The 57,671-nt window shown below is 57.2% G+C and carries 54 protein-coding genes and 1 riboswitch (2 of these 55 running past the window's edge); of the genes, 23 read left to right on the top strand and 31 right to left on the bottom strand.

Translation table 11 applies throughout. The features are described 5' to 3' along the window. Positions 1-1,107 carry the 5' portion of an acyl-CoA dehydrogenase family protein gene (locus tag ABLN87_RS17030; protein ID WP_353012389.1) on the bottom strand. 129 nt of this gene lie to the left of the window's left edge, so the window shows 1,107 of its 1,236 coding nt (coding positions 1-1,107); it begins with the start codon at positions 1,105-1,107; its stop codon lies beyond the left edge, outside the window. Between the two features lie 124 nt (positions 1,108-1,231). Here ABLN87_RS17030 and ABLN87_RS17025 point away from each other — a divergent pair, with 124 nt between their 5' ends. Further along, on the top strand, positions 1,232-2,167 hold the full coding sequence (locus ABLN87_RS17025) for a 2-hydroxyacid dehydrogenase (RefSeq protein ID WP_353012387.1): 936 nt from the start codon (positions 1,232-1,234) through the stop codon (positions 2,165-2,167). A gap of 5 nt (positions 2,168-2,172) precedes the next feature. Here ABLN87_RS17025 and ABLN87_RS17020 read toward each other — a convergent pair whose 3' ends face one another. Further along, positions 2,173-2,529, bottom strand: a complete 357-nt coding sequence (locus tag ABLN87_RS17020) for a hypothetical protein (RefSeq protein ID WP_353012385.1) — start codon at positions 2,527-2,529, stop codon at positions 2,173-2,175. Positions 2,530-2,705: 176 nt separating this feature from the next. On the opposite strand from ABLN87_RS17020, the gene ABLN87_RS17015 reads away from it, so the two are divergent. The 3 genes from ABLN87_RS17015 to ABLN87_RS17005 all read left to right on the top strand — a co-directional run bounded on the left by ABLN87_RS17015 (position 2,706) and on the right by ABLN87_RS17005 (position 5,002). Then, positions 2,706-3,536, top strand: a complete 831-nt coding sequence (locus tag ABLN87_RS17015) for a bifunctional allantoicase/(S)-ureidoglycine aminohydrolase (RefSeq protein ID WP_353012382.1) — start codon at positions 2,706-2,708, stop codon at positions 3,534-3,536. A 101-nt stretch (positions 3,537-3,637) separates the two neighbouring features. Further along, positions 3,638-3,961 (top strand): hypothetical protein, encoded by a 324-nt coding sequence (locus tag ABLN87_RS17010; protein ID WP_353012379.1) that lies wholly within the window; start codon positions 3,638-3,640, stop codon positions 3,959-3,961. Positions 3,962-4,015: 54 nt separating this feature from the next. Beyond that, a complete protein-coding gene (locus ABLN87_RS17005) occupies positions 4,016-5,002 on the top strand; it encodes a type I glyceraldehyde-3-phosphate dehydrogenase (protein ID WP_353012376.1) in 987 nt (328 codons plus the stop codon). Positions 5,003-5,103: 101 nt separating this feature from the next. Here the strand turns inward: ABLN87_RS17005 and ABLN87_RS17000 are convergent, their stop codons facing one another. Next, the gene (locus ABLN87_RS17000; protein WP_353012373.1) at positions 5,104-5,592 is read right to left on the bottom strand and encodes an ureidoglycolate lyase; all 489 of its coding nucleotides are present in this window, start codon (positions 5,590-5,592) and stop codon (positions 5,104-5,106) included. Beyond that, the gene (gene puuE, locus ABLN87_RS16995) at positions 5,589-7,007 is read right to left on the bottom strand and encodes an allantoinase PuuE (RefSeq protein ID WP_353012370.1); all 1,419 of its coding nucleotides are present in this window, start codon (positions 7,005-7,007) and stop codon (positions 5,589-5,591) included. The genes ABLN87_RS17000 and puuE overlap by 4 nt, the downstream gene beginning before the upstream one ends. 165 nt (positions 7,008-7,172) lie before the next feature. Between puuE and uraH the strand changes: the two genes are divergently transcribed. After that, positions 7,173-7,529, top strand: a complete 357-nt coding sequence (gene uraH / locus ABLN87_RS16990; RefSeq protein ID WP_353012367.1) for a hydroxyisourate hydrolase — start codon at positions 7,173-7,175, stop codon at positions 7,527-7,529. Positions 7,530-7,533: 4 nt separating this feature from the next. On the opposite strand, the gene ABLN87_RS16985 is transcribed toward uraH, so the two are convergent. Further along, positions 7,534-8,448 (bottom strand): LysR family transcriptional regulator, encoded by a 915-nt coding sequence (locus tag ABLN87_RS16985; protein ID WP_353012364.1) that lies wholly within the window; start codon positions 8,446-8,448, stop codon positions 7,534-7,536. Between the two features lie 97 nt (positions 8,449-8,545). On the opposite strand from ABLN87_RS16985, the gene ABLN87_RS16980 reads away from it, so the two are divergent. The 3 genes from ABLN87_RS16980 (at position 8,546) to ABLN87_RS16970 (ending at position 15,796) form a co-directional block, all read left to right on the top strand. Further along, positions 8,546-9,769: a urate hydroxylase PuuD gene (locus ABLN87_RS16980; protein WP_353012362.1), complete on the top strand. Its 1,224-nt coding sequence runs from the start codon at positions 8,546-8,548 to the stop codon at positions 9,767-9,769. A gap of 136 nt (positions 9,770-9,905) precedes the next feature. Further along, the gene (locus tag ABLN87_RS16975) at positions 9,906-11,711 is read left to right on the top strand and encodes an autotransporter assembly complex protein TamA (RefSeq protein WP_353012360.1); all 1,806 of its coding nucleotides are present in this window, start codon (positions 9,906-9,908) and stop codon (positions 11,709-11,711) included. After that, on the top strand, positions 11,711-15,796 hold the full coding sequence (locus tag ABLN87_RS16970; RefSeq protein WP_353012357.1) for a translocation/assembly module TamB domain-containing protein: 4,086 nt from the start codon (positions 11,711-11,713) through the stop codon (positions 15,794-15,796). The genes ABLN87_RS16975 and ABLN87_RS16970 overlap by 1 nt, the downstream gene beginning before the upstream one ends. 78 nt (positions 15,797-15,874) lie before the next feature. On the opposite strand, the gene ABLN87_RS16965 is transcribed toward ABLN87_RS16970, so the two are convergent. The 5 genes from ABLN87_RS16965 to ABLN87_RS16945 form a co-directional block, all read right to left on the bottom strand. After that, positions 15,875-16,837, bottom strand: coding sequence for a porin (locus ABLN87_RS16965; RefSeq protein WP_353012354.1), 963 nt, complete (start codon positions 16,835-16,837; stop codon positions 15,875-15,877). Positions 16,838-17,958: 1,121 nt separating this feature from the next. Continuing rightward, positions 17,959-18,855 carry a LytTR family DNA-binding domain-containing protein gene (locus tag ABLN87_RS16960; protein ID WP_353012351.1) on the bottom strand — a complete coding sequence of 299 codons (897 nt, stop codon included), beginning with the start codon at positions 18,853-18,855 and terminating at the stop codon, positions 17,959-17,961. A gap of 260 nt (positions 18,856-19,115) precedes the next feature. Next, a complete protein-coding gene (gene fdhF / locus ABLN87_RS16955; protein ID WP_353012348.1) occupies positions 19,116-21,902 on the bottom strand; it encodes a formate dehydrogenase subunit alpha in 2,787 nt (928 codons plus the stop codon). Between the two features lie 14 nt (positions 21,903-21,916). Then, positions 21,917-23,620 carry an NAD(P)H-dependent oxidoreductase subunit E gene (locus ABLN87_RS16950; protein ID WP_353012345.1) on the bottom strand — a complete coding sequence of 568 codons (1,704 nt, stop codon included), beginning with the start codon at positions 23,618-23,620 and terminating at the stop codon, positions 21,917-21,919. An 85-nt stretch (positions 23,621-23,705) separates the two neighbouring features. Beyond that, positions 23,706-24,587: a LysR family transcriptional regulator gene (locus tag ABLN87_RS16945; RefSeq protein ID WP_353012342.1), complete on the bottom strand. Its 882-nt coding sequence runs from the start codon at positions 24,585-24,587 to the stop codon at positions 23,706-23,708. Positions 24,588-24,781: 194 nt separating this feature from the next. On the opposite strand from ABLN87_RS16945, the gene ABLN87_RS16940 reads away from it, so the two are divergent. The 3 genes from ABLN87_RS16940 to ABLN87_RS16930 are packed head-to-tail and all read left to right on the top strand — an operon-like array spanning position 24,782 to position 27,186. After that, complete coding sequence (locus ABLN87_RS16940; RefSeq protein WP_353012339.1) at positions 24,782-25,600, top strand: ABC transporter substrate-binding protein; 819 nt, start codon at positions 24,782-24,784, stop codon at positions 25,598-25,600. Continuing rightward, positions 25,601-26,458, top strand: a complete 858-nt coding sequence (locus ABLN87_RS16935; RefSeq protein WP_353012336.1) for an amino acid ABC transporter permease — start codon at positions 25,601-25,603, stop codon at positions 26,456-26,458. It begins immediately after the preceding gene. Then, positions 26,455-27,186, top strand: coding sequence for an amino acid ABC transporter ATP-binding protein (locus ABLN87_RS16930; RefSeq protein WP_353012334.1), 732 nt, complete (start codon positions 26,455-26,457; stop codon positions 27,184-27,186). Before ABLN87_RS16935 ends, ABLN87_RS16930 begins: the two co-directional genes overlap by 4 nt. A gap of 60 nt (positions 27,187-27,246) precedes the next feature. On the opposite strand, the gene ychF is transcribed toward ABLN87_RS16930, so the two are convergent. Then, on the bottom strand, positions 27,247-28,344 hold the full coding sequence (gene ychF / locus ABLN87_RS16925) for a redox-regulated ATPase YchF (RefSeq protein WP_353012332.1): 1,098 nt from the start codon (positions 28,342-28,344) through the stop codon (positions 27,247-27,249). Positions 28,345-28,545: 201 nt separating this feature from the next. Here ychF and ABLN87_RS16920 point away from each other — a divergent pair, with 201 nt between their 5' ends. From ABLN87_RS16920 to ABLN87_RS16890, 7 genes are all read left to right on the top strand, one after another. Next, a complete protein-coding gene (locus tag ABLN87_RS16920) occupies positions 28,546-29,034 on the top strand; it encodes an acyloxyacyl hydrolase (RefSeq protein WP_353012329.1) in 489 nt (162 codons plus the stop codon). Between the two features lie 79 nt (positions 29,035-29,113). Further along, positions 29,114-29,905, top strand: coding sequence for a tryptophan synthase subunit alpha (gene trpA / locus ABLN87_RS16915; protein ID WP_353012326.1), 792 nt, complete (start codon positions 29,114-29,116; stop codon positions 29,903-29,905). Between the two features lie 156 nt (positions 29,906-30,061). Next, positions 30,062-31,228, top strand: a complete 1,167-nt coding sequence (locus tag ABLN87_RS16910; RefSeq protein WP_353012323.1) for an alpha-hydroxy acid oxidase — start codon at positions 30,062-30,064, stop codon at positions 31,226-31,228. Between the two features lie 245 nt (positions 31,229-31,473). Continuing rightward, positions 31,474-32,130 (top strand): 50S ribosomal protein L25/general stress protein Ctc, encoded by a 657-nt coding sequence (locus ABLN87_RS16905; protein ID WP_353012321.1) that lies wholly within the window; start codon positions 31,474-31,476, stop codon positions 32,128-32,130. Between the two features lie 122 nt (positions 32,131-32,252). Further along, entirely contained in the window at positions 32,253-32,936 is a 684-nt protein-coding gene (pth, locus tag ABLN87_RS16900) for an aminoacyl-tRNA hydrolase (protein WP_353012318.1), read from the top strand. Positions 32,937-33,017: 81 nt separating this feature from the next. After that, positions 33,018-34,181, top strand: coding sequence for a serine hydrolase domain-containing protein (locus ABLN87_RS16895; RefSeq protein ID WP_353012315.1), 1,164 nt, complete (start codon positions 33,018-33,020; stop codon positions 34,179-34,181). A 9-nt stretch (positions 34,182-34,190) separates the two neighbouring features. Then, entirely contained in the window at positions 34,191-34,562 is a 372-nt protein-coding gene (locus ABLN87_RS16890; RefSeq protein ID WP_353012313.1) for a DUF2237 family protein, read from the top strand. A gap of 5 nt (positions 34,563-34,567) precedes the next feature. Here ABLN87_RS16890 and ABLN87_RS16885 read toward each other — a convergent pair whose 3' ends face one another. The 9 genes from ABLN87_RS16885 to ABLN87_RS16845 all read right to left on the bottom strand — a co-directional run bounded on the left by ABLN87_RS16885 (position 34,568) and on the right by ABLN87_RS16845 (position 42,881). Continuing rightward, entirely contained in the window at positions 34,568-35,200 is a 633-nt protein-coding gene (locus ABLN87_RS16885) for a class I SAM-dependent methyltransferase (RefSeq protein ID WP_353012310.1), read from the bottom strand. Positions 35,201-35,244: 44 nt separating this feature from the next. Then, entirely contained in the window at positions 35,245-36,492 is a 1,248-nt protein-coding gene (gene trpB, locus ABLN87_RS16880; protein WP_353012307.1) for a tryptophan synthase subunit beta, read from the bottom strand. 74 nt (positions 36,493-36,566) lie between these two features. Further along, entirely contained in the window at positions 36,567-37,208 is a 642-nt protein-coding gene (locus tag ABLN87_RS16875; RefSeq protein ID WP_353012304.1) for a phosphoribosylanthranilate isomerase, read from the bottom strand. 9 nt (positions 37,209-37,217) lie between these two features. Continuing rightward, positions 37,218-37,568 carry a LapA family protein gene (locus ABLN87_RS16870; RefSeq protein WP_353012301.1) on the bottom strand — a complete coding sequence of 117 codons (351 nt, stop codon included), beginning with the start codon at positions 37,566-37,568 and terminating at the stop codon, positions 37,218-37,220. Between the two features lie 7 nt (positions 37,569-37,575). Continuing rightward, on the bottom strand, positions 37,576-37,860 hold the full coding sequence (gene ihfB / locus ABLN87_RS16865) for an integration host factor subunit beta (RefSeq protein WP_170477659.1): 285 nt from the start codon (positions 37,858-37,860) through the stop codon (positions 37,576-37,578). 270 nt (positions 37,861-38,130) lie between these two features. Further along, positions 38,131-39,807 (bottom strand): 30S ribosomal protein S1, encoded by a 1,677-nt coding sequence (gene rpsA, locus ABLN87_RS16860; RefSeq protein WP_353012297.1) that lies wholly within the window; start codon positions 39,805-39,807, stop codon positions 38,131-38,133. 266 nt (positions 39,808-40,073) lie between these two features. Further along, a complete protein-coding gene (locus tag ABLN87_RS16855; RefSeq protein WP_353012294.1) occupies positions 40,074-40,361 on the bottom strand; it encodes a DUF6525 family protein in 288 nt (95 codons plus the stop codon). Between the two features lie 132 nt (positions 40,362-40,493). Beyond that, positions 40,494-42,176 (bottom strand): tryptophan halogenase family protein, encoded by a 1,683-nt coding sequence (locus ABLN87_RS16850; RefSeq protein WP_353012291.1) that lies wholly within the window; start codon positions 42,174-42,176, stop codon positions 40,494-40,496. A gap of 168 nt (positions 42,177-42,344) precedes the next feature. Beyond that, complete coding sequence (locus ABLN87_RS16845) at positions 42,345-42,881, bottom strand: hypothetical protein (protein ID WP_353012287.1); 537 nt, start codon at positions 42,879-42,881, stop codon at positions 42,345-42,347. A gap of 48 nt (positions 42,882-42,929) precedes the next feature. Between ABLN87_RS16845 and ABLN87_RS16840 the strand changes: the two genes are divergently transcribed. Continuing rightward, the gene (locus ABLN87_RS16840) at positions 42,930-43,103 is read left to right on the top strand and encodes a hypothetical protein (RefSeq protein ID WP_353012285.1); all 174 of its coding nucleotides are present in this window, start codon (positions 42,930-42,932) and stop codon (positions 43,101-43,103) included. Then, positions 43,100-43,576: a YHS domain-containing (seleno)protein gene (locus ABLN87_RS16835; RefSeq protein ID WP_353012282.1), complete on the top strand. Its 477-nt coding sequence runs from the start codon at positions 43,100-43,102 to the stop codon at positions 43,574-43,576. Before ABLN87_RS16840 ends, ABLN87_RS16835 begins: the two co-directional genes overlap by 4 nt. Before the next feature lie 23 nt (positions 43,577-43,599). Here ABLN87_RS16835 and cmk read toward each other — a convergent pair whose 3' ends face one another. Together cmk and aroA are read right to left on the bottom strand one after the other, a co-directional pair. After that, positions 43,600-44,223 (bottom strand): (d)CMP kinase, encoded by a 624-nt coding sequence (cmk, locus tag ABLN87_RS16830; RefSeq protein WP_353012279.1) that lies wholly within the window; start codon positions 44,221-44,223, stop codon positions 43,600-43,602. 8 nt (positions 44,224-44,231) lie between these two features. Beyond that, positions 44,232-45,584 (bottom strand): 3-phosphoshikimate 1-carboxyvinyltransferase, encoded by a 1,353-nt coding sequence (aroA, locus tag ABLN87_RS16825; RefSeq protein WP_353012277.1) that lies wholly within the window; start codon positions 45,582-45,584, stop codon positions 44,232-44,234. Between the two features lie 184 nt (positions 45,585-45,768). Between aroA and ABLN87_RS16820 the strand changes: the two genes are divergently transcribed. After that, complete coding sequence (locus ABLN87_RS16820; RefSeq protein WP_353012274.1) at positions 45,769-46,572, top strand: hypothetical protein; 804 nt, start codon at positions 45,769-45,771, stop codon at positions 46,570-46,572. Here the strand turns inward: ABLN87_RS16820 and trmB are convergent. The 8 genes from trmB to miaB form a co-directional block, all read right to left on the bottom strand. Next, positions 46,569-47,279, bottom strand: a complete 711-nt coding sequence (trmB, locus tag ABLN87_RS16815; RefSeq protein ID WP_353012272.1) for a tRNA (guanine(46)-N(7))-methyltransferase TrmB — start codon at positions 47,277-47,279, stop codon at positions 46,569-46,571. The two genes, ABLN87_RS16820 and trmB, sit on opposite strands and share 4 nt — an antisense overlap. 129 nt (positions 47,280-47,408) lie before the next feature. Continuing rightward, entirely contained in the window at positions 47,409-48,590 is a 1,182-nt protein-coding gene (metK, locus tag ABLN87_RS16810; protein WP_353012270.1) for a methionine adenosyltransferase, read from the bottom strand. 5 nt (positions 48,591-48,595) lie between these two features. Next, positions 48,596-48,644, bottom strand: a riboswitch (SAM-SAH riboswitch). 21 nt (positions 48,645-48,665) lie between these two features. After that, complete coding sequence (lnt, locus tag ABLN87_RS16805) at positions 48,666-50,183, bottom strand: apolipoprotein N-acyltransferase (protein ID WP_353012269.1); 1,518 nt, start codon at positions 50,181-50,183, stop codon at positions 48,666-48,668. Continuing rightward, on the bottom strand, positions 50,180-51,067 hold the full coding sequence (locus ABLN87_RS16800) for a hemolysin family protein (protein ID WP_353012266.1): 888 nt from the start codon (positions 51,065-51,067) through the stop codon (positions 50,180-50,182). Before ABLN87_RS16800 ends, lnt begins: the two co-directional genes overlap by 4 nt. Before the next feature lie 36 nt (positions 51,068-51,103). Beyond that, positions 51,104-51,598 carry an rRNA maturation RNase YbeY gene (gene ybeY / locus ABLN87_RS16795; protein ID WP_353012263.1) on the bottom strand — a complete coding sequence of 165 codons (495 nt, stop codon included), beginning with the start codon at positions 51,596-51,598 and terminating at the stop codon, positions 51,104-51,106. Positions 51,599-51,633: 35 nt separating this feature from the next. Further along, positions 51,634-52,656 (bottom strand): PhoH family protein, encoded by a 1,023-nt coding sequence (locus ABLN87_RS16790; RefSeq protein WP_353012261.1) that lies wholly within the window; start codon positions 52,654-52,656, stop codon positions 51,634-51,636. Between the two features lie 135 nt (positions 52,657-52,791). After that, on the bottom strand, positions 52,792-53,556 hold the full coding sequence (locus ABLN87_RS16785) for an outer membrane protein (protein WP_353012259.1): 765 nt from the start codon (positions 53,554-53,556) through the stop codon (positions 52,792-52,794). A 172-nt stretch (positions 53,557-53,728) separates the two neighbouring features. Continuing rightward, complete coding sequence (gene miaB / locus ABLN87_RS16780; protein ID WP_353012256.1) at positions 53,729-55,060, bottom strand: tRNA (N6-isopentenyl adenosine(37)-C2)-methylthiotransferase MiaB; 1,332 nt, start codon at positions 55,058-55,060, stop codon at positions 53,729-53,731. Between the two features lie 120 nt (positions 55,061-55,180). Between miaB and ABLN87_RS16775 the strand changes: the two genes are divergently transcribed. After that, positions 55,181-56,044: a hypothetical protein gene (locus tag ABLN87_RS16775; protein WP_353012253.1), complete on the top strand. Its 864-nt coding sequence runs from the start codon at positions 55,181-55,183 to the stop codon at positions 56,042-56,044. 2 nt (positions 56,045-56,046) lie between these two features. Here ABLN87_RS16775 and ABLN87_RS16770 read toward each other — a convergent pair whose 3' ends face one another. Continuing rightward, complete coding sequence (locus tag ABLN87_RS16770; RefSeq protein WP_353012250.1) at positions 56,047-56,844, bottom strand: phytanoyl-CoA dioxygenase family protein; 798 nt, start codon at positions 56,842-56,844, stop codon at positions 56,047-56,049. A gap of 93 nt (positions 56,845-56,937) precedes the next feature. Here ABLN87_RS16770 and ABLN87_RS16765 point away from each other — a divergent pair, with 93 nt between their 5' ends. Continuing rightward, positions 56,938-57,671, top strand: the 5' portion of a protein-coding gene (locus tag ABLN87_RS16765) for a LysR family transcriptional regulator (protein ID WP_353012247.1). Its footprint extends 163 nt past the window's final position; 734 of the gene's 897 nt are visible here — the first part of the coding sequence; its start codon is at positions 56,938-56,940; the stop codon falls past the right edge of the window.

Below are 57,671 nucleotides of genomic sequence, written 5' to 3'. Positions count from 1 at the left end.
ACTGACCCCCTGACCGCCAAACATCTGTACAGCCTCATCGATTACCTTGAGTGCCACACGCGGCGCAACAACCTTGATCTGGCTAATCCAAGGGGCCGCCGCCCGCGCGTCGCCCTGATCCATGTACCACGCTGCTTTGAGACACAGCAGGCGGGCCATCTCGATCTCCATACGGCATTCAGCGATGATGTCGTAGTTGGCCCCCAACTGCGCCAGTTTCTTGCCAAATGCCTCGCGCTGCATGGAGCGTTTGCACATCTGTTCCAGCGCGCTTTCGGCCTGACCGATGGCACGCATGCAGTGATGAATACGCCCCGGCCCCAACCGGCCTTGCGCAATCTCAAATCCCCGGCCTTCGCCAAGAACAATATTCTCTGCAGGCACACGCACATTGGTGAAGCGGATATGCATGTGACCGTGCGGGGCATCATCGTGACCGTAGACCTGCATGGGCCGCAGAATTTCGATCCCTTCGGCATCTGCAGGCACCACGATCATCGATTGGCGCTTGTGCTTTGGCTGATCCTCTCCGGCCGTCTTGACCATAACGATATACACTTTGCAACGCGGATCGCCTGCGCCTGATGACCACCATTTCTCGCCATTCAGAACATAGTCATCACCGTCCCGTACGCAGGACATCGACACATTGGTCGCATCGGACGAGGCGACATCCGGTTCGGTCATCAAATAGGCCGAGCGGATCTGACCATCGAGCAGAGGCTTCAGCCATTGCGCTTTCATCTTCTCGGTCCCGTAGCGTTCGAACACCTCCATATTGCCGGTATCCGGCGCGGAACAGTTGAACACCTCGGCCCCCAGCGGCGTTTTACCCATCTCTTCTGCGAAATAGGCATATTCCACAGTCGTCAGCCCGAATCCTTTATCGCTGTCTGTCAGCCAAAAATTCCACAGCCCAGCCGCCTTGGCCTTGGACTTCAAGCCCTCAAGAATCTCAGCCTGACGTTCGGTATATTGCCAGCGGTCACCTTTGTTGATCTCGGCCTGGTATTCCTCTTCCAGCGGCATGATCTCATCGCGGACCATATCGGCAACACGTTGCAAAAGGGCGCGGTTCTCTTCGCGCAGACCAAAAGACATATTCATGAGAATCCCTCCTGCCCCGTGAAATCCGGGCTGTACCTTGTGCCCCGAGGATGGCTTAACTGTCGGGACTCTGTCCAGTTGGGTGACGGGACGTCATCCGTCATTTTCATACGAAGGAAACACCATGGCGCTGTTGATAGATACCGGGCTGACCAACTGGATCAGTGATGCCGAGATCGCCAATGAGGTTCGATCTGCGATACCCGGTGCCGATATTCGCACGCCCGACGCAATCGGCAACGCTGATGAGATCACGATGGTCGCTGTTGTTGGCCTTAACGACGATCACCTGCGCCAGCTACCGAACCTGAAACTGGTGCAAAAGCTTGGGGCCGGTGTGGAAACAATCGTTGGCAATCCAAACCTGCCCAGCCATATGCGGGTCGCACGTCTGAAACCCGATGCACCGGCACAGGGCATCGCCGAGTGGTTTCTTGCCTACATCCTGCGCGCCCAGCGCCATATGGCCTTTCACGAGGCCGCACAGGCCCGTGCCGAATGGCTGCCGAAAGAGCCGACCTTTACACCCCAAACGACTGTAGGCGTTATGGGTCTGGGCCATATCGGGGATCGTACCGCGCGGATGCTACGTGCCGTCGGGTTTCAGGTCTTGGGCTGGAGCCGCTCACCCAAACAGATCGAAGGTGTCACCTGCCTGCACGGTGACAATGCCCTGCCCCAGTTGCTGGGTCGGTGCGATTTCGTCTGCGCCATCTTACCCTCGACACCGCAAACGGTGGGTCTGATCGATGCGCAAATGCTGGCTGCGATGAAGCCTGGTAGTCAGTTGCTGAACGCAGGTCGGGGCGATCTGATCGACGAAGACGCGCTGATCATCGCACTAGATCGGGGCAATCCAGGCCATGCGGTTCTGGACGTCACCTGCCAAGAACCCCTACCTACCAGCAGCCCGTTGTGGCACCACCCACGCGTCACGATCACACCGCATGTATCGGGCTGGCACCTGGGCGATGCGCTGTCGGATGTGGCCGAGAATTTCCAAAGGCTCAGCTCCGGCGCGCCCTTGTTGAATGAGGTTGACCTAGCACGCGGCTACTAGCGTAATCAGGGTGCCATCACCCAATTGCCCTCGGCATCTTTGCACTGGCGCGTTCTGACCCCGCGCGAGGCTTCTTTTCCTTGTGGCTGAATATCGTGTTCCAAGCGAACACAATTGCCTTCGACCGCAGTGATGCGGATTGTTCCCTGTGATCCGGTTTGGCCGTTCGCCCAACCCATCTCTTTGCCTACACTGGGGGTGCCATCAGTCAGCAAGACGCGCGAGGTTTTGCTCGCTACCTCGAAATCTGACGGCGACAGCCCCATTTCGGCAATGATTCGGGACAGCGGTTTAGCCGATGCGGTCATTCCGAACCCCAACGTGCTGAGAATTGCCAAAACGAATATGATCCGGGCTTTCATGTGTGCCTCGCTGAACTGAGATAAAATACAGCACGAGGATATACCCACGCTAAATCGGGGCCAACCCCCGCCTCGCCGGACCTTCAAATTATCCCGAACAAACCTATCGTCAGCCCAGCGCTAGAGGCTGCTCCACCTTCCCCCCATAGTACCAAAAAGACAGCCCGAGGCATTCCATGACCCAACCGACCTATTTTGCGCCGACTGGCGGACATCCTGGCCAGGATCAGTTGCTGACCGACCGCGCCATGTTCACCGATGCCTATGCGGTGATCCCCAAGGGAACGATGCGCGACATCGTCACCAGCTATCTGCCGTTCTGGGAAGGTACGCGCCTGTGGGTTCTGTCGCGTCCGCTCAGCGGATTTGCCGAGACATTCTCGCAATATATCATGGAGGTTCAGCCAGGTGGCGGCAGCGACCAGCCGGAAACCGATGCTCGGGCTCAGGCGGTTCTGTTTGTCGTCGAAGGCTCCGTGCAAGTCACCCTGCATGGTCGGGAATATGATTTGGAAACTGGGGGATATGCCTATATTCCGCCGGGTGCGGATTGGAGCCTGCACAATCGATTAGATGCTGTGGCGCGGTTCCATTGGGTGCGCAAAGCCTATGAGGCCGTACCTGGATTGCCCGCGCCCGACCCATTCATCACGAATGAGCGCGACGTAGCGCCAGTTGAAATGCCCGGAACTCAGGGGCGCTGGTCCACAACCCGTTTTACGGACCCGCAAGACCTGCGTCATGACATGCATGTCAATATCGTCAATTTCGAACCCGGCGGCGTGATCCCTTTTGCCGAAACCCATGTAATGGAGCACGGGCTTTACGTTCTGGAAGGCAAAGCAGTTTATCGCCTCAATCAGGACTGGGTTGAGGTCGAGGCAGGCGACTACATGTGGCTGCGTGCCTTCTGCCCTCAGGCTTGTTACGCGGGTGGGCCGGGGCGATTCCGCTATCTGCTGTACAAAGACGTAAACCGGCATATGCCGCTCACACTGCCCCGCTAGCGCAGGTTTTGTTATATTTTAGGTTGGCAGGGGTTCACACCGGCCCCGGAATTTGCTGAAATCCCAGTATATTCCATTGTTCGAGTATTGGAGACCGGCTCATGAAACTGCGTACCCCTCTGATGGCACTGGCCGCAATCGTACTGTTGGCCGCCTCGGTTTCCACACCGGTCGCAGCAAAAGATGAAACCAAGTCGGTCTTTGTCATGAGCCGCACCTGGGCCGTGACCAAAGTATCGGATGAGCCCGTCATCTACCGTGCCACACGCGACAACAACAACCTCAACCCCTTTGGTCCGCCACCGCGCCTGCGTACCCTGCAAGCCATTGCAGCAATCCAGCAGGCAACGGGCTGCAAACCGATCGTGACCAGCATGTATCAGAACATCTCGGGGCAGTTTTTCTCGCAGGTCAGTTGCGGTTGAAATTGGTACAATACTTTCATTGAGATCGCCTGATCTGCCTGCCATAGCTTGCGCATGAAACTCGCGATCAATGGATTCGGCCGCATCGGCCGCACGATCCTGCGGCAGGTTCTGGCCCAGCCGCAAGGATCAGATATCGAACTGGTGCTGATCAACGATATCGCGCCGCTCGATACCTGCGCCTATCTGTTCAAATACGACAGCACCTTTGGCCCCTATGCCGGGGACGTCGCCGCGCACGACAATGCTCTTGTGATCGACGGACGCAAAGTGCCTATGACGCACAGCTCCGATCTGACGAATGTCGATCTGACCGGCGTTGATGTTCTGCTCGATTGCACCGGGATCGCGCGCACATCTGATGTGGCCTGCCGGGGTCTGGCTTCCGGGGCGCGCAAAGTTCTGATCTCGGGCCCCTCGCCCGCCGCTGAGTTGACGGTGGTTCTGGGCGCGAATGACGATCAACTCGGCGATGCCAGCGTCGTCTCGAACGCGTCCTGCACCACCAATGGCCTTGCGCCGTTGGTCCGGGTTTTGGACCAGATCGGCGGCATCGTGTCGGGGCACATGACCACCATCCATTGCTATACCAACAGCCAGCCGATGGTCGACGCACCCCGCGGCGACCTTGCGCGGTCGCGGGCGGGGGCACTGTCGATGGTACCGACGACCTCCAGCGCGACGCATCTGATCGATGTTGTTCTGCCGCATTTGGCCGGGCGCATTTCAGGTGCGGCGGTGCGGGTTCCGACAGCCAGCGTATCTGCCGTAGATCTTGTTGTGACGCTCGAACGCGGGATGAGCGCACAAGCTTTCGATTCAAAATTCCGCGATGCGGTAGAGGCCTCGGACGTGCTCGGCTGGACCGATCTGCCGCTGGTTTCTTCCGACCTTAGAACACGCCCGGAATCCCTGGTCATTGCAGGCCCCGAAACCCGTATGGTGGGCGAAAATCAGCTGCGCGTTTTTGGCTGGTATGACAATGAATGGGGCTTCTCGGCCCGTATGCTCGACGTCGCCCGATTGATGGCAAAGGACTGATCCAAACCACCCGCAGCGGGCGGGCCTGCCCGCGCGCTGCCCGGCCCAACGGGTCATGGTGCATCTTTGATGCGTCCTGACCGGGCGGGAGCGCGCCGAGATCAGCCTGCGACCACCTCATATGGCGTGTCGAACCAATGCTCCTCAAGATTTGCGCCCTCACCGATAAGGTCGACCACAGCAAACAAACCGGGGGCATGTAGCGGGGTCAGCACGCCGTGCCAGGTGCCCCGATGGTAGTTCACCGCCTGCCCTGGCTTTGTCAGGAAAGCCTGCGGATCACCGGGCACACCATCGTGATCGGGTGCGACGATCACCAGAAAGGGTTGATGGGTCATCGGGATGAACGCCTGGCTGCCCTCGGGATGACGCTCGACCATATCCAGCACGTAGGGCAGCGCGCGCGGATTGGCGTTGAACAAGCTGATCCCGGCGCGCCCGTCAGTGAACTCCAGCAACGCGCGGTCATGATACCGTCCGCATTGCCCTTGATTTATGATCTTGTCCGGATCGCCGGACAGCTCAATCACATCCCCAAATGACGCGAAAGCCGCGGCGGTTAGCGGCGTGGCGACGATCTGGCGGCTCATGAGGGCAATATGTCCCGCAGCCGAAACTCGGCGATACGTTCCACCTGGCGGCAGGCTTCGGCAAGCTCCGTGTCCCGGTCCTGTTCGATCCGCCGTTGAAAAGCGGCCAGGATTGAGGCCTTGTCATGATCCCGCACCGCAATGATGAAGGGAAAACCGAATTTCTCGGTATACCGCTTATTTAAATCGGTGAAGGCCGCATGTTCCTCATCCGTCAGCGCGTCCAAGCCAGCCGAGGCTTGCTCTGACGTGCTTTCAACAGTCAGCCGCTTGGCCTGCGCCAGTTTGCCCGCAAGATCGGGATGCGCGGTCAGAACTCCCAACCGTTCGGCCTCAGAGGCAGAACGAAACATACGCGCCAGCGCGTTGTGCAATCCGCCTGCAGTGTCGTGCGCGGGCCCAAGCTCCAGATCGTAGGCCCGGTCCGCGATCCAGGCCGAGTGTTCAAAAATACCCCCGTAGATTTCGACAAACGCGTCCCGATCCATGTGCGATGGCTTTGGATTGGATTGCGGCGGGTGGGTCTGCGCCCAGTGTTCAGCAATCTGCAACCGCGTGGCAAACCACACATCCGCATGACCGCGCGCATAGTCCAGGAACCGTTTCAGCGCCATGACGCGCCCCGGTCGCCCGATCAGACGGCAATGCAGGCCAATCGACAGCATCTTAGGGGCGCCGGCCTCACCTTCGGCATAGAGCGCATCGAAACTGTCCTTCAAATAGGGATAGAACTGATCGCCTGAATTGAACCCCTGCGGCGTTGCAAACCGCATGTCATTGCAATCCAGGGTGTAGGGCACGATCAGCTGATCCCGGCCGCCGATCTGCATCCAGTAGGGCAGATCATCGTCGTAGGTGTCCGCGACATAGGCGAACCCACCTTCTTCGCTGACCAGACGCACGGTGTTGTCGGAACATCGCCCGGTGTACCAACCGCGCGGGCGTTCACCGACAACCTCGGTATGCAGGCGGATTGCCTCGGCAATCTGGGCGCGTTCCTGCGCCTCAGGCATGTCCTTGTGTTCGACCCATTTCAGACCATGGCTGGCAATCTCCCAACCGGCATCCTTCATGGCCGCAACCTGGTCCGGGGACCGTGCCAAAGCGGTAGCCACGCCATACACAGTGACCGGCAGGTCCTTCATCAACCGGTGCAACCGCCAGAACCCGGCGCGCGCGCCGTATTCGTAGATCGATTCCATGTTCCAATGGCGCTGACCGGGCCATTGCGCAGCCCCGACGATCTCGGACAAAAAAGCCTCGGACGCTGCATCCCCATGCAACACGCAGTTCTCGCCACCTTCTTCGTAATTCAGGACGATCTGCACAGCCAATTTCGCCCTGCCCGGCCATTGGGCATCCGGAGGGTTGGCACCGTATCCGATCATATTCCGTGGGTAACGCGGTGGCTGCATGTGGACTTCCGAGCTTTGAACTGTTTCGACAGGCTTATCCTAGAAATTCAGCGATGATTATCAAATCAAACCGAACGCTGTTTCGGCTTCTTTCGGCATTTCCCCTGTTTCGATGTTTGCGCCACACTGTCAGAAAGCGAAGTTACGCACCTGAAGGAGGCTCACGTGGCAGGTTATCTGACTACCCATGTTCTGGACACCGCCCGGGGTTGCCCCGCCGCTGGTTTGAAAATTGCACTCTACCGAGTATCCGGCAACTCGCATCGCAAGCTGGTCGAGATGGAGACCAATGCGGATGGACGTACTGACAGCCCAATCCTACCCCCAGAACAATTCAAGACCGGCACATATGAGTTGATCTTCTTTACCGGGGATTATCTACGCGCGTCCGGCCAGGATGGGGACGATCCCTTGTTTCTGGATCAGATCCCAATCCGTTTTGGCATGTCAGATGCCGAGGCGCACTATCACGTGCCGCTACTTTTGTCGCCTTTCGGCTATTCGACCTATCGCGGCAGTTGATCTGTCAGGTTTCGGCGCTCCGCACAAAGCCACTGATCCGCTCGATCATGAAATCCATGAACAATCGGGCCTTGGGGTCCTGATGACGCCGATGGGTGTAAAGGCACGCCATCTGAACCGGAACAGGGGGCGTGTCTTGTGCTACCGTGACGAGGCGCCCGGCAGCCAAGTGCTCTGCCACTTCAAAAACAGGCTTCATCGCAATGCCCTGGCCTGACAGCGCCCAATCGGTCAGCACATCCCCATCATCACATTCAAAGCGGCCGGACACGGCAAACCGTTTTGGGCCGTCGGGGGTTTCCAACATCCACTGGAACTCGGTCGCACCGGGAAAGCGAAGATTCAAGCATTCGTGTTGGCCTTTGATCAGGTCCTCGCCGGATCGTGGCATACCCTGTCGCTCCACGTAATCAGGTGCTGCGCACAACACCCGCTGACAATCTGCGATCTTGCGAATACGCAGGGTGCTGTCTTCTGGTTGCCCGATGAAAAAGGCCAGATCCAGCCCTTCGGTCGTCAGATCAACAGACCTATCCGTCAGGCGCAATCGAACATCAATTTCGGGATAGTCCGCGAGAAAATCAGGCACATGCGGGGCCAGCAACCGCCGCCCAACCCCCAGCGGAGCCGCCACAAACAAGGACCCGCGCGGCGCTTCGGTCAGATGCGTTACCTGCGCCTCGGCCTCATCCACCGCATCCAGCACCGCCACCGCACCGGGGTAGAAAGCCTTGCCCTGCTCAGTCGGCGACAGGTTGCGCGTTGTACGCTGAAACAGCCGCACGCCCAGATGATCCTCAAGCTGCGAGATTCGCGCCGAGGTCACCGCGGGTGAAATGCGCAAATCGCGCCCGGCGGCGGACATACTGCCCAAATCATAGACACGAACAAAGGTACGGATATTGTCGAGATAGGACATCTTATCGTTTTTTTTGATACAGTTTGACAATATACGGGAATACCGAAGAAAACCCCCTTTGCCTAGTGTGGCGGCACCTTATCGGAGACCTCTAAAAATGTACGACTTCGCCGTGTTCTGGGACTGGATGGCCTTTGCCGTGCGCTGGCTGCACGTGATCACGGCCATGGCCTGGATCGGATCATCCTTTTACTTCATCGCACTGGATCTGGGCTTAAACCGAAATATTCCCGGCCCGGCGGATGGCGAGGAATGGCAGGTGCATGGCGGCGGCTTCTATCACATCCAGAAATATCTGGTCGCGCCCGAGCGGATGCCTGACCACCTGACCTGGTTCAAGTGGGAAAGCTACTCGACCTGGCTGAGCGGCGCGGCGCTGTTGATGATCATCTACTGGGTCGGTGGCGAGCTTTATCTGATCGATGCGGAAAAGGCTGATCTGGCGCTGTGGCAGGGCATTCTGATCTCGGCCGCATCGTTGACCATCGGGTGGCTCGTCTATGATTTCCTATGCAAATCCGGGCTGGGTGAACGCCCGACCCTGTTGATGGTGCTGCTATTTGTGCTGCTGGTGGCCATGGGCTGGGGGTACAATCAGATTTTCACCGGTCGCGCGATGATGCTGCATCTGGGGGCTTTCACCGCCACGATCATGACGGCGAATGTGTTCTTCATCATCATGCCGAACCAGCGCATCGTTGTGGATGACTTGAAGAACGGGCGTACACCGGACCCGAAATACGGCAAGATCGCCAAGTTGCGCTCGACGCATAACAACTATCTGACTTTGCCGGTTCTGTTTCTGATGCTGTCGAACCACTATCCCCTGGCGTTTGCGACCGAGTACAATTGGATCATTGCGGCATTGGTGTTCCTGATGGGCGTCACGATCCGGCACTACTTCAACACGCTCCATGCGCGCGCTGGAAACCCCACCTGGACTTGGCTTGCCACGGCCCTGCTGTTCATCGCCATCATGTGGCTGTCGACAGCGCCAATGTACAAGCCCCTCGAAGAGGCCGAAGCACAGCCGCTGACACCATATGAACAGCGCTTTGCCGCCGCAGACGGGTTTGCTGAAGCACATGATATCGTTGTGGGTCGCTGCTCCATGTGCCACGCCCGCGAACCGGTTTGGGAGGGTATCCTTTGGGCCCCCAAAGGTGTGCTGCTTGAAACCGAGGCTGATGTCGCGCGGAATGCGAAACAGATCTACCTTCAGGCCGGTATCACCCACGCCATGCCCCCGGCCAATATCACCTACATGGAGCCCGAAGATCGCGACGCGATCATTCGCTGGGTCCGCAACGCCGGGCTTTGACGCGCGCAGGAGTTCGCGCTGGCGAATGTTTCCCCCTTCCCCCGGGGCGCTCCAAATGATCTAACTTAACCTTAATCAGCCGCGTCATTTAGGCGGCATAAGTGATTTCGAGTTTGGGGGCAGTTGGAGCCATCTGATGCAGGGATACAAGCCGCAGCGCGGTCTGACATGCTGGCTATTTGCTGCGCTGATGGTCTTTGCGCCCGCGATTGCCGAAGCATTGGAGACCACGCTGACCGCACCCGGCGCCCCAAAAGAAGTGGTCGAGCGGCTAAAAGAAACCTCCTCAATCACCACGGCTGAAGAACGGGGTCTGGGCACACCGCTTGAAATTCTGTCTGCCGCGCTTTCTGATTATCGAACACTGGTTCAAATTCTCTATGACGAAGGGTATTTCAGCCCTGTCGTCAGCATCAAGCTGGATGGGCAGGAAGCGGCAGAGATGAGCTCGCTCACCGTGCCAACCCAGATCAAGCGCGCCGTGATCACGATTGAGCCTGGACCAACCTTTACCTTCGGCACCGCAATCGTGCAGCCGCAGGCGCCGGATACCGAACTGCCCGAAGGCTTTGCCACCGGCAAACTGGCAACAACGGGCGCTATTCAGCAAGCCGCCTCTGCCGGCGTGCGCGCTTGGAAAGATGCAGGCCATGCAAAGGCCGATGTCGCAGACCAGCGCGTCATCGCGCGCCATGCGCAGGCGCAGTTGGACGCGGAAATCGACCTTGATCCGGGGCGGCGGCTGACCTTTGGCAAGATGTTTATCAAGGGCGATACAAACGTACGCCACCGGTCGATCGAAAAAATCGCCGGGTTTCCCACGGGTCAGGTCTATTCGCCTGCACAGGTGCAGAAGGTTGGAACCCGCCTGCGCCGCACAGGCACTTTCAGTACGGTCTCACTGCAAGAACGTGAAACCCCAAACCCGGACGGAACGCTTGATTTTGATGCCACCTTTGAAGACCTGCCCAAACGCCGCCTGACCCTAGGTTTTGAGCTGGCATCGCGAGACGGGATCGACCTGAGTGCAACCTGGACCCATCGTAACGTCTTTCGACGCGCCGAACGGCTGCGGTTCGAGGCCACCCTACGAAACATCGGAGGATCGGAAGATCTGGATGGCCGGATCGGCCTGAGGCTGGATCAGCCCGACCGGCTTGGCCCCGATGACAATACGTTCTGGAGTGCGCTCTTGGAACGTCGCAATACCGACAATTACAACGTCTCGGTCGCGTCACTGGCGTATGGTGCTCGGCGCACGTTCTCGGATCAGCTCTACGCAGAAGCCTCGGCGGGCTTTCAATGGTCTGACGCGGATGACGCCTATGGCGACGGGCGCAAATTTCGCTATTTCATCCTACCCTTCCGGTCCGAATGGGACCAGCGCGACAGTAAAGTCAGCGCGACGAAAGGCTATTATCTCGACGTACAGGCTATGCCGTTCATCGGTCTGTCCGGCACCGATACCGGGCTGCGGCTGTTCTTTGATAGCCGTGCTTATACAAGCCTTGGAACTGGGGGCAGGCTGGTGCTGGCAGGCCGGATTCAACTGGGCTCGGTCATCGGGCCGCCTGCCGATGGGGTAACGCCAGACTTCCTGTTCTTCTCGGGCGGTGCCGGCACTGTGCGCGGCCAACCTTATGAAAGTCTTGGGATTCCGGTTGGCACCGGTGTCGCGGGTGGCAAATCCTTCCTGGGTTTTTCCGGAGAGGTGCGGGGCAAGATCACTGACACTATCTCTCTGGTTGGGTTTTACGATTACGGTATCGTCGATACATCGTCCTTCGTTGGTTCAGGTGCCGAAGATCATGCCGGCGCCGGGCTTGGTGTTCGGTACGATCTGGGTGGGTTCGGCCCGCTGCGCGTTGATCTGGCGGTACCGGTGCAAGGCGACACCGGCGATGGCCTGCAATTCTATATCGGGATCGGACAGGCCTTTTGATGCGACGTCTCTCATATCCGCTTCTGATCGGTACCCTGATCGCCGTTCCGATGACCACTGGCGCGCAGGAAGAGGACGGCGGCAGTATGATCGAGCGGTTTCTTCAGGATACTTTGTCCGGAGACAACCAGAACGTCACTGTCAAAGGCCTGCAAGGCGCGCTGAGCTCGCGTGCGACCATTCAGGAAATCTCTGTTTCTGATGATGAAGGGGTGTGGCTGACCATCAAAGGCGCAGAACTGGACTGGAATCGCCTCGCCCTAATCCGAGGACGGTTTACAGTCAATGCCCTCACCGCGCAGGAGATCGATGTCGCACGTGCGCCTGGCGCCACAACAACCGTAGACCCACCGCCTTCGGCTGAAACGCAACCCTTTCAATTGCCTGAGCTGCCCGTTTCGATTGAAATCGGTGAAATCCGTGTTGACGAATTGGCGTTGGGGCAACCGCTGATCGGGGTCGCAGCAGAGCTGAAAGTGACCGGGAACCTGTCTTTGGCAGATGGGACGCTGGATACTGATCTGGATATCACGCGGCTCGATCGCGCAGGGGATGAGATCACGCTTTCAGCCGGATTCCAGAATTCAAACAGCCAGATCGATCTGGATTTGAACGTGACCGAAGCCTCGGGCGGTCTGATCTCCACCGCCTTGCGGATTCCCGATAGCCCGCCTATCGGGTTGAGCGCCAAGGGCTCGGGCCCGCTTACGGATTTCACCGCCGATATCGGCCTGAGCAGCGACGGCCAGCAACGTGTTGGCGGACAGGTCAGGCTGCGCGCCGCCCCTGATGTGGATGATACCGCCGCGGACGGTATCGCCTTTACTGCAGATATCAGTGGCGACATGACCCCGTTTGTGGCCGATGACATGGATGTTTTCTTTGGTCAGGACACACGCTTGTTGGTCGATGGCCAAACGCAGCCCGAAGGCGCGTTGATCGTCAACGATCTGGCCTTTACCTCACAAGCGCTGAAACTGGAGGGTAAGCTGGAACTGGCTTCCGGTGGAGCGCTACAGCTGGCCGCATTGCAAGGACGGATTACACCGCCAAATGGCGAAACCGTTGTCTTACCGGCCTCAGGCGGAGAAACCTCGATCAAAGCGGCCCAGATATCGGCGCTGTTTGATCAGGCAAATGGCAACCTTTGGGATTTGAGCCTGACGGCGGATGCGTTCAAGTCTCCCCAGATTGCCCTAGAGCGTGCGCAGATTATCGCACAAGGCTCGTTGGAACAGGGGAATGTGACCAAGGTTGAGGGTGATGTTCAGGCCGCGCTTGACGGTATTAATCTGGAAGACCCCGCGCTGAATAGGGCACTGGGGGATCGGGTCACGCTAGACGGGCTGTTCGACTACAGCACCGATGAAAATTTGAACCTTTCGGGGTTTGAACTGGTCGGGACCGACTACACACTGGGTGTTGACGCATTGATCAGCGGCTTGACCAGCGGTTTGAACATTGACGGCACTGCCACGCTGGATGCAACCGATCTGTCCCGATTTTCCGACCTTGCCAAACTGGACCTTGGGGGTCAGGTGTCGGCACGGCTGACAGGCAGCGGGTCCCCGTTGGAGGGGAGCTTTGACGGCAAGTTGGACCTTCAAGGCAATGATCTATCCACCGGGCGTGATGACATAGACCCGGTTATTCAGGGCGAAACAACGATAACCGTGGACGCCAAGCGCGGAACAGATGGCATCACGCTGCGCGATTTCACCCTGATCGCGGACGCTGCACGGGCGCAGGCCAACGGGACCGTCACAACACCTGATGGCAACCTGTCCATCGATGGTCAGGTCAAACTATCCGCCCGTGATCTGTCCGTTTTCTCAGGGCTGGCGCAGCGGGACCTAGGCGGGTCGCTACAGGCCAGTTTGGATGGCAAGGGAACAGTACAGACCCTTGAATTCGATGGCACCGCAAGCGTCACAGGTCGAGATATCAAAACCGGAATGGACGAGATCGATCCGCTGCTGAGCGGTGAAACCTCGGTGGTGTTTGACGGGGCGCTGTCGCAAGATCAGATCACGATCCGGCAGGCTACGGTGAATGGCCAAGCGGTCTCTGGTCAAGTCGCCGCCACCATCGACGATCCGACCGGAGAGGTTGCGGTCGACGGAGAGGCCAGCCTGAACATCCCGGACCTGTCCCTCTTTTCAGGACTGGCCAAGCGTGAATTGGGCGGCTCCGTTGATGCAAACGTTAAAGGAAATGGGGCAGTCGGCAGCAAGGCTTTCGACGTTAAGGGCACAGTTGCAGCGGACGATATCCGCACCGGAATCGACCAGTTGGATGGGCTGGTTCAGGGCCGAACAACCCTGAACGTAGACGCGTTGAACGGTGATGAAGGATTGAACATTCGCACCTTCCGCCTGCAGGGCACGGCCCTATCTGCGAATGCATCGGGCCAACTGAGCCGCGATGCGGGTGGGCTCAGCTTTACTGCCGCGCTGGATAATCTCGGACGGCTTTCAAACACACTATCCGGCCCACTGAGCCTGGATGGTAATGTTGCCCCTACCGGTTCGGGGTTGGAGGGAAAGCTCAACCTACAAGGACCCGACAGCTCGTATGCAAGTCTGACAGGCACAGTCGATACAGACGGCGCAGCCGATCTGGATTTTGACGCTAAGTTCAATCGGATCGAACGCTTTGCCCCCGATTTCCCCGGAACAGTTGCCGCGACCGGCAATGCAAAACGGGCCAAGGGCGTTTGGACCATCGATGCCAAAGCCGAAGGGCCTGCGGGGATCAACAGCACCGTGGCTGGGACGTTTGACGAGACCACCGGCACTGCGGATCTTAGGGCTCAGGGCGGGCTCAATCTGGGGATCGCCAACGTTTTCCTCACACCCAACAAAATCGATGGCTCAGCCCGGTTCGACCTTGCGTTGCAAGGAGAGCCAGCGCTGGAGTCGCTGCGGGGGTCGATCACCACATCCGGGACATCCTTCGCCATTCCCACCGCGGGTCAAACCGTGACTGGGATCAGCGGATCGGTCGATCTGGCGCAAAGCCGCGCCACGATCTCGCTCAACGGTGGCATGCGTGCCGGTGGTGGATTCTCCGTCACGGGACCGGTCGATCTGAAACCACCCTTCAATGCGCAGATCACTACGCGGCTGGACAACCTCGTTTTAACGGATCAATTGCTGTACAAAACCAAGCTAAACGGCCAGATCGCGATGACCGGGGCCCTGGCCGGGAACAGCAGCCTGGCAGGGCAAATCACCTTTGAAGAAACCAATGTCAATCTTGCGGCAGCCTCTGGCGCAGTCGGAGCAGCCCCGATCCCCGAGATCACACATATCGGAGAAAGCCGTGCGCAATACATCACCCGAGAGCGCGCGCAGCTGGTCACGAAAGACCAATCCGGCCAAAGCGCCTCCAGAATCGCGTTGGACATCATATTGTCTGCACCCAAAGCCGTGTTTGTGCGCGGGCGTGGCGTTAATGCTGAACTGGGCGGGCGCATCGCTATTGGCGGCACCACGCGATCTGTAGTGCCATCGGGTCAAATCGAACTGATCCGAGGGAATTTCGACATATTGGGGCGCCGCCTTGCGCTGACCAAAGGGATCGTAACGCTACAGGGCGATTTGACCCCGTATATCGAATTCGCCTCATCAGCCAGCACACCCGACGGAACCGCAACGATCGAGATCGCAGGTCCGCTGGATGCGCCAGAGGTTGATGTCTTTTCCGACCCCGAGCGCCCGGCCGAAGAAGCCCTGGCCATGCTTCTGTTTGGAAATCGCTTTTCGGAACTGTCCCCCTTTGTCATCGCGCAGATGGCAGCATCACTGGCACAACTGAGCGGTGCCGGGGGCGATGCCACCAAAGGGTTGCGTGAATCTACCGGTGTGGATTCAGTCGATATTGGAGCGACCGAAGGCGGCGCAGGCCGTCTGGGCGCTGGTGCCTATCTTGGGGACAATCTGTACACGGATTTCACCGTCAACACCGAAGGCGATACCGAGGTGAACCTGAACCTGGACATCAACGATAACTTCACCGTCCGAGGGACTGTAGACGGACGCGGTGAAACCGGGATTGGTCTGTTCTTCGAGCGTGACTACTGAAGGTTCACTTGAAACAAAGCTGCCAATACGAAAAAGGCCGATCCAATGACCAGCCTTCTCCTGCAATCTGGCGTTCGATCAGAAGTTGAACTGAACACCAAAGTCAGCGATGGTCTGAGCTTCGCCTGCACGACCGACCTTTTCACGACCAACTGCACCGCGCAGCGTTGCGCCGTTGCCTAGATCATAGATCGCGCCAACACCATATTGCTGCGTATCACCCTCGGCCGAACCATCACCGTAAGCTGCTGTAATGGTGGTGGCGGCACCAAGACTGTAGGCAAGCGACGCACCATAAACAGTGCCGTCGGTCTCTTCTCCAAAATCGTTAACCGGCGTGTCACCATCACGCCCGACGAACAGTGTTCCGCTGAAGTCTCCGAGCTCAGCACCCAGAGCCAGAACAATCAGATCCTGTTTGTCGCCGCCAGCAACGGCTTCGGTCTGACCATAGATCACTGTGGCCGAATAATTGTCGAAGATGTATGTCGCACTGACGTCCCAGCGATCTGCACCATTGATGGCATCGGTGTCATAGGACGCACCAAAGGCCAAGTCTCCAACCGCATATTGGAAGAACACCGCATTCGAACCTGCACCGGTCGATGAATACTCCAGGAAATCATAATCGACACCGGAGTATTGACCCAGAAACTCTTCTAGGCCTGGTTCGTTACCAAAGTACAGGTCTGAGTTGTCAAACGCGCCAGAGACGTTGCCCGCATCGACACGCAGACCGCCAAAGATGACCGAGAAGCGGGCACCGTTCAAACCGGCTGAGTTTGCCTCGCCGGTATCGCTGTCTTCATCGGCCTGCAATCGAACCCGCGCCGAGAATCTGACCCCGGTGTCAGTTTCCACATCCCCGTCGATGTTTAGACGAAAGCGGGAAACCAGAATTGTGTCGCTCACATTCGAGTCGGTTGATCGATCTTCCTGATACCCGATACCAAAACGGCCATAACCGCTGAATTTCACCTCTGCTGCCGCGACACTTGCAGTCGCGATTAGCGCTGTTGTTGCGAAGAGAACATGTTTCATGTCGTTTTCCGTAAATCTGTGAATAGGCGAGCTGTGCAATTTCGCTCGAACCCTAATCGAACAGATCAGTTCAGTTCACAAGATGCTCAGAGCAGTTTTCACCCAGCGCTTTCTTTGACCCGCCTTCTTGCGGGGTGCTTTGACGGCAAAACACCTCATCAAAGGGGCGCTTTTGAGTTTACCAGGCGGTACGCGAACATGGTGTGTGAACTTGGTAACCTATTGTTAGAAATAAGCATATAATCCATGTGCCTGTCTCCAGACCTTCGGAGTGCAGAAGCGGAACAGCGTAGTGAGCCTTTTGCACGGATCAGGGGCACACGTTCCAAAAACCACAGTTTCAAAACTCAAATATTTGTGATCCGGCCTAGCCCTTGTAAAGTTTCTTTCTGATACCTAATGCACCCAAGACAACTAGCATGTGATGCCTGCACCGTAGTTGGCACCACGTTATTCTGGACGATTTTACGGCCACCTTAGACCGATATTGATGAGGCTCAACATTCAGGCGAAACGGGTTGTCCCGGCAAACATACCTGATCCCGAAAATACCAGCAGCCATGACGGGGACTCAGAGACTGATCTGGATCGGCCTATAGACCTCGATTCATACGTGACTCAGGGCGACAACGAATAAAGTCTGAACCGTTCACGCCTCAACTCTCAGGAAACAGGGTATCTCGCTCATCGTGATGAATTCTTAGCGGCTAGAAATAAATAAAGACTTGAAATCAGTATATTAAAGAGAATGTCGCGAAATGCACTGCGCGCGCAACTCATGCGACATGAACTGCAGGCCCCATTCGTTTCGAATTTTCGACGATTCGTACCAATCTCGTTGCCTGCTTCAGACATATATTCGAAGAGGTAGCGTGCTGCGGTTGTTGCAGCGCATTTAACCAGTGTGTTTGGTAACGAGTAATGCCTGATGAAGGAGGGGGTTAAATCCGAAATCGGGGGAAACGAAAGTGGTACTAACAAACCGTTTCAGCATTCAAGCATTTGATACGTTCACCTTCCTGCGTGCCGCTATCCAAATCAGCGAGAAACGCGGGAAGGTGTCCATTTATCCGCGGCCGCCGTTCAAACCTAACCCGAACAGAGTTGTGGCCTTCGCGTGATCAAGCTCCGACACTCTGCAGCCCTTCAGAGCAGGCGAGGCTTGCCAACCAATCGCGTACCGCACCGGTGCGGCTGCGGGCAACGGTCACTTTCTCACCGTTGCAGAGAACGACATGTCCGATCTCATTCAAACTACGTGCGATGTCGACGCAGGAATTGGCAACCCAACACGAACGATGCACCTGCAACCCTGCCCCTGTAGGCAGCTGGGTCAGAATCCCCTTGAATGTAGAGCGCACCAGCACTTCACGATCATCAAGTTGCACAGTCACATAGTGCTGGTTTGCCTGAACGAACTTGATGTCCTTGATCAGGAAGCTCTGACCATTTGCCGTCACCACCCCAGTCGCACTGTTTTCGGGCGTATCCTCGATCAGGCCCTCGTTTTCCCCTAGCCTGTCCAGATAAGGTGGTAAAACCCAAACGATCACAATGCTCTCAATCCCGACGATCAGCAGATACTGCGGCAGGAGCATAGGCATATACATGAAATCTGATGTCTGAAACAGATTAAGCACCCAGTTTGTCGCAAGCTCGGCGAACGTCATCGCGCCAAGCGCCACGGGGATACATGTCACAGGCGAGAAGAACCTTTTGATACCCAAAAAACTGCTGCAGCTTGCCTGTACCAGGATCATGAGAAAGGCAGATCCCATGTATCCGATCAACATCGACAACCAATACACCGCACGACCAAACCCGCTTAGACGGTCGGCAAACAAGGAAGATGTCGCGCCGATCAGCAACAGCATCAAAGGCACTAGAAATACGATAAAGTTCCTGGACAGAAAAAAACTGAGCAGGGTGTTCACGGTCGCACGAACCGTCACCCGCGGTAGCACGACATACGTAATGTCGGCCTGTTTCAATCTGAGATACACGTCGTTGAGTGTCATATAGCCCTGCTGCTCTGGTCGCGCCCAAGTCCTTCCCTTTGGGCAATCCCCTTAGATCTGATACCTTTGCTTCTCCTTGCCCTGCGGCGAATGGAGGCGTTCTTGTGACGTTTTCGCGTTCGGGGATGTGTAGAAACAGATAATTATGGCGCAAATGGTGCAAAGAAAGTCCAAAATGATGCAGCAGGGACTGACGTAACGGCACTTAGGAAAAGGGCGGCCCCATCGGACCGCCCTTTCAGATTCATCTCTGCCTTAGATCACTCTGCCGCGATGGCGTCTTCGATCTTTTCGACCCGGATCGCCGAGAACTTGAACTCGGGGATTTTGCCATAGGGATCGATGGCCGAATTGGTCAGGATGTTCGCGGCAGCCTCGACATAGGCAAACGGGATGAACACCATATCCTCTGCAATCGCCCGGTCGGCGCGCACCATGATCTCAATCGAGCCGCGACGCGTGGTCAGACGGATCGTCTCACCCGGTTCGATCCTCATCAGTTTCAAGGTGCGCGGGTTCATCGAGCAGTTCGCCTCAGGCTCCACCGCGTCCAGAACGGTGGCGCGGCGGGTCATGGACCCGGTGTGCCAATGTTCCAACTGACGGCCAGTTGTGGCGATCATCGGATAATCCTCATCCGGGGCCTCATCCGGCGGGATGATGCTGGCTGGCGTGAACTTGGCCTTGCCATCCGCACGCGGGAAACCATCCCCAAACACGATGGATTGGCCCGGATCAGTTTCGCTGAGCGACGGATAAGTGATCGACTCAGTCTCAAGCCGTTCCCAGGTGATGTTGTCGAGAGACTCCATCGTCAGCTTCATCTCGTTGAAGACCTGAGACACATCCGTGTAGTCCCAATTCAGCCCGATGCGTTGCGCCAGATCGACGGTGATCGCCCAATCCTCACGCGCTTCCCCCGGAGGCGCCACAGCCGGACGCACCCGCTGCACCTGCCGGTTGGTGTTCGATACGGTACCGTTCTTTTCATATAGCGCCGAGGCTGGCAGGATGATGTCGGCATAGTTCGCCGTTTCGGTCAGGAAGATATCCTGGACGATCATCAGATCCAGCTTGGCCAGAGCGTCACGTGCGTGACCAACATCCGGGTCGGACATGGCCGGGTTTTCACCCTGAATATACATGCCCTTGATGTTGCCGGCGTAAGCCTGATCAATGATCTCGGTGACGGTCAGGCCCTTCTCGTTCGAGAAGTCACGCTCGTCATTCCAGACATTGTTGAACTTGGCGCGGATGTCGTCATCCATGACGGACTGGTAGTCTGGCAGGAACATCGGGATCAAGCCTGCGTCAGACGCGCCCTGAACGTTATTCTGACCCCGCAGCGGGTGAAGGCCCGCACCCGGTTTGCCAACGTTGCCGGTCATCAGCGCCAGCGAGATCAGGCAGCGAGAGTTGTCGGTGCCGTGGATGTGCTGGCTAACGCCCATACCCCAAAAAATCAGGCCAGCCTTGGCCTGCGCAAAAGTGCGGGCCACGCGGCGTAGTTGATCCGGTTCGATGCCACAGATCGGAGCCATCGCCTCGGGCGTGAACTGGCGCAGGTGTTCTTTCTCGGCCTCCCAGTTCTCTGTCCAGCGGTGGATGTACTGGCTGTCATAAAGTTCTTCCTCGACAATCACATTCATGATCGCGTTGAGCATCGAGACATCTGCACCCGGACGGAATTGCAGCATTTCGTCGGCGAACTTACGCATACCGACGCCACGCGGGTCCATCACGATCAGCTTGCCGCCGCGCTTGGTGAACTGCTTGAAGTAGGTCGCGGCCACAGGGTGGTTTTCAATCGGGTTAGCACCGATGATGATGACCACGTCAGAATTCTCGACTTCATTGAAGGTCGCGGTCACAGCGCCCGAACCCACATTCTCGATCAACGCCGCCACAGATGATGCGTGGCACAGACGGGTGCAGTGGTCGACGTTGTTGTGGCGGAAGCCTTGGCGGATGAACTTCTGGAACAAGTAGGCTTCTTCGTTGGTGCATTTGGCCGAACCAAAGCCCGCAACGCTGCGCGGGTCTTCTTCGCGCAAGGCCTTCAGCTTGGAGGCGGCCAGATCCATCGCCTCTTCCCACGTCGCTTCGCGGAAATGGGTTCCCAGATTGCCCGGATCGACATTCAGGCCCTTTGCAGGCGCATCCTCACGCCGGATCAGCGGCTTGGTCAGGCGGTGCGGGTGGTCGATGTAGTCAAAGCCAAAGCGACCTTTGACACATAAGCGACCTTCGTTTGCCGGGCCGTTGATACCCTCGACATATTTGACCTTGCCGTCCTTGACCTTCAGCGAGACCTTGCAGCCCACGCCGCAGAACGGGCAGACGCTTTCGGTCTCAGAGTCGTAATCCTTGCTGTCACCCTTCTGCTGGTCGTCCAGCACGGTGGCGGGCATCAGGGCGCCGGTCGGGCAAGCCTGAACGCACTCACCACAGGCCACACAGGTCGAATCGCCCATCGGGTCGTTCTGGTCGAACACAACCTGCGCCGTGTGACCGCGACCGGCCATGCCGATCACATCGTTCACCTGTACGTCGCGGCAGGCCCGGACGCAGAGGTTGCAGTTGATGCAAGCGTCCAGATTGACGCGCATCGCAACGTGGCTGTCATCCAGCAGAGGGATTTTTTCGGCCTCTTTCGCCGGGAACCGGCTGTCGCTGACATCGTTCAGCTTGGCCATGTCCCAGAAATGGCTTGAGGCATCATGCGGCTGTTCCGGCTGGTCGGCCACCAGCAGTTCCATGACCATGGCGCGCGATTTCTCGGCACGCTCGCTGTCGGTCTTGACCACCATCCCATCTGCGGCAGGGCGGATGCACGAGGCGACCAGCGTGCGTTCGCCTTCCACCTCAACCATACAGGCGCGGCAGTTGCCGTCGGGTTTGTAGCCCGGCTGTGGTTTGTGGCACAGGTGCGGGATTGTGAACCCCTGCCCTTTGGCGGCTTCCCAGATGGTCCAGCCTTCGGGCACGGTAACGTCTTCGCCGTTCAGGTTGAAGGTGACGGTCTTATTTGGGCTTGCATCAAGCATGGCTCTGTCTCCCCTCAGATTTCGTCAGCGAAATGTTTCATGACAAGGCGGATCGGGTTCGGGGCCGCCTGCCCCAGACCGCAGATCGAGGCGTCGCCCATGACCTGGCACAGATCTTCCAGCAGATCGGTGTCCCATTTGTCGGCTTGCATCAGCTTCACCGCCTTTTCACAGCCTGCCCGGCAGGGCGTACACTGGCCGCAGCTTTCATCCTCGAAAAACCGCAGCATGTTCAGCGCCGCATCTCGGGCCGTGTCCTGATCAGACAGAACCACCACGGCGGCAGAGCCGATGAAGGTGCCATGTGGCTGCAATGTATCGAAGTCCAGCGGGATATCGTCCATCGACGCGGGCAACAGGCCCGAGGACGGGCCACCCGGCTGATACGCCTTGAAGGTCTGACCTTCGGCCATACCACCCGCAGCTTCGATCACATCCAAAATGGTCGAGCCCGCAGGCAGCAGGTACACACCCGGCTTTGCGACCCGACCCGAGACCGAATAGCTACGCAGTCCTTTGCGACCATTCTTTTCGGTGCTGTTGAGGCATTCAGGCCCCTCACGGCACACTTTGGTGACCCAATACAGTGTCTCGACATTGTGCACGAGTGTCGGGCGGTTAAAGACCCCAACCTGCGCCACGAACGGAGGACGGTGGCGCGGCAGGCCCTTCTTGCCTTCGATCGACTCGATCATCGCGGATTCTTCACCGCAGATGTAAGCACCAGCACCCCGGCGCAGGTCGATATAGCCCGACTCGACAATCCCGGCTTGCTCCAACGCCGCAATCTCACGGCGCAGGATTTCCAGAACCGCCGGATACTCGTCGCGCATGTAGATGAAGCAGGTCTCGGCCTCGACTGCCCATGCGGCGATCAGCATGCCTTCGAGGAAGACATGCGGCGTGCGCTCAAGATAGTAGCGGTCTTTGAACGTGCCCGGCTCGCCCTCATCGCCGTTCACGGCCAGATAGCGCGGGCCTTCGTTCATGCGAACAAAGCCCCACTTCTTGCCCGACGGGAAGCCAGCACCGCCCAGACCACGCAGGCCCGAGGACAGAACGTCCTCCTGCACCTTCTCCCAATCGCCACTTTCGCGCAGCTCTTTCAGCTTGGCATAACCGCCTTCGGCCTCGTAGGTCGCGAAGGTTTCATAGTCAGGCAGATGTGCATGAGTGTCGTCGGCAGCAATTGCAGCCTGCACCTTTTCGGGGGTCGCATGGTCGATATGGTTATGACCAATCTCAAGCACCGGAGCTGTATCGCAGCGACCCATGCAAGGGGCACGGACAACACGAACCTCGGCAGGGTCCTGCCCGTCCTCCAACGCCTTTTGCAGCTGCTTGGCACCGGCCATTTCGCAAGACAGAGAATCACAGACCCGGATGGTCAGCGCGGGCGGAGGTGTTTCGTCTTCTTTCACCACATCGAAATGGGCGTAGAAGGTCGCGGTCTCATAGATTTCAGCCTGTCCGATCCGCATCTCAACGGCCAGTGCCGCGATGTGATCGGCACTGATATGGCCGTGTTCGTCCTGAATCAAATGTAGGAATTCGATCAACAGGTCGCGGCGGCGTGGGCGGTCGCCCAACAGGCGCGCGATTTCGGCCTGCGCTTCATCCGTGAACTGACGGCCTTTGGGCGTGTGCCGCCCTTTGCCTTTACCTGACTTCCAGACGCCCTTGGGTGCGCCTGATGGCTTGGTATCTAATGGTGCCATGATGCCCTCCGATTAAGGCCCCGTGTCTCATCAGACCAGCATATCGTCAAATCGCTTTTGGCAATCGCACGATAACGACACCTTATCACCGCAAAGACGTCACCACAGCGCGCAGCGCTTGTATGGTTGGCAATTCTGGATCCCGGCTTAGGGTCGCCAGACAAATCGGCTTACTAACCACCGGGTCGACCAAGGGCAGCACTTTTGTACCCTTCAGCTCACCCAGAGCATTAACCAGAACTCGTGGGACAACCGCTGCTGCCAGACCTTCGCGCGCCATCACCATTGACGCGGTGAACCCGCTGCTTTCAGCGACAATATCCGGGTGCCGCCCCTGTTCGGTGAAAATTCGATCAAGAATGCGCCGGTTCTGCATCTGCGGCTCAAGCAGGCTCAGTGGGAAATCGGCCACGCGCGACCAGGGGATTGGTCCGGTTTCATCGGTCATATGCGATGGAACTAGCAACACGTAAGTCTCTTCATACAGCGGCTGCACCTGCCTGAGATCGGTACCGATGCTGTCGCCATATGTCACACCGGCGTCCAAGCTACCCTCATCCAGCCGGTGCTGGATCGCCGTGGCTGACATAGTCTCAATCCGGGTCACGATGCGTGGATGGGCCTGCCGCAGGTGTTTGGTAAGGCGCCCAGTAAACGCGATCGCGGTCGGGATCACGCCCAGGATCAAGGTCCCGGTGATCTCGCCCTTCGCCGCCAGGACCTGTTGCTCCAACGCTTTGGTGTCATCAAGGATGCGACGGGCACGCTGGACGATCATCTCGCCTTCTTCAGTCAGCCCTTGAAACCGGTTCGCCCGGCGTACGATCGAAACGCCCAACCGATCTTCGAGATTGCGAATGCGCATGGAAAATGCTGGTTGTGAGATCCCGCATTCCTCGGCCGCTTTAGCAAAGTGGCGATGCCGTGCAAGGGCGTTGAGCAATTGTAGGTCGCGGATTTCAATCATGTAGTGCAGTCTCGGATCTTGGCTTCCCCCTACACTAGCGGGCTCTGCGCCCCAGCGGAATGCATGATGCGTTCAAGCCATAAGCAAGCTATCCCATCAGATCGATGTTACGGGCATTCCATATCGGGACACACTAGACAAATCCGTGCGTCCGTAAGAACCTGTGCGCAAACAACATCCAGGGAGATGCTTCAATGAAACTGATAGCGGGTACGGCATTAGCCGTCATTCTGTCTTCAACCCATGCGTTTGCCGCAGGGGAGTGTGCGGCGGGTAAGACGCTGACGGATGGCACGTTGACAATCGCCACCGGAAACCCGGCCTACTACCCTTGGGTGATGAATGACGCGCCCGAAAGTGGTGAAGGGTTTGAGGCTGCCGTAGCCTATGCCATCGCCGAGAAAATGGGGTTTGGGGCAGATAGTGTTACCTGGGTGCGCACCAGCTTTGACGAAGCCATTCAACCCGGTGCAAAGAACTTTGATTTCAACATGCAGCAATATTCGATCACGCCCGAGCGCGAGGAGATGGTCGATTTCAGCCTGCCCTATTACACTTCGGCCATGGCGGTTCTGACCACTCAAAGCGTGGTTGATGCAGGAGCCGAGGCGACGCTGGACAGCCTGAAGGGACTCAAATGGGGGGCGATGGCCACAACGACCGCAGTCCCGATGTTAACAGAAATCATCCAGCCCACGAGTGATCCGTTGCTGTATAACGATAATGCAGATGTGAATGCCGCAATCATCGCTGGCCAGATTGATGCCGCCCTATATGATCTGCCTACGGCTTTGTATCTGTCAGCGGTCGTGGTTGAAAACGGGGCATTGCTGGGGCAGTTTTCGCCCGACCAATCAGAAAGCCCTGATCAATTCGGCCTTTTGATGGAGGACGGCAATCCACTCAAAGAATGCATCGACGCGGCCATCTCAGAACTGGTTGAAAGCGGAGAGCTTGCTGCCATCGAAACCCAATGGCTGTCCGAAGCCACCGGAGTGCCGGTTATCCAGTAAATGAACGACACGTCACTACAAAGTCCACCCGAACCCCAAGGTTCGGGCCCAACGCGCCGCGAGCTCTATGAGGCTGGGGTCAGGCGGCGCTCGAACCGTATCGCGCTTATTTCGACGGTCAGTGTGGTTCTTGCGCTGATCGTCCTGGTTCCCCTAGCGCCGGGATGGGAGGCCGTTCAGCGCGCCTTTTTCAATGGCAGAGTTTTTACGGCAACCTTTACCGGACTGCTCGAAGCTTTTGTGCTGAACGTGATGATCTTTGCCTGGTCCGCACCGCTGATCGCGGTGACGGGTTTGATGATCGCACTTTGTCGGGATACACGCGCACCCGCGCTGTTTCCTTTGCGCCTTTTCGGGATCGCCTATACCGACATTTTCCGCGGCCTGCCCGTGGTTCTGGTGATCTACATTATCGGCTTCGGGGTCCCGGGGCTGGGCCTGCCGAGACCGTGGAACAGCCCGTATATCTGGGGCACTGTAGCCCTGGTTCTGGTCTATTCGGCCTATGTGGCCGAAGTGATCCGGTCGGGCATCGATTCGATCCACCAGTCGCAACGCTCGGCTGCAGCCTCGTTGGGGTTAAGCGCGCAAGACACCATGCGCTTCGTGGTGCTGCCACAGGCCATCCGCAACGTGGTGCCTGCCAATATGAACCTGTTCATCGCGCTGCAAAAAGACGTGGCGCTTTTGTCTTTCATCGGACCGGTTGAGGTGTTTCGTCAGGCTGGCGTCTACAAATCGCTCTATGCGAACTTCACACCCTATGTAGGGGCGGCGCTGATCTTCCTTGCGCTGACCATCCCCGCAACACGCTATGCCGATTACCTGATGAACAAACAGAACCGGGCGCGAACATGACGGCGAAGTTAAGTCTACGAGGTGTGTGCAAAAGGTTCGGCGACCATGAGGTTTGCAAAGGCATCGATCTTGATGTGGCCGAAGGGGAAATGGTTTGCCTGATCGGGGCGTCCGGTTCTGGTAAATCCACACTGCTACGCTGCATGAACCTGCTTGAGCCTGTCGACGACGGTACGATCTGGCTGGATGGCATAGATATATCGGAACCCGGGCTGGATCCTCAGCCCGTGCGCCAGCAGATTGGCATCGTGTTTCAAAGCTACAACCTGTTTCCCCATATGACGGCGGTTGAGAACGTGATGCTTGCGCCACGCCGCGTGCACGGCCTCAGCCGGGCAAATCTGCGCCCACAGGTCACACAGCTTTTTGCCCGCTTCGGGCTAGAAGACCGAATGCAGCACTATCCCGATCAGCTTTCAGGCGGACAGCAGCAGCGCGTAGCAATCATCCGAGCGTTGGCAATGCAGCCGCAGATCATGCTGTTTGACGAAATCACAAGCGCCTTGGACCCCGAACTTGTCGGCGAAGTGCTGGACGTACTGCGGGACCTGCATCAGCAGGGTATGACCATGGTGCTTGCGACCCATGAGATGGGATTTGCCCGAGAGCTGGCAGACAAGGTCTGTTTTCTGGACGCAGGTCGCATTCTGGAACAAGGCACACCCGACCAGCTGTTTTCCCAACCACGCGAGCCGCGCACCAAGGTCTTTCTGTCGCGCGTCCTCTGACCCTTTGCATCTTGAGCGCTGGGTGATCTCAGCGCGAATCGCAATGCCCGTTGCGAGACTTTAGGTGTTGAACAGAAAGTGCATCACATCGCCATCTTTGACGATGTAGCCCTTCCCCTCGGCCCGCATCTTGCCTGCTTCTTTGGCACCCTGTTCGCCATTCGCGGCAATGTAGTCGTCATAAGCAATGGTTTCGGCCCGGATGAAACCTTTTTCGAAATCGCCATGGATCACACCAGCAGCCTGCGGTGCGGCAGTGCCGGTGCGGATGGTCCAGGCGCGGGCCTCTTTCGGGCCAACGGTGAAATAGGTTTCCAGTTTCAGCAGGTCGTAGCCCGCGCGGATCAGACGGTCGAGGCCGGGCTCTTCCAGACCCATCTCCTCAAGGAACATCTGGGCCTCATCCTCTTCCAGCAGGCTGATCTCTTCCTCGATCTTGGCGCTGATGATGACATGGGAATTGCCCTGCGCCGCCGCCATTTCGGCGACCTTGGCCGAATATTCATTCCCTACGGCCGCTTCTTCTTCGGACACGTTACAGACATAAAGCACCGGCTTGGTGGTCAGCAGTTGCAGCATCTTCCAGGCCTTGGCGTCCTCGGCAGATACCTCGGCCAAACGCGCGGGCTTGCCGTTTTCCAACATCTCTTGCGCCTCGGCCAGCAAACGGTCTTGCTGCTGCGCCTCTTTGTCGTTGCCTTTCAACTTGCGCACCAGATTGGCGCGGCGCTTTTCGATGCTTTCCAGATCGGCCAGCATCAGTTCGGTCTCGATGGTGTCGGCATCGGCCACCGGGTCGACGCGACCGTCTACATGGGTCACATCACCATCTTCGAAACAGCGCAGCACATGGGCAATGGCGTCGGTCTCACGGATATTGGCCAAAAACTGATTACCCAGCCCTTCCCCCTTGGAGGCGCCCTTCACCAGGCCAGCAATATCCACAAAGGTCATGCGCGTCGGGATGATCTGTTTCGACGAGGCAATCGCCGCCAGCTTATCCAGACGATCATCAGGTACGGCCACATCACCAACATTGGGCTCAATCGTGCAAAACGGGAAATTCGCAGCTTGCGCCGCAGCTGTTTTGGTCAGCGCGTTGAACAGGGTCGACTTGCCCACATTCGGCAGACCCACGATTCCCATTTTAAAGCCCATGATGGCCTCCTGAAGCGATGTGACGGCGTCTTCTATGCACCTGAGTTGGAATGCGCAAGCAATAGCTCGGGCCCGCGAGACATGCGTCCCATAGGTCACATCACAAAACTGTTCCCCAATCGTGTTCTTGTACCGATTGAAAAATACGATTTAGGGTAGCCACTTAGCGCATGTAGACATAACAACTGAAGAATTTCGGCTATGAAGACTTTCCTTTTCGCGTCCTTGATTGCATTTGCCACCCCCGCAGTTGCGCAGGCCCAGACTGTGATCTTTGGGGCCGGCTATGCAGATTATTCTGACAGTGCGTCGGTGGATCAGGGCATTGTATCCCTTGAATATCAGCATCGCCCCTTCCATCAGGCAACCCGGTTCAGCGCGACCTGGGGTGCGGCCCTTTCGGTCGACGAAGACGGCGATACCCATATCGGCGCAGGCCTGGTCGGCATCTACAATCTGAATGACCGCTGGTTTCTCGAAGGCAGCGTGATGCCCGGCTATTACAACGAAGGCAACGATCTGAACGATCTGGGCGGCAATTTTCAGATCCGCAGCTTGCTGGGGCTAGGCTATACCTTAAATGGCGGGAACAAAGTGTCGGTGGCGATCACTCACAAATCCAATGCCAGCACAGAGGAATTCAACCCCGGCGTAAACGCGGTGCTCGTGCGGTATCATCTGGGCTTCTAAGCCGATCAGACCCGGGCGGGATTGATTTTCGGGCAAAGTTTCTGCACATCAGGTTCAAACCTGACTGCAAGGACACCTGATGACCCGTATCGACGCGAAGTTCGCCGCCCTGAAAGCCGAAGGCAAGAAAGCATTTGTTGCCTATATCATGGCGGGCGATCCCGACTATGACACTTCGCTCGAGGTGGTCAAAGGCCTGCCTGGTGCAGGCGTCGACGTGATCGAGCTGGGCCTGCCTTTCACCGACCCGATGGCGGATGGGCCCACCATTCAGGCCGCGGGTCAAAGGGCGCTGGATCAGGGCATGACGCTGAAGCGTACCCTCGACCTGGCCCGTAGCTTCCGCGAAACAGATCACACCACACCGATTGTTCTGATGGGCTACTACAATCCGATCTACAGCCACGGCGTCGATGCGTTTCTATCTGACGCCAAGGCCGCAGGGATCGATGGGCTGATCGTCGTGGACTTACCGCCGGAAGAAGATGACGAGCTTTGCCTGCCAGCGCAGGCTGCGGGCTTGAATTTCATCAGGCTCGCCACACCCACAACCGATGATAAACGCCTGCCTCGCGTTCTGCAGAACACCTCTGGCTTTGTCTACTATGTGTCGATTACCGGAATCACTGGCGCGGCTGAGGCTGAGGCCACAAACGTGGGCCCCGAGGTCGCGCGGATCAAATCCGCAACTGATCTGCCTGTGATCGTGGGTTTTGGAATCAACACACCCGAGAAATCGCGCGCCATCGCATCGGTCGCGGATGGAGCAGTCGTAGGCTCAGCCATCGTCAGCCAGATCGGTGCGGGCAAACCCGTGCTTGAAGTGCTGGAATTTGTAAAAACGCTGGCGGATGGTGCGCATTCCGTCTGACTTTCGTCACCAAGAACAAAACCGAAGCCGCAGTCAGCCCCTACTGACTGTGGTTTTTCGTTGTACGGGCATGTCCATCAACCGCAATTATCCAGCGTTGCGATCTTTGGTGCAAATTGGTAAAGAAAACAAACCAATCCTTCAAGGGCCGGACAAATGCCAGTCATCACCACCATCGACGACCTAAAACGTATCTACGAACGGCGCGTGCCGCGCATGTTCTATGACTACGCCGAAAGCGGCAGTTGGACTGAACAGACCTTTCGCGAAAACAGCTCGGATTTCGAGCAAATTCGCCTGCGCCAGCGGGTCGCTGTGGACATGGCCGGGCGTTCAACCGCGTCTCAGATGATCGGGCAGGATGTCGTGATGCCGGTTGCGCTTGCCCCGGTCGGTCTGACCGGAATGCAGCATGCCGATGGCGAGATGAAAGCGGCCAAGGCAGCCGAGGAATTCGGTGTCCCGTTTACGTTATCGACGATGTCCATCAATTCGATTGAAGATGTGGCAGAGTATACCAGCACACCCTTCTGGTTTCAGCTCTACACGATGAAGGACACCGACTACGTCAATCGGCTGATCCAGCGTGCAAAAGACGCCAAATGTTCGGCGCTGGTGATCACTCTGGACCTGCAGATCCTGGGTCAGCGGCACAAGGATCTGAAGAACGGATTGTCCGCCCCGCCAAAACTGACTGCCAAGACCATTGCAAACCTGATGACCAAATGGTCCTGGGGCATCGAGATGCTCCGTGCCCAAAGGCGTGAGTTCGGAAATATCGTCGGCCATGTCGAAGGAATCTCGGACGCCTCCTCACTGGGCGCTTGGACAGCTGAACAATTCGACCCCAGCCTGGATTGGTCAAAGGTTGAAAAGCTGATGGAACAATGGGGCGGCAAGGTGATCCTCAAAGGCATTCTGGATGCCGAAGATGCAAAAATGGCCGCCAAGCTGGGGGCGGACGCTATCGTTGTCTCGAATCACGGCGGCCGCCAATTAGACGGCGCGCTCAGTTCAATCCGGATGCTGCCCGAGATCATGGATGCCGTTGGCAGCGACATCGAAGTCCATCTGGACAGTGGCATCCGATCCGGCCAAGACGTTCTCAAGGCATTGGCGTTGGGCGCTAAAGGCACCTATATCGGGCGCGCTTTTGTCTACGGGCTGGGCGCAATGGGTCAAAAGGGTGTGACGACAGCGCTCGATGTCATTCAGAAAGAACTTGATACGACCATGGCCTTGTGCGGAGAGCGCAACGTTTCGGATTTGGGTCGGCACAATCTGCTGGTGCCTCAAGACTTTGGTGGCCGCTGGCAAAACTGACGAGTCAGAAGGCGCTCTGCCCCCGTCGCCCTTACTGGGCGCCTCCCCCGGGATATTTATAGCCAGATGAAGTCTGGATTCTTCATTCACCTGGCTAAAAAATATCCCGGAGCGCGAGGCAGAGCCTCGCAAGAAAACAGAGGCTGCAAAAACCCCTTTCCAAAGCACTTGAATCAAGCTAAGGACGCGGCTTCACGCGGGCATACAGCCTTGGAGGATGTCCGCCCTAACATTGGAGAATTATCATGGCTGGGGAGATTCCTGATCTCGTAGCTCTGGAACGGACGGGGACAGGCAAGGGCGCCGCTCGTCAGGCACGCCGCGACGGCATGGTTCCGGGCATTGTGTTTGGTGGCGATAAAGAGCCGCTGCCGATTCAGATCCCGTTCAACGAACTGTTTAAACGCCTGAAGGCTGGCCGGTTCAAGTCGACCCTTTGGAACCTGAAGGTTGACGGTCACGAAGACGTCCGCGTCATTTGCCGCGATGTTCAGCGTGACGTCGTCAAAGACCTGCCGACCCATCTGGACCTGATGCGCCTGCGCCGGACCACCAAGATCGCGCTGTTCATCCCCGTTGAGTTTATCAACGAAGAAGTAGCCCCCGGCATCAAGAAGGGCGGCGTTCTGACTGTTGTTCGCCCCGAAGTTGAACTGATGTGCACCGCCGGTGACATCCCAGAAAAGATCACCGTTGATCTGACCGGGATGGAGATCAATGACGTGGCAACCATTTCCTCGGTTGAATTGCCGGCTGGTACCAAGCCGACCATCGACCGGGACTTCGTGATCGCCAATGTATCAGCGCCGACCGGACTGTCGACCAGCGACGATGAGGAAGAAGGCGAAGAAGTGGCCGCTGACGAAGTAGAAGTCGTCGGCCAGGAAGAAGCTGAAGAGTAAACCCGGGCCCAAGAGTTCGGACTTGAAACGGGGCCCTTTGCGGGCCCCGTTTTCTTTTGGTCGGGCTGGAAACACGTGCAATTCCGTGCCATCAACCCATAGCGCTGCACAAGGAAGAGAAAATGAAACTGTTTGTCGGATTGGGGAACCCGGGCTCAAAATACGCCCGCAACCGACACAATATAGGTTTCATGGCTTTGGATCGGATTGCCGAAGATCATGGCTTTGGTCCTTGGAAATCAAAGTTCCAGGGTGAGATCGCCGAAGGACGTTTGGGTACAGAGAAGGTTCTACTGCTAAAGCCGCAAACGTTCATGAACCGTTCAGGCCAATCGGTTGGCGAAGCAATGCGGTTCTACAAACTTGAGTCTACGGATGTGACCGTCTTTCACGATGAGCTGGATCTGGCCCCGGGCAAAGTCCGGGTCAAAGCGGGCGGCGGCCATGCGGGTCACAACGGATTGCGGTCGATCCACGACCACATCGGGGCGGCCTATGACCGGGTGCGCCTGGGCATCGGGCATCCTGGCCGCAAGGAAATGGTATCGCCTTACGTCCTATCAGATTTTGCCAAAGCCGAGGGCGACTGGCTGGACAATGTACTGCGCGGTGTCTCAGACGGGGCTGAACACCTGACAAAGGACGAGGGTGGCAAATTCATGAACGCCGTTGCGCTGCGTACCGCACCGGCACGATCCTCGAAGTCGTCTCCGGCCGACAACCCCACATCTAAGCCCACTGAAAAACCCGAACCAACTGCAGATGACCGGACGGCCATGCAAAAGCTGCTGGATAAATTCAAATAGTCCTGATCGCGCTTTCCGTTACGTCTTGATTGCGCAATGCGCCCTGCAACGCTCCTATGTAACCGAAACAGGGAGGGTTGCATGAGAACTGTGATCAAATGGCTGCTGCGCATCACTTTGGCCTTGGTGCTGGCTGCAATTGTGGTTGGGGTCTGGAAGCGTGAAGAGATTAAGCGCTTGATGGCCGTAAACTCTTTGTTTTCCGAAGAGAAGATCGTTCACAACTTCTCGCACATGGATGAGGCGTTTCTGACCGCCCCCCTGCCCCGTGGAAACGGACCAACTTGGGAATTGCCCTATGGGGCTGGCTTTGACCTTCCCGACGGCACAGATGAATGGGTCGATGAACGCGCCGTGACCTCTCTGCTGGTCATGCAAAACGGTGAGGTTCGGTTTGAAGAGTACTATCTGGGCACCGGCGCAGATGACCGGCGGATATCTTGGTCAGTTGCAAAAAGCTATCTGTCGGCCTTGTTCGGCATCTTGCTGAGCGAAGGCGTGATCACCTCGCTGGACGATCCTGTTGTGCAATACGCCCCGCAGCTGAAGGGCAGCGCCTATGACGGCGCAACGATCCGGAATGTGCTGAACATGGCCAGCGGTGTAACCTTTGACGAAGACTACCTAGATCCCAATTCAGACATCAACCGCATGGGCCGTATCGTAGCGCTCGGTGGGGAACTGGATGATTTTGCCGCGTCGCTCAATGAGAGTTTCGCCCCTCCGGGGGAAACCTATCAATATGTTTCGATCGATACGCATGTGTTGGGCATGGTGATCCGAGGGGCCACCGGGCGCAGTGTTACCGACCTGCTGACCGAAAAGATCATTCAGCCCTTGGGCCTAGAGCATGACGGCTACTACGTGACTGACGGCGCTGGCGTGGCCTTTGTCCTTGGTGGGTTGAACTTCACCACACGTGACTTCGCCCGTTTTGGACAGATGATCTTGCAAAACGGCGTACACAATGGGCAACAGCTTGTTCCGGCGGACTGGATCGCCGTATCTACAGCGGCATCATCACCAACCAAACCGGGCAAAATCGGCTATGGCTACCAATGGTGGATCCCTGTTGGTGCCGAAGACGGTGAATTCATGGCGCGGGGCGTTTACGGGCAATACATCTATTTTGACCAAGCCCGCGACGTTCTGATCGTCACGACCGGCGCAGATCGGCGATTCCGCGATCCGGGCGTCAGCGAAGAAAATATTGAAATGTTTCGCAGCATCGCCCGAAGCCTGTAAGGTGGCCATATGCAGAAACAAGACAGCGTCAATGTTCTGGGGGGCGTTCTGGCCCCCTGTTCACGCGATCCTCTGACCGGGTTTTTCCGGGACGGGGCTTGCAACACATGCCCCGAAGATCAGGGCAGCCACACGGTCTGCGCCGTCATGACGGCTGAATTCCTGGCCTATTCCAAATATGTAGGCAATGATCTCAGCACGCCGCGCCCCGAGTTTGATTTCCCGGGCCTTAACCCCGGTGACAGCTGGTGCCTTTGTGCAAGTCGTTTCCTGCAGGCCTATGACGAAGGCTGTGCCCCGATGGTGCATCTTGAAGCAACACACAAACGAGCGTTGGAGATCGTTCCGCTCAAGGTATTGGAAGCCAAGCGCGCTGACTAAGGTCGTTATATCGCCACTGCGCGATATCCACGGGATGTACGCGAAGGCGGGCCGGTTGGAAAACCGTGCTCAGCCTCCAACCCCCAACCTGATTGTGCCAGCATTTTTGCAACCACATCCGGACGATAGGTCCGGTGGCGCCACTGCAGCCATATGATCGCATTGCACCAATGCGGTTTGCTTACGACCAGCCACAGCCTCGCCCCCGGTGCAGCCAACTCGCGCATTTGACGCAGTGCATCGATCGGATCAGTACAGTGTTCCAGAACATGCGCCGCCAGGATACAATCATAGGGCTGAACGGCCTTGAACTCTGACAGCCAGTTTCTCACGATCGCTGCATCAATTCCGCGCCGGGCAAGGGCGCCTTTTGCCCGAAACAACATGCTCTCTGACGGCTCAAGCAAGGTGACCGAACCGTGCGGTTGAACAACGGCACGCGCCTCGGCAAAGGCACCGGTTCCGCACCCAACGTCCAACGCATTGTCGCCTAGATTGGCCGCCGGGTCCGCCGATAGAAACCCGAGATAGGCGTCAAAATAGCCCAGCAACCGCATCTTGTCTGCCCATCCGGGCGCCGCGGCATCATACTTCTGACCAAGCTGTTCGGACTTGATGGATTGAGACGGGTCGCGCATGGGCGCAACCTGACACAATTCAATCGAGTCTCATAGCTCGAAGGCTAGTCTGCCGAGCGGCCTTCGGTATCCGACATATCAAAGTTCAGATACTTGGCGACTGTCTGTACGTCCTTGTCCCCTCGCCCACACATGTTCATGCAGATCAGGTGATCTTTGGGCAGGTCGGGCGCGATCTTCATGACATGGGCCAGAGCGTGGCTGGGCTCCAGCGCTGGGATGATGCCTTCGGTGGCACAGCACAACTGGAACGCATCTAGCGCTTCTTTGTCTGTGATAGCGACATAGTTTGCACGACCGATATCGTTCAGCCATGAATGCTCAGGCCCGATGCCGGGATAGTCCAAACCGGCCGAGATCGAATAGCCTTCCAGAATTTGGCCATCCTCATCCTGCAACAGATAGGTCCGGTTGCCGTGCAGCACGCCAGGGCGACCACCGGTGAGCGAGGCGCAATGTTCCATTTTTTCGTTAACGCCCTTACCACCGGCCTCAACGCCGATGATGTTTACTTCCTTATCGTCAAGGAACGGGTAGAACAGGCCCATCGCATTCGATCCACCGCCAATGGCTGCAATGATCGTATCGGGCAGGCGGCCTTCGGCCTTCATCATCTGCTCTTTGGCTTCCTTGCCGATGATCGACTGGAAGTCGCGGACCATTGCCGGGTATGGGTGGGGACCTGCTACTGTGCCGATGCAGTAGAACGTGTCACGCACATTGGTCACCCAATCGCGCAACGCGTCGTTCATGGCGTCTTTCAGCGTACCACGGCCTGAGGTCACGGGAATCACCTCGGCCCCCAGCAGACGCATACGAAACACGTTCGGGGCCTGCCGCTGTACGTCATGGGCACCCATGTAGACGATGCATTTCAGGCCGAATTTGGCGCAGACGGTGGCGGTGGCCACCCCGTGCTGCCCGGCCCCTGTTTCCGCGATGATCCGGGTCTTGCCCATGCGCCGCGCCAGAATAATCTGGCCCAACACGTTGTTGATCTTGTGCGCGCCTGTGTGGTTCAGTTCATCGCGTTTGAGGTAAATTTTCGCCCCGCCCAGATGTTCTGTCAGGCGTTCGGCATAATACAGAGGCGACGGGCGGCCCACATAGTTCGCCCACAGGTCGTCCATCTCGGCCCAGAAAGTCGGATCATCCTTGGCTTTGTCATATTCCTCTTCCAGCGACAGGATCAGCGGCATCAGCGTTTCGCTGACAAAACGCCCGCCGAAGATGCCAAAGCGGCCCTGTTCATCCGGGCCGGACATGAAGGAATTGAAAAGATCGTTGGCCATGGGTGTCTCCCTCGTCGTACCTGGTGTTCATAGGAGGTAGCAGCAGGATTTGCCATGACAAAACGTGTTACGGATTATCGAGTCGCTTCGATAAACGCCTTGATGAGTCCCGCATCCTTGACACCCGGCGCGCTTTCCACACCTGAGGCGACATCAACCTGCCGTGCCCCGGTCATACGAATCGCTTCACCAACATTTTCCGGGGTTAACCCACCGGCCAGCATCCAAGGTCTACGCCAGTATTTGCGCCCGGCCAGCAGGCGCCAGTCAAACGCCAAACCATTACCGCCCGGCAAAATAGCATTCTTAGGAGCTTTCGCGTCGATCAGTAGCTGATCGGCGACCTCGCCATAGATATCAATTGCGGCCAAGTCCCCAGCATCAGAAACACCGATGACCTTTATGACGGGCAAGCCATAGCGATCCTTGACCTCTTGCACCCGCTCGACCGTCTCGGCTCCGTGCAATTGCAACATGTCGAAAGGCGCAGTTTGCGTGATGCTGTCGAGCAATTCATCCGTGGCGTTCACAACCAACGCGACCTTAGCGACACCAGCGGGGATATCGGTCACCAACCCGGCGGCCTGTTCGGGGGAAACATATCGTGGTGATTTTGGGAAAAAGTTGAACCCTAAGTACCGCGCACCCGCATCAACCGCAGCGCGCACGTGATCAGGTACCGTCAGGCCGCAGATTTTGACGGATACATCAGACATGACGCTGGCTCAGCTCGCCTCGTCCAGAATAGCCAGAACTTCGTCTTTGTCTTCGTTCTGTTTGTTCTTGAGCTTCTTGACCTCACGCTCAAGCTTGCGCACTTCGCTTTTCTTGACCGAGGCGTCCTTGCGATGTTTGTGCTCGCGCAGCCATTCCCACAGAAACCCGATGACCAGCCCTGCCACGACACCGCCCAAAACGACGATGAATAGCGGCAATGAGGTGGACAGGTTGAAGCCAAGCAGTTCTGCCAAGGCGTCAGGCATCAGCTTCAGCTCGACCGAGCCGACATTGGCCAGTGAAATCGAGATCAGAACGATCCCCAAACTGGCCAGAAAAGCATATCGAAGGTAGCGCATCATGAGGTCAGGCTTTACCGTTCAATCGATCCCTTAGCAACTTGCCGGTTTTGAAAAACGGAACTGATTTTTCTTCGACCTGAACCGTCTCGCCGGTTCTTGGATTACGGCCCACACGAGCGTCACGCTTTTTCACCGAAAACGCACCAAAGCCGCGCAGTTCGACACGGTCACCGCGCGACATCGCATCGGTGACTTCTTCAAATACGGTATTCACGATCCGCTCGACATCACGCTGGTAGAGATGTGGGTTTTCATCGGCAATCTTCTGAATCAATTCTGAACGGATCATTCGCGTTACCCTCCCAGGCGGCCAATATGTCAGGTCTATTGTTCTGACAGTATAGGGAAAAAGCCGGATCAGGGGAAAGCAAACTATAGGCGCAGGTGCCCGAATTTGGCACAGACTCACGCGATTTTTTGCCAGTTCACCCGCTTTGCACACCTAATGCGCGAGCGATCAGCCGGATAGATCGAAGAATCGGAACGTATTGATTCGCAACAAAAACGGCCCCGCGCAGGTGCGCGGGGCCGGTCATCTTGTTCAAGCTTGCGCCCCGGATCAGTCGCCGGATTTCAGCGCTGCACCCAGGATATCGCCCAGCGATGCGCCCGAGTCGGAGGAACCGTACTGTTCCACGGCCTCTTTCTCTTCGGCGATCTCGCGTGCCTTGATCGACAGGCCCAGACGGCGGGTCTTGCTGTCGACATTGGTGACGCGAACGTCGATCTTGTCACCGACCGAGAAACGCTCGGGGCGCTGTTCGGCACGGTCACGAGACAGATCGGAACGGCGGATAAAGGATTTCATACCTTCGTACTCGACCTCGATGCCGCCATCTTCGATAGCGGTCACGTTCACGGTCACGATCGAGCCACGCTTCACGCCGCCCACGGCTTCGGCGAACTTGTCACCGCCCAAGGCCTTGATCGACAGCGAGATACGCTCTTTCTCGACATCAACTTCCGATACGACAGCCTGTACCACATCGTTCTTATGATAGTTCTGGATCGCGTCCTCGCCACGCTCGTCCCAGCTGAGGTCGCTGAGGTGAACCATGCCGTCGATGTCGCCTTCGAGGCCAATGAACAGACCGAATTCGGTGATGTTCTTGACTTCGCCTTCGACCTCGGTGCCCTCGGGGTGTGTTTCTGCAAACACTTCCCATGGGTTGCGCTGAGTCTGCTTCAGGCCCAGAGACACGCGACGCTTGGCGCCGTCGATTTCCAGAACCATGACGTCGACTTCCTGGCTGGTCGAAACGATCTTGCCGGGGTGGACGTTTTTCTTGGTCCAGGACATCTCGGACACGTGCACCAGACCTTCGACACCGGCTTCCAGCTCGACGAACGCGCCGTAGTCGGTGATGTTGGTGACGCGACCCTGATGAACCGAGCCCAGCGGGTACTTCGCAGCAACCAAATCCCACGGATCTTCCTGCAGCTGCTTCATGCCCAGGCTGATGCGGTGGGTCTCTTTGTTGATCTTGATGACCTGAACCTTGATGGTTTCGCCGATCGTCAGGATCTCGGACGGATGGTTCACACGGCGCCATGCCATGTCGGTGACGTGCAGCAAGCCGTCTACGCCGCCCAGGTCAACAAATGCACCGTATTCGGTGATGTTTTTGACAACACCCTCGACGGTCTGACCTTCGGACAGGTTGCCGATGACTTCGGCACGCTGTTCGGCACGCGATTCTTCCAGGATAGCGCGACGCGACACAACGATGTTGCCACGGCGGCGGTCCATTTTCAGAATCTGGAACGGCTGCTTCAGACCCATCAGAGGGCCAGCGTCGCGCACGGGGCGAACATCAACCTGCGAACCGGGCAGGAACGCAACTGCGCCACCCAGATCGACGGTGAAGCCACCTTTGACACGACCAAAGATAGCACCCTCGACGCGCTGGTCGTCGGCATATGCTTTTTCCAGACGGTCCCATGCCTCTTCACGGCGGGCCATCTCGCGCGAGATGACGGCTTCGCCACGGGCGTTTTCTGCGGCGCGCAGGTAAACTTCGACCTCGTCACCTACAGCGATTTCAGGGGCTTCGCCGGGATTTGCGAATTCTTTCAGATCAACGCGGCCTTCCATTTTGTAGCCTACGTCGATGATGGCTTGGCCGGCTTCAATCGCCAGAACCTTACCTTTGACAACAGAACCCTCTTCGGGTGTGTCCATTTCGAAGCTTTCGTTCAGGAGGGCTTCGAATTCCTCCATAGATGTATCAGCCATGTGGCGTCGTTTTCCTTTACAGTACGTTTTTGCTGGCCGAGCGGTTGTCTCCGCCGGTCTTGTTTCATGATGTCGTCGGGCGTGATCCGGTGCGCCCCTGAGCAAACAAACACAAAGGGCCGAGTTAACCCGGCCCTGCTCAGAAACGTCATCCGGGCGTTGACCGCCCATGTATCGACAGCGCGCGTATAGGCGGATTTCAGTGCGGACGCAAGGGCAAAGCCCATATTTTCATGGCTCAGGCGAATCCGGGCATCCTTGTCCAGTCAGCCGGGTTGGGTCCAGACTTTCGAATCCTTTTGCAGCATCGCCTGCTCGACCGCGTTCAACCGTCCAATCGCAGCTACTGGGTCTTTGGCACCGTCAATTCGGTTCCAGATTTTCAGGGCCGAACTTGGGCTCCACGGCAGACAGGCCTGTGCCAGCCAGCGCCGTAACGGTTGCGGCAAGTTATCATAAGTCTGCATAGGCGACGCCTGTCGGCGACGCCGTTTCAAATCACTCCGCAGATTGCGGTCTGCTCCGGGTCGGTATTGGGGTCTCGGTTGCCTCATGACGTGATGATATTACATTTCTCATCACAGGCTGCAACACGGATTGATCACCTTACCAACGCGGGGCGTAGGGCACCTGGTGCTTATAGCACTGGTGCTTGACAGTTGTCCCCTGACACCCGCTGCTGGCGCCTAGAACAGCTGCAAATCCTTGCTGCCACTTTGAATTTCGGCGAGATTCGGCATGTTCTGGATCGCCACAGGCGCGGGCACCTGCCCCGGCATTGCCACCGTCGGCGCGGCGATTGCCTTGTCAAAGGCGGGTTTATCCAGTTCTCCCCGAATATCGCGCAACAGAGTTTTGTGATCCGGCATGGTGCGCAGAATCTGCGCAAGGTCCACCTTGGCCCCCTTCCACCATTGGAACCAGATCGGTTTCTTCAACGGACGTATCCGATCGCGTATCCCCACACCATAGCCTGTGTCATAGACCTGCTTGCCCAACAGAACCGTCTGATAGACGCGGAAATTGAACAGGGTTGCGAACTCGATATCGTGCTCCATTGGCAGGCGGTGCTGCCACAACTCCAGGTTCTCGGCTAAACGATCCGGTATCTTCATCTCGGTGCGCGCATCAATCCAATACTGATCATCCGTGCGATTTCCCAAGCGGTAATGTAAGCAGATGAAGTCCAGAACCTCATCATACAGCTTGTTCATCTGGCGATTATATCGTGCCCGCAACGAAGGTTCGATATCGCGCGTGGGCAGATGCTCGGCAAACCATCGGATGGCGTGGTCAATCATATGGATCGCGGTGCTTTCGAGCGGTTCGATAAACCCGCCGGACAGACCAATGGCCAGACAATTCTTAACCCAGGCATTGCGCACACGCCCGATGCGCATTGGGATAACGCGCGGGGTCGCCCCTTTGCCGCTGTCGCCCAGCCATTCCAGATACTCATCCGCCGCCTGATCATCAGTCCGATGCGCCGATGAGAACACATAGCCCGTGCCGACCCGATTGTAGAGCGGCACGCGCCATGTCCAGCCCGCGCCCAGTGCGGTCGACCGCGTGACGCTTTCGATCTTTTCCGGATCGGGATGTTCGATCTGTAACGCCATGGCGCGGTCATTCGGCAAATAGTCCGAATAATCCATAAAAGGCTCACCCAGCGCCTGGTTGATGATCAATCCCCGGAATCCGGTACAGTCGATGACCATCTCGATGTCGTGCCGCCCTTTGCGTTCCAACATCAGGTGGTTGACATTGCCCTGCTCGTCCAGCTCGACCGACTGCACCTCATCCTGAATGTGCTCCACACCACGCTTGGTGCAAACCCGTGTGAGCATGCCCGCAAACTTTACCGCATCAAGATGATACGCATAGCCAAAGCGCTGCTCAAACTCAGGTGCACCCAAAGGCCGCGCACCTTTGCACAGGCGGGCCAGATCATCATGAGGCGCGATTGACTGCGTGAAATCACGATCCCCATTGCCGAACCGCAGAAAGTATTCCGCGGCCTCGAGCCCTTCCAGCAACTGCCCATGGGCAAAGGGGTTCACATAGTCGATACGGTTTCCCTTGGCATCCTTATTCCAGTTGCAAAACTTCACGCCCAGCTTGAACGAAGCGTTGGTTTCACGAAAGAAATCCCGCTCGGAGATCCCCGCCTGGCGCAATGTGACCGGCATGCGCGGCACCGTCGCCTCGCCCACGCCGACGGTCGATATATTCGGGCTTTCGATCAGGCAGATACGCGGACGATCCTTGGTTGCGGAGGTGCGTGAAAACACCATGTCCAGGATCAGCGCAGTCATCCAACCCGCCGTACCACCACCGACGATGGTGATCTTACTCAAACGATTATTCATATTTTCTGTCCCTGTTGGCTTTTGGGATTTTGTAACCGCCTCCCCATTTTTTGAGGTTGTTTGGCGGCTTTCCCATTTAGCTTGCAGGAGATTATAGCAGCTTTCCTGCATCCAGCTAGGGTCTTTGGGATGGGGCCATCAAAGAGGATGGGGGATCGCCAATTGCCTTCAGATTTCTTCGCCCTTCTTCAACAGCTCTTCAAGCAACTCGCGCTGCAAGTCATGACTGTCGCCGCCACCGAACTCGGCCGCACCACCTGTGTACAGAGTGCCGTAGGTGATTGCGATGTTCACAGTCTGGGCCAGACCTGAAATCAACTGATCCTTGTCCAACCGGGACAAGGGATGGATGAACGCCGCCCAGAGTGTGCCGTTGGCAATGGCGTAGCGGGCATCCAACGTGCTGTCGAAGTTTGCCTGCATCATGCGCTGCAGGTCTGCGGGCGACAAATCTTCGGCGCTGCCAATCGCAACCAAAGCCCGCATCCGATCCAATGTCGTATCGGTGACAACCAGCACTGTCTGTTCTGATATCGTCAGCTGAAATCCCGATCCAAACGGCTGGGCCTCGGGGTCGAGAGCAAAGAGGATCTTGCCCAGACGCTCATATGTCATCGCAGGTTCGACATCTGGCTGCTCGGGCTGCGCCTCCTGCGCCATCAGGCTTCCGGCGGCGAGGAAGAAAATCAGGGCTAGTCGGATCATGGCGTCTCTCCTGCTGGCATAGAGTGAACATATGGCCAGATGTTTCGCATGACCAAACAAAGCTTGGTGAACAGCTCAAGCCTGCAATCCGACAAGTTGTACGATCTGCAAGTATTCGCGACCTATCTGCGATTAAACGTCCGACCACCCTCGCCTAGCTATGTTTCATCGGTCACCACAGTGATCGACCTGAACCCAAAGCAACAAGGAAACGCACAATGAAAACTCAATTTTTGACCGCCCTCGCGGCTGCCGTTGCCCTGACCACACCGGCCTTTGCCGCGGATGAAATCAACGTCTCGAACGGCATCTCAGCCGCAGGTGCGCCGCTGGCTGCCCACGGCGTTGATCTGGTCGCGCTGGTCAATAACGGCAACCCCGTCGAAGGCTTCGCGACCCATACAGCAACCTATGATGGCGCATCATACTATTTTACCACCGCCGCAAACCTCGAAGCATTCGAGGCGAACCCGACGGCGTATCTGCCTCAACACGGCGGTTTCTGTTCGTTTGGCGTATCGGTCGGCAAGAAGTTCGATGGCGATCCGGATCAATACCTGATTGCCGATGGCAAGCTGTACCTGTTCTTGAATGCTGATACCCGCGCCGCCTTTTTGAAGGATGTTGCTGGCACCGCAAAAACGGCGGACGATCAGTGGGCCAACATTCAAAGCATCGCAGTTGGCGATCTGTAAACTGCACCTTGCTGCCCGCGGCTTTAGTCAGCTGCGGGCAGTTTCGCGTTGACCGCGGCCAAGGCTTGGTTCAAAGCGGCCTCGATGCTCAGATCTGTAGTATCCAACATCACGGCATCTTCGGCTGGTTTCATCGGCGCTGTACTGCGCTCTGCGTCTCGCGCATCGCGTTCTTTCACATCCGCCAGAACCTGATCACGCGTCAGGTCAGAGCCTTTGGCTTGCAGCTCAAGAAACCGACGCTCGGCCCGAACCTCAGCACTTGCGGTGACGAACAGTTTCACCTCGGCATGCGGGCAAATCACAGTCCCAACGTCCCGCCCATCCAGGACCGCCCCGCCTGCCCGCCGGGCAAAAGCGCGTTGAAAATCGACAAGTGCGGCGCGCACTTCAGGGATCACAGCGACTTTTGACGCTGCCTGCGCTATCTCAGCCGTGCGCAGCTCGCACTGATCTAAATCCTCGGCCGTCAATGTCTGTGCGGCTTCCACCGGATCCACACCCAGCAAAGTCCGCCGCCCGACCGCGCGGTAGAGCAGTCCCGTATCCAAATGCGCAAACCCAAAGTGCGCCGCAGCGGCCTTTGAGATGGTGCCCTTTCCTGCTGCTGCCGGGCCATCAATCGCGACAGTGAAGCTGTAGGTCATCGCCCGGCTCACTGGTTATTTCTGACAAGTCGCGCCCCAAGGCCGGCCATCAGAGGTTCGAATATCGGGAAAGAGGTTGCGATTGGGCTGGCGTCATCAACTGTCACAGGGGTCTTAGCACCCATTCCGAGGATCATAAAGGACATCGCTATGCGGTGATCCAGAAAGCTCTCGCAGGTTTTGCCACCGGGCACGTTACCGATGCCCAACCCTTCAACCGACCACCAATCATCGCCGTCTTCCACAGTGACGCCATTCGCGCGCAAGCCGCGGGCCATTGCGTCGATCCGGTCGCTTTCCTTCACGCGCAGCTCTTTCACGCCGCCCATCATCGTGGTGCCGGTCGCATTGGCGGCCACGACGGACAGAACCGGATATTCATCGATCATCGAGGCGGCGCGTTCCGGTGGCACCTCGATCCCGGTCATGTTGGGCGAATATTTCGCGCGCAGGTCGGCAACGGGCTCGCCGCCTTCTTCGCGCTCGTTCTCATAAGTCAGATCAGCCCCCATCTCGCGCAGCGTGGTGAACAGACCCGCACGGGTTGGGTTCAAACCAATACCAGGCACCAGTACATCCGAGCCGGGCGTGATCAGCGCCGCACAAACCGGGAAAGCCGCGCTGGACGGGTCGCGCGGCACGGCAATGACCTGCGGTTTCAGCTCGGGGCGACCGGTCAGAGTGATCACCCGCCCCTCATCCGTATCCTCAACTGTGATTTCGGCCCCGAAACCCGCCAGCATCCGTTCGGAGTGGTCGCGGGTGGGTTCTTTCTCAATCACCACAGTTTTGCCGGGCGCATTCAACCCGGCCAGCAGCACAGCCGATTTGACCTGCGCCGAAGGGACCGGCACTTCGTAGCGCACCGGAACAGGCTCAGCCGCGCCCACAATTGTCATCGGCAAGCGCCCACCCGAACGGCCCACAGATTGCGTGCCAAACAAGGCAAGCGGATCAGTAACTCGCGCCATTGGGCGTTTGTTCAGGCTCGCATCCCCTGTGAACGTGGCGGAGATCGGACAGGTTGCCATGGCGCCCATGATCAGCCGCACACCGGTGCCCGAGTTGCCGCAATCGATCACCTGATCGGGTTCTGCAAAGCCACCTACGCCAACCCCATGAACCGACCATTCGCCGCCACCGTGGTCTGTTACCTCGGCCCCAAAGGCGCGCATCGCCTTGGCGGTGTCCAGAACATCCTCACCTTCCAGCAGGCCGGTGATCCGCGTCTCGCCCACAGCCATCGCACCCAGGATCAAAGACCGATGCGAGATCGACTTGTCGCCGGGAACCTCGGCCGTGCCTTGCAGCGGGCCGCAGGGATGCGAGGTCATCGGGATGGGCGTGCCGTGTCCGGACATGGGAGCTCCTGTTTTCGCTATCAATCCTCAGGCCGATTAGCGAATTGGGCGCGCAGGGTCCAGCGCCAAAGCCCCAGGTTGCAGGCTTGTTCCTTCGATTCTGTGCAAAACACCTGATTTGAGGTATACTGAAGCCATTCATCTTAAGTGATTTACTTTATCTATCAAAGCTCAGGATTTTAGTATGAACAGAGCACCAAACATGTTGGAGCGTGGGCCAACTCAGCTTTTCCACCCTGCTGATCCCACGCGCACAGAAAGCAAACTGGTACAAAGGCTGGCGTTTCTGGTCGGATTGGTCGCCTTTGGGCTGCCCATAATTCTGGCAGCCGGGTCCAACTTCGGCGGAAGCTGTTTCCGCGACAGCATCAGCCATTTCTACTATGCACAGTTTCTTGGCACGGTCTTCGTTGGGCTGCTGTATTTCATTGGCGGCTTTCTGATCGCCTATACCGGAGATACGTTTTTCGAAGACACGCTGAGCAGCGTTGCAGGTGCTGGCGCATTCATCGTCGCCTCAATACCAACATTGGGCATCGGGTGCGAGGATCGGGAAACTTTTCTGTCCCGCGTCTTTGTTGAAGTGACCAGCGGCCCGCCGATCACAGTTGCAGAGGCACCGTATCAAGGGTTTTTCAACCTGTTCAGTAGCGCCAGCAACTGGCATCTGATCGCGGCTGGCATCTTGTTTATTTATCTTGGCCTATACTGCCTGATCGTACTCAAGCGTGTGGTCCCGGAACGGCATGAAAAAAACGGTGTTCTGATCGAAAGCAAGCGCAAGCGGAACCGGCTGTACACAATCTGCGGGATCACTATTCTGGCCTGCGTCGCAGCGCTCTATGTCAAAGACAAGTTTGGAACAGACTTCGTTGACTGGTGGAACAGCCTGAACCTGACCTTCTTTGTTGAAGCCATAGCGCTGTGGGCCTTTGGGGTCGCATGGTTCGCCAAGGGACGTACCTTCCCGAAGCTGAACGACACCTAGCCCAACCGACGGAATGTTAGATAGTGCGGGGTCCTGCCTTCGCGCAGGGCCTTTTGCTCATATCGGGTTGAAATCCAATCAGACCATGGCTCGCGCCAATCCGCGGGCCGTTCCGCCAGCCATTCGAAGCCAGCGCGCGGAACCTCTTCCAGAGTTTGACGCACATAGTCGGGGATGTCAGTCGCGACCCGAAAGATCGACCCCGGCTTGAGCGCCCGCGCTAGAGGTTCGAGATGCTCGGGCGTAACAAAGCGACGGCGATGATGCCGTGTCTTGGGCCATGGATCAGGGTAAAGCAGGAAAGCGCGCGAGATGCTGGCCACGGGTAACACATCAAACAGGTCGCGCGCATCGCCGGGATGAACGGCCAGATTTTCAACGCCTGCCTTTCGGATTTTCCCCAGCAACATTGCAACGCCGTTGATGTAAGGCTCAGCTCCAATGATCCCGATGTCAGGGTTGGATGCGGCCTGATGCACCAGATGCTCGCCACCGCCAAAGCCGACCTCAAGCCAGACATCCTTGCCCCCGAACAGGGCATTCAAGTCCAACGGCTTACGTTCCGGGTTTGTATTCCAGCCCACATCCCCCGGCGACAACGCATCAAGGTCTTCGTTCAGATACGTCTTCTGGCTTTGCTTCAGGGTCTTGCCCTTGAAGCGACCATAAAAGTTTCTACGGGGGCGTTGGGGTGTCTGGGTGCTCATGGCCGTGCCCATACTGTGCAGTCAGCACCGGAGCAAGGGGCACGTGCTTCGGTTTGCTCACCCATGCCCCTTGTTGGATTTTCAATCGATAGAGCGCGCCCGTAAGGGCGCACCTTTGGATCAAGATCGTCAGATCGCCTTTTTCAAAGCGTCAGCTAGATCAGCGCGTTCCCAGCTAAAACCGCCATCCGCATCCGGTTCGCGACCAAAATGGCCGTAAGCAGCAGTGCGCTGGTAAATCGGCTTGTTCAGCTGCAGATGTTCGCGAATGCCGCGTGGGGTCAAATCCATGACTTGGCCAACCGCCTTTTCAATCTGAGCATCCGCAATCTGGCCGGTTCCATGGGTGTCTGCATAGATCGACAGCGGTTTGGAGACGCCAATCGCATAGCTCAGCTGGATGGTGCAGCGTTCGGCCATACCGGCAGCGACCACGTTCTTGGCCAGATAGCGCGCAGCATAGGCGGCTGAACGGTCCACCTTGGTTGGATCTTTGCCCGAGAATGCACCACCACCATGGGGCGCAGCACCGCCATAGGTATCCACTATGATCTTACGACCAGTGAGACCAGCATCCCCATCGGGGCCACCAATGACGAATTTGCCGGTCGGGTTTACGTGCCACTCGGTCTCAGCCGACAGCCAACCATCAGGCAGAGTTTCGGTGATATAGGGCTCGACGATGGCGCGGATGTCATCGGAGCTCAGCGCTTCATCGAGATGCTGGGTCGACAGTACGATCGAACTGACACCAACGGGCTTGCCATCGCGATACACAACCGACAGCTGCGATTTTGCGTCCGGGCCCAATGCAGGCTCAGCCCCGTTCTTGCGCACCTCGGCCAGACGCCGCAGGATCGCGTGCGAATACTGGATTGGCGCAGGCATCAGCGCGGGGGTTTCGGTCGTGGCATAACCGAACATGATACCCTGATCGCCCGCGCCCTCATCCTTGTCGCCCGAAGCATCCACGCCCTGAGCAATATGGGCGGATTGTTCGTGCAGCAGGTTCGTCACCTCGACTGTTTCGTGATGAAACTTGTCCTGCTCGTAGCCGATATCCTTGATACAGGCGCGCGCAATCTGATCGATGCGGCCCATGTAGTCGTGCAGCTTTTCCTGATCAGACAGACCTACTTCACCACCGATGACGACTCGATCGGTGGTCGCAAAGGTTTCGCACGCCACGCGCGCTTCGGGTTCTTCATTCAGAAATGCGTCAAGGACGGCATCCGAGATACGATCGCAAACCTTATCCGGGTGCCCTTCGGAAACTGATTCCGAAGTGAAAGTATAGTTCTGTCTGGACATAAAATTGCTCCATTAAGATTTCTCTGCCACGCCAGGAAGCCGTTGTGACAGGCTTTTGAGGGGATACGCGCGTTGTTAAACGGGGTCAATCGGTAATTCTGAACGGCCTCGGTAGGCCGTGAAGCAAGACCCGACAAACAGGAACAATAAAAGGATCAGAACCGGGTTGTCCCCAAATCGCGAATAGACCGTCGGTGCGTGCGGCGCAGGCAGTATGGCATCCACGAATCCCGCTTCTCCCAAAGGCAATGAATCTGTGATCTGACCCAGCGGGTCGATCATTGCAGAAACACCGGTATTGGCGGATCGCATCAGCGGCAAGCCCTGCTCAATGGCCCGCATGCGGGCCTGCGCCAGATGCTGATAGGGGCCCGAGCGGGTGCCAAACCACGCATCATTGGTGATCTGCAGAATAAAATCTGCCCGATCCGGTGCGCCGTTGACATCTTGTGGAAACACGGCCTCGTAACAAATCAACGGTAAAGCGCGGCCGAGCTTTCCGGCCTCCAACAGCGATGGACCGGGCCCCGCACTGAACCCGTGGCCGGTCGTGGCAGCCAGGCCATGAATGCCAAAACGCCCGAGCAAATCGCCAAACGGGACGTATTCCCCAAACGGGGCAAGGTGGTGTTTGTCGTACAATCCCCGTTGGGCACCGGTTTCATCCAGAAAGATCAGCGAGTTGAAAATCTTCAACCCATCCGCGCGCTGGATGCCGAACACAACAGGCGTGCCCTGCGCTGCACTGGCAATCGTTTCCAACCAAGGGCCAGCACGGCTTAACCAGGCTGGCACTGCGGTTTCTGGCCAGACAATGAGATCAGGCTGTGGAGCAGCGGCGGTAAATTCGATCTGCCGCCCGAAGAACAGCGATGCGTAGTCCGGGTCCCATTTCTGGTGCTGCGGTGCGTTGGGTTGCACCAGTCTTACGATATTATCGGTCTGCTCCGCGGCGGGCCTGAGACCTGCATAAACAAACGCGAAGGCCGCGCTGGCGATGGCAAGAATACTCGGGGCGACAAAGCCCTCGGTGCGCGCAAACGCGGCACCCATGGGAAACGTCACCAACAGAGTCAGCGCACCCAAACCATACGGCCCGATCAGAGACAAAAGCTGCGCCACAGGTGTATCGACCCAGACCTGTGCAACGCCGGCCCATGGAAACCCGGTCATTACATAGCCGCGCGCGAACTCAGCAAGCGACAAAGTCAAAGCCAGCAGAACGGCCCTCTGCATGAGTGTGCCGCGCATACGATGGGCGGCCCAAAACGCCGCAGCCCAGAACAACGCAAGCCCGCCTGCCATAAACACCAAAGCAAAGGGCGCCATCCAGGCGTGGCGTTCGGGATCCACTTGAAATGGCTCAATAATCCAGCCCAGCGCATGGGCGAAATAGCCGGTTGCAAAGGCCCAGCCCAAAATTCCGGCACGCCAAGCAGTCTCGGAGGCCAGAAAAAGCGGCGCAATCAGAACCAAAGCGACAACCGTCGCGCCCCAATACCCAAATGGAGCTAGACCAAATGCGCCCAGTGCGCCCAATGCTACCGCGAATATGATCCTCAGGCTGAATGGCCAGCCCCGGACAAGGGTCATGCAGTCAGTTCCGGCAACATGACACGCAAGCGCTTGATGCGGCGCGGATCGGCATCGATCACTTCAAACTCGGGACCTTCTGGATGCAGCACAACCTCACCCCGCGCGGGAACACGACCCGACAGCATGAAGACCAGACCTCCCAACGTGTCGATCTCTTCTTCATCCACATCCTCGTGACTGGTCAGAGAACATCCGATTTCAGCCTCAAAATCTTCCAAAGGCACACGGGCCTGCACAACGTAACAGCCGGGTTTTTCCTGGAACCAGAGCTGATCTTCGTCGGCGTCATGTTCATCGGCGATTTCACCGACGACCTGTTCGATCAGGTCCTCGATGGTCAGCAAGCCGTCAACGCCACCATACTCATCGATCACCAATGCCATATGACGACGCTCTGTCTGCATCTTTGTCATGAGAACACCGATCGGCATCGATGGCGGCACAAACAGTAATGTACGCAGCATCGAAACCAGATCGAATTCAGTCGAACCGCCATTGAACCCGTGGGTCAGTGCGAAATCCTTGAGGTGAACGAAACCGAGAGGCGTATCCAGAGTGCCTTCATAGACCGGGATACGCGACAAGCCGCTGTCACGAAACACCTGCGCCAACTCATCTTTGGTGATGGTTGAAGGAACCGAAATGATCTCGGCCGTTGGGATCGCTACATCTTCGACCCGCATCCGGCGCAGATTGATCATTCCACGGGGTTGAGCGGCCATAGTCTCTTGTCCGTTCACCACCTCTTTCTGATCATCATTCTGACCAGAAAATGCGTCAAATATCCTTGAAAAGAAGCTGCCCTTCTCTTCGATTTCAATGCTGCTGTCCTGTGGTTGCGCGCCATGCGCCGCCCTAGAACTGCCGTCTGTGTCGCCCATTATCCTGTTCCAATAGTCCGGGTGAATGTACCCGCTTCATTCATTATATGGGTTATTGATACCCATTTTGCCAAGTATCTCGACCTCAACAACCTCCATAAGGGTGGCATCGGGGTCACGAATGTGATCATAGCCCAACAAATGCAGCGTACCGTGAACGATCAAATGCGTCACATGATCTGCCATCGGCTTGCCCGCATCGGCTGCTTCGCGAGCACATGTATCGTACGAAATCGCAACATCACCCAGGGCAATTTCACCCGTGAAATCCGGTTGTGGAAGATCAGGCGAAGCACCTGCCGTCTCCGAGGACAGGTCCTCAGCAGGCCAGCTCAGCACATTGGTAGGGGCAGGTTTGCCGCGAAACTCAGCGTTCAGTTCGGCGATGCGGGTATCATCGCAACCTAACAGGCTAACTTCGCATATCTCGGGATCGAGGCCCCGAAAGCGCAGCACCTCAGCAATGGCTTTCGTGGCAAGAGGTTCCAGATCTTGCCAGCGCGTGTCTTCGATCGTTAGTTCAAGGTTCATTTCACCAGTCCAAGGCCCGTTTCGGGGCCCTGGTTCTAACCGGTCTCACGGCCCGCATCAGCCTCATATGCTTCGATGATCGCGGCGACAAGCGGATGGCGTACAACATCCTTGGACGTGAAGTAGTTGAAGCTGATATTCGGGATCGTCTTTAGCAAACGTTCAGCATCTGCAAGCCCCGACTGGACCCCACGCGGCAGGTCAACCTGCGACCGGTCGCCAGTGATGACCATGCGGCTGCCTTCGCCCAGACGTGTCAGGAACATCTTCATCTGCATGGTCGTGGCATTCTGTGCCTCATCCAACACAACGAAGGCATTTGCCAGTGTCCGCCCCCGCATAAAGGCCAGCGGCGCGATTTCGATTCGCTTTTCCTCGATCAGTTTCGCCAGTTGTTTGCCCGGCAGGAAATCATTCAGCGCATCATACAGCGGCTGCATGTAAGGATCGACCTTATCCTTCATATCACCCGGCAGGTAACCCAGCTTTTCACCCGCCTCAACGGCTGGTCGGCTGAGGATGATCCGGTCCACATGGCCGCCGATAAACATCGACACGCCAACGGCTACGGCCAGATAGGTCTTTCCTGTGCCCGCTGGGCCGATTCCAAAGGCCAGTTCATTGTTGAACAGCGACTGCACGTAAGCCTTTTGCGCATCGGTGCGCGGTTCAACCAGCTTTTTGCGGGTCTTGATCTCGACCGAACCGCCTTTGAACATCTCTAGCTGATCACCATCGCGGCTACCGGTATCCTGCTCAGCATTGCCCATGCGCAGTTCACGGTCCACATCCGCAGCTTCGACGTCGCGACCCCCTTCCAAACGCGTATAGAGTGCCTGAAGCACCTCAATCGCGTTTTTCTGGGAATCCTCGTCGCCCATGACAACTAGTTGATTGCCGCGGCGCACAATCTGCACGGACAGCTTCTGTTCAATCTCAGTCAGATTGCGGTCATATTCGCCGCAAAGATCGATCAGCAATCGGTTGTCTGGAAATTCTACAAACGCCTCGCGCGCGGGCATTTCATTTGGCGGTGGGGTTAGGGCACCGGTGGCCAATCCGTTCTCCTGTCTTGGCATTGCACCCCGAGCGTAGACAAGATTTCTTGGTAGGTGCAAGCCACAGTTTTAAAATTTCCGCTGAGGTCGACAAAACCGCCAGCCAACCTGCTTTCAGTCGCCAGAAACTGTGCGTCAGAACGTGTAGTTCAAACCAAATCTGAGGCCGCGATATCCTGGTGTCGACTTAGTTGAAAAGCCTGAACCAAATTCGACGGTCTTGGATTCGAACTGAACATATTGATACTCGCCGGTGATCGACCAGTTATCGTTCAATTTATGCTCAGCCCCAATGCTGGCGGTGTACCCGCCACGCCGATCCGATTCTTCGAACAGCTGGCTGGAGAAGGTCGAGGAGATGCTGCTGGTCGTATCAACCTGACCCCAGATATATCCTACGCTGACAAAGTACAGCACCCGACCGCTGCGGTTTGTCAGGCCGTTGCGCAGTTGCACATGGAACATGTCGGAAATTTCGGTTCTGCCCGTAACCGTGTCGCCACCGATCTGGGTCGAGACCGTATCGCTTAGGTTGCCGACGTCATACCCCAGTTCGATCCCATAGACATAGTCGCGGCCAAGGCTGGTAGGAACGACACCACGCCAGCCCCCCCGCATACTGAAATAGCCACCGCGGACATCCTGATCCCCAATATCGAACACACCGGTGGGGGTTCTAAGACCAAAACGATCGCTGCCGTTTGCGCCATAGCCGGCACCGAACCCAAGATAAAAGGCGCTGACATCGCGGCTGAAACGCTCTGCGCTAATCACATCGGGCTCCGTCACCTCACCTTTCAACTCAGCTGCCAGCGTAGTGCCGGCAAAAAGCGTTGAGACACAGACAACCCACGCTGCGCGCCAAAGGTTCAACCGTTTCAATCCCCGAATAACTTCCACTCGTACCCTCCATCACACGCCGACCACGTTTTCAGGGTAGCGCAATATACGGCTTTTCAGATGCTCAGATATACGCCGAACACATGGTTAGCATTGGTCCGAACATAGTTCGAAGCCATAAATCAAGGGTAAATTTTGGAAACAAAGCCCCGAACCGGTACCGTATCCGCGATCAATCGCCAAACGAGAGCAGTTCTCCTGCCAGAGAATTTGCACCCGAATCAGTGATGCGAACCTCTCGCAGATCACCAACTTCAATCCCGCGGGCCTTAACGTGGACCGAATGCAGATATTCGGATTTACCAACCATTTGCCCTTCGAGACGACCGGTTTTTTCGAACAGAACGCGTACTGTGCGGCCCACCATCGAATCCTGTATCTCGCGCTGATGCCGGGTGATCAGGGCTTGCAGCCGCTGCAGGCGATCATCAGCAGCGTCCGGATCAACCTGCGCTCGTTCAGCTGCCGGTGTGCCCGGACGGGTCGAATATTTGAACGAATAAGCATATCCGTATTTGACCTGCTCGACCAAATCCATCGTCGCCTGAAAATCTTCCTCGGTCTCTTCAGGGAAACCGACGATGAAATCGCCGGACATCACGATGTCCGGACGCGCGGCGCGAATACGTTCGATCAGCCGTAGATAGCTTTCAGCAGTGTGGCTGCGGTTCATCCGCTTGAGAATCCGGTCCGAGCCGGACTGCACGGGCAAGTGCAAATACGGCATCAGTTTGTCACATGTGCCATGCGCCTCGATCAGGTCATCAGCCATGTCATTGGGGTGCGATGTGGTGAACCGGATGCGTTCCAGCCCGTCAACCTTGTTCAATTCCCAGATCAGGGAGGCCAAGGTTATGTCTCCGTTCGGACCCGCGCCGTGATAGGCATTGACGTTCTGACCCAACAGGGTGATCTCGCGCACGCCACGATCAACCAGATCCTGTGCTTCGCGGATGATGCGATCCGCCGGGCGGCTGACCTCGGCCCCGCGTGTATAGGGCACGACGCAGAAGGCGCAGAACTTGTCGCAGCCTTCCTGCACGGTCAGAAACGCCGTCGGGCCACGCTTGGCCTTGGGGCGGTTCTTCAGTTTCTCGAACTTGTCCTCTTCGGGGAAATCCGTGTCCAGCGCCTTCGCCCCGGTACGCGTCTTGGCCTCCATCTCGGGCAGGCGGTGATAGCTTTGCGGGCCAACCACCAGATCGACCAACGGCTGGCGGCGCATGATTTCCTCGCCCTCGGCCTGCGCCACACATCCTGCAACGCCGATCTTCAGATCAGGTTTCTCGGCCTTCAACCCCTTGAACCGCCCGAGTTCTGAATAAACCTTCTCGGCCGCCTTTTCCCGGATGTGACAAGTGTTCAGCAGTATCATATCCGCATCATCGGCTGACTGGGTTTCGACATACCCCTGCCCGCCCAGTGCTTCGGCCATACGTTCACTGTCATAGACATTCATCTGACAGCCATAGGTCTTGATAAACAGCTTCTTAGATTCGGACATGGGGCGGGCCTTTGCATTCGCTGGATCGGCGTCGTCTATACGCTTCGAACGCCGCTTGCAATGTGGGCGCATTTACCTGAATTTGGTAGAACTTTCCAGCAGGGCACAAATGAACGCGCGATGACCTACGACTCCTTGGACAGCTTCCTGAAATCCGGCCAAACCGCTTTGTCCAAGGGACCGGTTGCTCTGATCTTTGCCGAAGATGATGCCGAAGTTGAAAGCACGCTGCACCATCACCTGTCACTTGGATTTCAATCCGTCGTTGCGTTCATGCCAGCCGAGTTCGACCTAAGCGAGGAGCTCAGCGCGCGGGTTCATCGGGTTACGTTCAATTGCGCGCCCAGATCGGTCGTATTCGATGCGTTGAATCTCGTCATCAAAGCGGCTCCGAGCGTCTGGATGTACTATTGCTACAACGCCGAATACTTGTTCTATCCGTTCTGCGAAACGCGCAGCATCGGTGAGATGCTGGCCTTTCACACCGAGGAACGCCGCAGCGCGATGCTATGCCACGTGGTCGACATCTACGCCGATGATCTGGCCAAGTTCCCAACCGGTGTCGCACCGGACCATGCCATGCTCGACAGCACCGGATATTATGCGCAGGCGCGCCACGATGCCTCGGGGCGGCCGCTGGAACGCCAACTGGATATGTCAGGTGGCCTGCGGTGGCGGTTCGAGGATCATATTCCGTACGAACGTCGCCGGATCGACAGGATCGCCCTGTTCAAAACGCAGGCCGATTTGCTTATTCAGCCGGATCACACGTTCAACCAGCCGGAATACAACACCTATTCCTGCCCGTGGCATCACAACCTGACGGCTGCCATCTGTTCGTTCCGCGCTGCCAAGGCACTGAAAAGCAATGCAGGGTCGACCTTTGACATCCCCAGTTTCCGCTGGAGCCATTCTGTGTCTTTCGAATGGAACTCGCATCAATTGCTGGATCTGGGCCTGATCGAGCCTGGCCAGTGGTTCTGACACTACCGTTGCAGCAGAATAGGGAACCAATCCTCGCGCAGGCGCTGACCCGGCACCATCTCATGCCCTGGAAACGGGGGTGAGGTCGGGCCGGGGCGTTCCACATACCGCGCATCATCACCAACCAACCTTAGCGAGAATGCCCGACGTCGGCTGTCCGACTGATTGCCCCGCGCGCCGTGCAAGGTCCGATAGTTAAACGCCACCGCGTCCCCCGGTTCCATCTCGAACTCGACCACTTTCATGCCCTCGGCATCCGGGTCGGGCACGGGGATGTATTGACCTTCATCTGCAAAGAACCCCTCTTCAGAGACCCAGCGGGTCGGCAGTACCTCTTTCTCCCAGCGATGCGATCCGGCAACGCAACGCAGCGTGGCCTGTTTCACCGCATCCAGCGGCGACCAGAAGCTGATCGTTTGCTGCCCTTCGACAAAGTAATACGGCCCGTCCTGATGCCACGGCGTGGCCATCGAAGTTCCGGGTTCTTTAACCAGAACATGATCATGAAACATCTGCACACTTTGCGATTGCATCAAATCAGCAGCCACGGCAGCAGCCGGAGAGGTCTTGATCACCTCCTGAAACTGGGGGATTCGGCTCCAGTTGCAATAATCATCGAAGAATAGGCCGGTTTGGCCCTCTTTCTTGTTTTCTGACGCATAAGGACCCGGCGCGCCCATATTGGCCGCAACACCTTCGCGCAGTTGTTCGACGTGATCGGCAAACAGCCCTTTGACCAAGACAACGCCCTCGCTCTGATACGTGTCGATCATTTGCTGCGAAACAAGAGGGTGCGGCATGTCAATCTCCGTTCGGTTACCTTTGAATGCGTCCGTTAGAGACCACCCGGGTATTCTGTTCAAATCATATCTTTCGAAGTTATAATTAGCTTCATGTTATATATTTCACTGCGTCAGTACGAATACATATGTGCGATCGCGCGGCAGGGCAGCCTGTCTGCAGCCGCCCAAGCGCTAAATGTCTCGCAACCCGCGCTGTCCAACGCGCTGACCCGGGTCGAATCACATCTTGGATACCCACTGTTCGTCCGCAGGCGCGGGGCTGCTATGGTTTCAACCCCGCAGGGGCGCCGCTTTGTCGAGCAGGCCGAAGGGTTGTTGAGTTCTGCTGCACAGATTGAAAACCCTGGATCCGTTCCGCAAGGCCTGGATCATTTGACTGTCGGATGCTTCGTCGATTTGGCCCCGTTCCACCTCGCACCCGCCCTGCGCTGTTTGCACGCGACGCTGCCGGATATTTCGGTGTCTTATGCGGTCGAAGATTTTCAGGGATTGCTGGACAGCTTGATCGACGGTCGGATCGACCTCGCAATCACCTATGATCTTGGTATGGATGCCGGTTTTGTACGGCAAAAACTGTTCGATAGCGTCCCGCAGGCATTGCTGTCGCCAGAACACCCACTGGCTGGGGCACGTCAGGTTACGCTAACCGAACTGGCGAACGAGCCGCTGATCTTGTCAACCGAAGGGCTGTCTGCACAACACATACTAGGCCTCTTTAGACGCCATAGGTTAAACCCAACAGTCAGACACCGAGCCGCCACGCTTGAGATTCAGCGCAGCCTCGCCGCACATGGTGAAGGGGTAGCGATCAGCTATGTCAGCCC

Origin of the sequence: Ruegeria sp. SCP10 (genome assembly GCF_040329495.1) — a bacterium.
Taxonomy (GTDB): Bacteria; Pseudomonadota; Alphaproteobacteria; order Rhodobacterales; family Rhodobacteraceae; genus Ruegeria.
The sequence above is the reverse complement of the archived record's forward strand: the minus strand, read 5'-3'. Positions and strand labels throughout refer to the sequence as shown.

Bases quoted from the DNA above. Each gene is read 5' to 3' on its own strand.
- trmB (WP_353012272.1), bottom strand. From the start codon at position 47,279: ATGAGCACCCAGACACCCCAACGCCCCCGTAGAAACTTTTATGGTCGC.
- ABLN87_RS16800 (WP_353012266.1), bottom strand. From the start codon at position 51,067: ATGGGCGACACAGACGGCAGTTCTAGGGCGGCGCATGGCGCGCAACCA.
- ABLN87_RS16920 (WP_353012329.1), top strand. From the start codon at position 28,546: ATGAAGACTTTCCTTTTCGCGTCCTTGATTGCATTTGCCACCCCCGCA.
- ABLN87_RS16985 (WP_353012364.1), bottom strand. From the start codon at position 8,448: ATGTCCTATCTCGACAATATCCGTACCTTTGTTCGTGTCTATGATTTG.
- ABLN87_RS16940 (WP_353012339.1), top strand. From the start codon at position 24,782: ATGAAACTGATAGCGGGTACGGCATTAGCCGTCATTCTGTCTTCAACC.
- ychF (WP_353012332.1), bottom strand. From the start codon at position 28,344: ATGGGCTTTAAAATGGGAATCGTGGGTCTGCCGAATGTGGGCAAGTCG.
- ABLN87_RS16770 (WP_353012250.1), bottom strand. From the start codon at position 56,844: ATGCCGCACCCTCTTGTTTCGCAGCAAATGATCGACACGTATCAGAGC.
- ABLN87_RS16935 (WP_353012336.1), top strand. From the start codon at position 25,601: ATGAACGACACGTCACTACAAAGTCCACCCGAACCCCAAGGTTCGGGC.
- ABLN87_RS16930 (WP_353012334.1), top strand. From the start codon at position 26,455: ATGACGGCGAAGTTAAGTCTACGAGGTGTGTGCAAAAGGTTCGGCGAC.
- ABLN87_RS16890 (WP_353012313.1), top strand. From the start codon at position 34,191: ATGCAGAAACAAGACAGCGTCAATGTTCTGGGGGGCGTTCTGGCCCCC.
- miaB (WP_353012256.1), bottom strand. From the start codon at position 55,060: ATGTCCGAATCTAAGAAGCTGTTTATCAAGACCTATGGCTGTCAGATG.
- ABLN87_RS17000 (WP_353012373.1), bottom strand. From the start codon at position 5,592: ATGAGCCGCCAGATCGTCGCCACGCCGCTAACCGCCGCGGCTTTCGCG.
- cmk (WP_353012279.1), bottom strand. From the start codon at position 44,223: ATGACCTACAGCTTCACTGTCGCGATTGATGGCCCGGCAGCAGCAGGA.
- ABLN87_RS17020 (WP_353012385.1), bottom strand. From the start codon at position 2,529: ATGAAAGCCCGGATCATATTCGTTTTGGCAATTCTCAGCACGTTGGGG.
- ABLN87_RS16970 (WP_353012357.1), top strand. From the start codon at position 11,711: ATGCGACGTCTCTCATATCCGCTTCTGATCGGTACCCTGATCGCCGTT.
- ABLN87_RS16835 (WP_353012282.1), top strand. From the start codon at position 43,100: ATGAAAACTCAATTTTTGACCGCCCTCGCGGCTGCCGTTGCCCTGACC.
- trpA (WP_353012326.1), top strand. From the start codon at position 29,114: ATGACCCGTATCGACGCGAAGTTCGCCGCCCTGAAAGCCGAAGGCAAG.
- ABLN87_RS17025 (WP_353012387.1), top strand. From the start codon at position 1,232: ATGGCGCTGTTGATAGATACCGGGCTGACCAACTGGATCAGTGATGCC.
- ABLN87_RS16870 (WP_353012301.1), bottom strand. From the start codon at position 37,568: ATGCGCTACCTTCGATATGCTTTTCTGGCCAGTTTGGGGATCGTTCTG.
- puuE (WP_353012370.1), bottom strand. From the start codon at position 7,007: ATGCAGCCACCGCGTTACCCACGGAATATGATCGGATACGGTGCCAAC.
- ABLN87_RS16945 (WP_353012342.1), bottom strand. From the start codon at position 24,587: ATGATTGAAATCCGCGACCTACAATTGCTCAACGCCCTTGCACGGCAT.
- ABLN87_RS16895 (WP_353012315.1), top strand. From the start codon at position 33,018: ATGAGAACTGTGATCAAATGGCTGCTGCGCATCACTTTGGCCTTGGTG.
- ABLN87_RS16845 (WP_353012287.1), bottom strand. From the start codon at position 42,881: ATGATCCGACTAGCCCTGATTTTCTTCCTCGCCGCCGGAAGCCTGATG.
- ABLN87_RS16965 (WP_353012354.1), bottom strand. From the start codon at position 16,837: ATGAAACATGTTCTCTTCGCAACAACAGCGCTAATCGCGACTGCAAGT.
- ABLN87_RS16840 (WP_353012285.1), top strand. From the start codon at position 42,930: ATGACCAAACAAAGCTTGGTGAACAGCTCAAGCCTGCAATCCGACAAG.
- metK (WP_353012270.1), bottom strand. From the start codon at position 48,590: ATGTCCAGACAGAACTATACTTTCACTTCGGAATCAGTTTCCGAAGGG.
- ABLN87_RS16820 (WP_353012274.1), top strand. From the start codon at position 45,769: ATGAACAGAGCACCAAACATGTTGGAGCGTGGGCCAACTCAGCTTTTC.
- rpsA (WP_353012297.1), bottom strand. From the start codon at position 39,807: ATGGCTGATACATCTATGGAGGAATTCGAAGCCCTCCTGAACGAAAGC.
- ABLN87_RS17010 (WP_353012379.1), top strand. From the start codon at position 3,638: ATGAAACTGCGTACCCCTCTGATGGCACTGGCCGCAATCGTACTGTTG.
- ABLN87_RS16960 (WP_353012351.1), bottom strand. From the start codon at position 18,855: ATGACACTCAACGACGTGTATCTCAGATTGAAACAGGCCGACATTACG.
- ABLN87_RS16855 (WP_353012294.1), bottom strand. From the start codon at position 40,361: ATGAGGCAACCGAGACCCCAATACCGACCCGGAGCAGACCGCAATCTG.
- ABLN87_RS16905 (WP_353012321.1), top strand. From the start codon at position 31,474: ATGGCTGGGGAGATTCCTGATCTCGTAGCTCTGGAACGGACGGGGACA.
- fdhF (WP_353012348.1), bottom strand. From the start codon at position 21,902: ATGCTTGATGCAAGCCCAAATAAGACCGTCACCTTCAACCTGAACGGC.
- ybeY (WP_353012263.1), bottom strand. From the start codon at position 51,598: ATGAACCTTGAACTAACGATCGAAGACACGCGCTGGCAAGATCTGGAA.
- ABLN87_RS16980 (WP_353012362.1), top strand. From the start codon at position 8,546: ATGTACGACTTCGCCGTGTTCTGGGACTGGATGGCCTTTGCCGTGCGC.
- trpB (WP_353012307.1), bottom strand. From the start codon at position 36,492: ATGGCCAACGATCTTTTCAATTCCTTCATGTCCGGCCCGGATGAACAG.
- ABLN87_RS17005 (WP_353012376.1), top strand. From the start codon at position 4,016: ATGAAACTCGCGATCAATGGATTCGGCCGCATCGGCCGCACGATCCTG.
- aroA (WP_353012277.1), bottom strand. From the start codon at position 45,584: ATGTCCGGACACGGCACGCCCATCCCGATGACCTCGCATCCCTGCGGC.
- ABLN87_RS16885 (WP_353012310.1), bottom strand. From the start codon at position 35,200: ATGCGCGACCCGTCTCAATCCATCAAGTCCGAACAGCTTGGTCAGAAG.
- lnt (WP_353012269.1), bottom strand. From the start codon at position 50,183: ATGACCCTTGTCCGGGGCTGGCCATTCAGCCTGAGGATCATATTCGCG.
- ABLN87_RS16850 (WP_353012291.1), bottom strand. From the start codon at position 42,176: ATGAATAATCGTTTGAGTAAGATCACCATCGTCGGTGGTGGTACGGCG.
- ihfB (WP_170477659.1), bottom strand. From the start codon at position 37,860: ATGATCCGTTCAGAATTGATTCAGAAGATTGCCGATGAAAACCCACAT.
- ABLN87_RS16910 (WP_353012323.1), top strand. From the start codon at position 30,062: ATGCCAGTCATCACCACCATCGACGACCTAAAACGTATCTACGAACGG.
- pth (WP_353012318.1), top strand. From the start codon at position 32,253: ATGAAACTGTTTGTCGGATTGGGGAACCCGGGCTCAAAATACGCCCGC.
- ABLN87_RS16975 (WP_353012360.1), top strand. From the start codon at position 9,906: ATGCAGGGATACAAGCCGCAGCGCGGTCTGACATGCTGGCTATTTGCT.
- ABLN87_RS17015 (WP_353012382.1), top strand. From the start codon at position 2,706: ATGACCCAACCGACCTATTTTGCGCCGACTGGCGGACATCCTGGCCAG.
- ABLN87_RS16775 (WP_353012253.1), top strand. From the start codon at position 55,181: ATGACCTACGACTCCTTGGACAGCTTCCTGAAATCCGGCCAAACCGCT.
- ABLN87_RS16875 (WP_353012304.1), bottom strand. From the start codon at position 37,208: ATGTCTGATGTATCCGTCAAAATCTGCGGCCTGACGGTACCTGATCAC.
- ABLN87_RS16950 (WP_353012345.1), bottom strand. From the start codon at position 23,620: ATGGCACCATTAGATACCAAGCCATCAGGCGCACCCAAGGGCGTCTGG.